We start from the raw sequence: 54,443 nt of genomic DNA on the forward strand, positions 1-54,443 counted from the left end.
CGGTCACCTTGCCGCCACCGGCGGGCCAGGACACGATCTGGCCGCCCTTGCCGTCGGTGGTGGGGTCCACGTAGGCGTAGACCTTGCCGCCCTCGGCCTTGATCGGCGTCATGAAACGGCCCTTGGGCGCGGGGACCCGCTGCGTGATCCGGCCGCTGCTCAGGTCGAAGGCCACGGCCTCGTTGTCGCGCATGGGGGCCTTGCCGTTGGTCATGAACCAGAAGGTGTTCCCGCTGACGAAGGCGCCCTTGCAGCCCTGGAGGTCACGGCCCCACACGGACCAGCTGCACACGGCGGTGAAGTTGCCCTCGCCGGAGAGGCGGGTGCGCTTGCTGCCGTCGGTGTTGAGCACCAGGATGCCGCGCTTGGCCTCCTGCTCGCTGGCGGCGTCCACCACGATCGGGTTCATCCCGTAGACCTTGTTGATCTTCCAGGTCTTGGGGAGCTTGTACGCCCAGAGGGCCTTGCCGGTCTTCGGGTCGATGCCCTCGACCTGCTCGGTCTCGGCCTTGAAGCAGGTGGTGGCGGAGATCAGGACGGGGCCGCCCGCGTACTCGTAGGCGCTGCAGCCGTCGGGGCGCTTCTCGGCCCAGATCTTGGCCCCGTCGCTGAGGCGGTGGCCGGTGCTGGGGCCGGTGCGGGCCACCACCAGGGTGTCCCCGGAGACGGTGAGCCGCAGGTTGGTCATGATGTCGAAGAGGCCCTCCTTGGCCAGTTCCTTCGACCAGACCTCGGCGCCGGTGACCGCGTCGATCTTGATGACGCGGTTGCAGTTCGCGTTGCTGCCGGTACCGCTCTTCACCGCGTACACGATCTTGCCGTCGGCGGTGACCGCGTCCGCCTTGCCGCAGATCTCGCTCGGCAGCTTGCGGTTCCACTTCTCCTTGCCGTCGGCCGCGGCGTAGCCGGTCAGGCTCTGGTAGCCGGTCTTGACCACGGTGCCGCCGACCACCCAGAGCCCGGGCACCTGAGCACCCTTGCCGGGCACGTCCGCGGTGTTGAGCTTGAGCCAGAGGACCTTGTCCTCGCCCGGCTTGCGGCCGGCGTTGAAGTCCTCCTCCACCTGGCGGCCGTCGCCCTTGCCGTCGCCCTCGTCCACGGTGGCCGGCGCCGAGGGGGCGGCCGGGGCGGAGGGACCGCCCTTCGCCTCCGGCTTCGCGGGACCGTCGCCGTCGTCGGCGAGCAGCAGGTACCCGCCGCCGCCGAGGACCAGGGCGCCGGCCACCGCGGCGGCCACGATCCCGAGGGGCTTCCCGCGGCCCTTGCGGGGGCCGCCGGGGGACGCGCCCAGCGGCGGGCCCTGCGGGTGCCCGGGCGGCGCGGCCGGGTAGCCGAAGCCCTGCGGGGGCTGCTGCGCGTACGGGTTGGGGCCGGGCTGCGGCTGTCCGTACGCGGCCTGCGGGGGCTGCTGCGCATAGGGGTTGGGGCCCTGCGGGGGCTGTCCGTAGCCGGGCTGCGGGGGGCCGGGCAGGTGGCCGTAACCATCGGGTACGGGGGGCTGGTTCGGCGGCTCGTGGGGCGGCTGAGTCATCAGCTCGTACCTTCTGGGTCGGCGGCAGGGGGCGTGGGGACGTTCTTTCTATCACTCGCCCCGGACAGCGAACGGGCCGGTGCGAGCCCTGTTCCCAAGGTCGCACCGGCCCGTGACGTGGCCGTTATCGCTCCGCGCCGACCGCGTGGATCAGGCCTCTTCGGCCAGTTCCAGCCAGCGCATCTCCAACTCGTCGCGCTCGGAGATCAGTTCCCGGAGCTCCGCGTCGAGCTCGGCCACCTTCTCGAAGTCGGTGGCGTTGTCCGCGATCCGGGTGTGCAGCAGGGACTCGCGGTCGGAGATCTTGTTGAGCTGGCGCTCGATCTTCTGGAGTTCCTTCTTCTGGGCGCGCGCGTCCCCGGCGGACTTTTCCTTGGCGGCGCCCGCGGCGGGGGCCGGGGCGGCGGGCTGCGCGGCCGGGGCGGCGGCCGCGGCCATCCGCTGTCGCCGCTCCAGGTACTCGTCCAGGCCTCGGGGCAGCATCCGCAGGGTGCGGTCGCCGAGGAGGGCCATGACGGTGTCGGTGGTGCGCTCGATGAAGAAGCGGTCGTGGCTGATGACGATCATCGAGCCGGGCCAGCCGTCGAGGAGGTCCTCCAGCTGGGTGAGGGTCTCGATGTCGAGGTCGTTGGTGGGCTCGTCGAGGAAGAGGACGTTCGGCTCGTCCATCAGCAGGCGCAGGATCTGCAGCCGGCGGCGCTCGCCACCGGAGAGGTCCCCGACCGGGGTCCACTGCTTCTCCTTGGTGAAGCCGAACTGCTCGCAGAGCTGTCCGGCCGTCATCTCGCGGCCCTTGCCGAGATCGACCCGGTCACGGACCCGCTGCACGGCCTCCAGCACCCGCAGGGAGGGGTCGAGTTCGCCGACCTCCTGGGAGAGGTAGGCCAGCTTGACGGTCTTGCCCACGGTCACGGTGCCCGCGGCGGGCTGCGCCTCGCCCTGGGTGCGGGCGGCCTCGGCGAGGGCCCGCAGCAGGGAGGTCTTGCCGGCGCCGTTGACACCGACGAGGCCGATCCGGTCGCCGGGTCCGAGCTGCCAGGTGAGGTGCTGGAGGAGGGTCTTGGGGCCGGCCTGGACGGTGACGTCCTCCAGCTCGAAGACGGTCTTGCCCAGCCGGGAGTTGGCGAACTTCATCAGCTCGGAGGTGTCGCGCGGCGGCGGCACGTCGGCGATGAGGGCGTTGGCGGCCTCGATGCGGAAGCGGGGCTTGGAGGTCCGGGCGGGGGCGCCGCGGCGCAGCCAGGCCAGCTCCTTGCGGACGAGGTTCTGCCGCTTGGTCTCCTCGGTGGCGGCGATCCGCTCGCGTTCGGCGCGGGCGAAGACGTAGTCGCTGTAGCCGCCCTCGTACTCGTGCACCGCGCCGCGCTGGACGTCCCACATGCGGGTGCAGACCTGGTCGAGGAACCAGCGGTCGTGGGTGACGCAGACGAGCGCCGAGCGGCGGTTCTGCAGGTGCCCGGCCAGCCAGGAGATGCCCTCGACGTCGAGGTGGTTGGTGGGCTCGTCGAGGACGAGCAGGCCCTGCTCGGCGATGAGGAGCTTGGCGAGCGCGATGCGGCGGCGCTCGCCACCGGAGAGCGGGCCGATGACGGTGTCGAGGCCGTGCTCGAAACCGGGCAGGTCCAGCCCGCCGAAGAGGCCGGTGAGGACGTCGCGGACGCGGGCGTTGCCGGCCCACTCGTGGTCGGCGAGGTCCCCGATGATCTCGTGGCGGACGGTCGCGGTCGGATCCAGCGAGTCGTGCTGGGTGAGGATGCCGAGGCGGGCGCCGCCGGTGTGGGTGACGCGGCCGCTGTCCGGCTCCTCCAGGCGCGCGAGCATCCGGATGAGGGTGGTCTTGCCGTCGCCGTTGCGTCCGACGACGCCGATCCGGTCCCCCTCGGACACGCCGAGGGAGATGCCGTCGAGCAGGGTACGGGTGCCGTACACCTTGCTGACTGCCTCGACATTGACCAGATTGACGGCCATCAGACGCGCTCCAGGAAAGGGGAAGGATCAGCCCCTCACCCTAACCTTCCGCGCGGACCCGGAACGCTCCACCAGCGCCCAGCCGCCCAGGACCAGGGCGATGGCCGCGGGCGCCGTCACGGGCACGGCCACCAGGACGGCGCTGTGACCCTCCAGGAGCCCGCCGAGCCCGGTCACGGAGAGGCCGAGGACCCCCAGCAGGCACAGCACGGTGCCCAGGGCCGCGGGCTGCCACGGACCGGGCCGCGGACCCGCCCCGCCCGGCTGCTCGAAGCGGCGGAAGGCGGCCACGCAGAGGGCGGTGAGCGCGGCCGCCCCGAGCAGCCGGACCGGGACCTGCGCCCACCAGGCGGCGCCGGCGGGCTCGGGGAGGGCCCCGCCGAGGCCGAGCTGGATCCCGTACACGCCGAGCATCGCGGTGAGGTGCCAGAGGAAGGCCGTCATGGCGATGCCGTTGGCGGCGACCACGGCCCGCCAGGCCCGGGGCCGGGCGAGCAGGGCCGCGGCGGGCCGGCGCAACAGCTCCACGGCGCCGGTGAGCCAGAGCCCGTGGCAGAGCAGGGCGAGGGTGGGCGGGGCCATGTTGGAGACCTCCTCGCCCGGCATCCCCACCATGGACAGCGGGTACGGGCCGAGGGCGACGAGCAGGACCGCGCCGCCGGCTCCCGCGGCGGCCAGGAGCCCGGGGCGGGTGAGACGGCCGTCGGCGCGCAGGAAGCCGAGCTGGTGCACGGCGAGCCAGACGAAGGCGAAGTTCAGGAACCCGGCGAAGGGCACCCCGCCCGCGAAGCGGAGCAGGTCCACGGCCGCGGCGGCGGCCACGAGCCCGAGGAAGGCCCCCCAGCCGTACCGTTCGTGGAGCCGGAGCAGGGGCGGGGTGAGGGCGACCACGGCGAGGTAGATCCCGATGAACCACAGCGGCTGGGTGACCAGCCGCAGGGCGGCCCCGGTGAGCCCGCCGCCCCCGCCCGCGAGCTGCACGGCCAGGGCCGCGAGGGCCCACACCAGGACGAAGACGAGGGTGGGCCGCAGCAGCCGGCGGAGCCGGACCCGCAGGAAGGCCGCGTAGCCGGGCACCCCGGGCGGCAGCCTGCGGGCGAGGGAGCGGTGGGACAGGGCGTGGGAGAAGCCGCCCACGTAGAAGAAGACCGGCATGACCTGGAAGAGCCAGGTCAGCGGCTGGAGCCGGGGCACCTCGGCGAGGAGGTTGCCCACCCCGTCGGCGGTGACCACGGCCATCAGCCAGTGGCCGAGCACCACGGTCCCGAGCGAGACCACCCGGAGCAGGTCGACGTACCGGTCACGCGACTGCGGCGTGGCGGCGGCGAGTTCGGAAGCACGCTGTCCCATGCCCCCACGCTCCCGCCCTCCCCCACCCCACCGGGAGGGCGCGCCTACTCATCCGCGCCTGAGTACGTGGTGCCGCCGCCGGTCCGGGTCGGGGGTCAGGTGGGGACGGGGGTGGCGCCGGGGACGGGGCCGTGGGCGGTGCGGGTGGCGCGGCAGGTGCCGGAGGCTTCGAGGGCGTCGGCGACCTTGGCGGCGGTCTCCGGGTCGGGGACCAGGAAGGCCGTGGTGGGGCCGGAGCCGGAGACGAGGGCGGCGAGGGCGCCCGCGCCGAGTCCGGCGTCGAGGGTGGCGGCGAGGCCGGGGGCCAGGGAGAGCGCGGCCGGCTGGAGGTCGTTGACCAGGGTGCCGGCCAGGGCCTCGGGGTCGCCGGCGGCGAGGGCGGCGAGCAGGGCCGGGGAGGCTTCGGGGGCGGGGACCGGGGTGCCCTCGGTGAGGCGGTCGAACTCGCGGAAGACGGCCGGGGTGGACAGGCCGCCGTGGGCGAGGGCGAAGACCCAGTGGAAGGTGCCCGCGGGCAGCGCGGTGAGGTGTTCGCCGCGGCCGGTGCCGAGGGCGGCGCCGCCGACGAGGCTGAAGGGGACGTCGCTGCCGAGTTCGGCGCAGATCTCCAGCAGTTCCTCGCGGCTCGCGCCGGTGCCCCACAGGGCGTCGCAGGCCAGCAGGGCGGCGGCGCCGTCGGCGCTGCCGCCGGCCATGCCGCCGGCGACGGGGATGTCCTTGTCGATGTGAAGGTGGACGTCGGGGCTGAGCCCGTGGCGGGCCGCGAGGAGTTCCGCGGCGCGGGCGGCGAGGTTGCCGCGGTCCAGGGGCACCTGGTCGGCGTAGGGGCCGGAGCAGGTGACGGTCAGCTCGCCGGGGGCGGCCGGCGTGGCGGTGACCCGGTCGTACAGGGAGACCGCGAGGAAGACGTTGGCGAGGTCGTGGAAGCCGTCGGGGCGGGCCGCGCCCACCGCGAGCTGCACGTTGACCTTGGCGGGGACCCGTACGGTCACCTGTCGGGCGGCGCCCGGGGCCTCGGGGGTGCCGGGGGCCGTGCTCACGCGGCGGCCTCCTGGTGGGCGTCCTTGTGCTCGGCGATGCGGGCGAACTCCTCGACGGTGAGGGCCTCGCCGCGGGCCTGCGGGGAGATCCCGGCGGCGAGCAGGGCGGCCTCGGCGGCGACGGCGGAGCCGGCCCAGCCCGCGAGGGCGGCGCGCAGGGTCTTGCGGCGCTGCGCGAAGGCGGCGTCGACGACGGCGAAGACCTCGGCCTTGGTGGCGGTGGTCGCGACGGGCTCGGTGCGGCGCACCAGGGAGACCAGTCCGGAGTCGACGTTGGGGGCGGGCCAGAAGACGTTCCGGCCGATGGCGCCGGCGCGCTTGACCTCGGCGTACCAGTTGGCCTTGACGGAGGGGACCCCGTAGACCTTGTTGCCGGGGCGGGCGGCGAGCCGGTCGGCGACCTCGGCCTGGACCATGACGAGGGTCCGCTCGATGGTGGGGAACCGGTCGAGCATGTGCAGGAGCACGGGGACGGCCACGTTGTAGGGCAGGTTGGCGACCAGGGCGGTGGGGGCGGGGCCGGGGAGCTCCCGGACCAGCATGGCGTCGGAGTGGACCAGGGCGAACCGGTCCTTCTTCGCGGGCAGCCGGGCGGCGATGGTCGCGGGCAGCGCGGCGGCCAGGACGTCGTCGATCTCCACGGCGGTGACGTGGTCGGCGGCCTCCAGGAGGGCCAGGGTCAGCGAGCCCAGTCCGGGGCCCACCTCGACGACCACGTCCTCGGGGCGCACCTCCGCCGTGCGCACGATGCGGCGCACGGTGTTGGCGTCGATGACGAAGTTCTGGCCCTTCTGCTTCGTGGGCCGGACGCCGAGGACGGCGGCCAGCTCACGGATGTCGGCGGGGCCCAGGAGGGCGTCGGGGGCCGAAACGGCGTCGGGGGCGTCGGGCTGCTCTGCGGTGCTCACCGGTAAAGCCTACGGCCGCAGTGGGGCCACGGACTCGCCCCCCGCTGCACGTAGAGCTTCTTGGCCCGGTAGGTCTGCTCGCTCGCGGTGGCTTCCTGGGCCCGGCCGCTGCCGCCGAGGCTGCGCCAGGTGCCCACGTCGAACTGGTACAGGCCGCCGTAGGTGCCCGAGGGGTCCACGGCGCCGGGGCGGCCGCCGGACTCGCAGTGGGCGAGGGCGGACCAGTCCAGGCCGTCGGCGCCCGCCACGGAGGTGGGCAGGGGCCGGGTGCCGACCTTGACGATCTGGGCGACGGGCTCGCGGACGATCTCCTCGGCGACGCGGCGGGGCTTCTGCCGGACGCCGTTGACGGTGCGCAGCGCGTACGTGACGCGGCGGGCGCCCTGCCGGCCGCTCTGTTCGACGACCTCGGTGCCGGCGAACAGCTCGGGGTCCTTGACGCGGCGGGTCTCGAAGGGGATCTGCTCCTCGCGGACCTCGCGGCTGCCGGTGACGCGCAGCACGGTGACGGTCATCCCGTCGCGGGGGAAGAGTTCGGGGTCCACGGAGGTGGTGTCCTCGCCGTGCAGGGTGATCCCGGCCTGTTCGAGGGCTTCGCGGACGGTCGCGGCGTTGGTGCGGAGGGTGCGTTCGCGGCCGTCGGCCATGAAGGTGACGGTGCGCTCGGTGCGGACGCTGAGGGTGAGCCCCTGCCGGGAGATGGGGGCGGAGCGGGAGGCGGAGAGGTAGGCGCCCTCGGCGCGGACGCCGAGCTGGCGCAGGGCGCCGTCCACGGTGCGGGCGGTGGTCCACACCTGGCGGCGGGTGCCGTCGAGGGTGAGGGTCAGGGGGCGTCCGTAGCGCAGGACGATCTCGTCGCCGTCGTCGAGGTCGCCGGTGACGGCGGGGGCGACGAGGTCGTGGGCGCCGACGTCGAGCCCTTCGGCGGCGAGGAGTTCGCCGACGTCGTCGGCGAAGGTGTGCAGGGTGCGGGGGGTGCCGTCCACGGTGAGGCGGACGGCCTTGTCGCTGGCGACGAAGGCCGAGGTGCCGCCCGCGAGGAAGGCGACCACGAGGGCCTGGGGGACCAGGCGCCGCCAACCCTCGGGTCCGGTGGCGGTCTTGCGGCGGCGGGCGGCCCGGCGGGGGCGGGGGGCCTCGGCGCGCCGGTCCTCCCGGCGGGGTGCCTCGGCGCGGCGCGGGTTCTCGCGGCGCGGGGTCCCTTCCCGCCGCGGGGCGGGCTCCCGGCGCGGCTCGCCCTCGCGGCGGGAGCGGCGGCGCCTGCCGGGGGTGCGGTCGGGGTCGGTCCCGGGGACGGTCGCGGGGTCCACGGGCCCGCCCTGCCCGGGGACGACGGGGGTCTCGGCGGGGGCCACGGCCGTGGGGGCGGCGGTGGCCGCGCCGCCCCGGCGGCGGCCGGATGCCCGGTGACTGCCCTGCGTATCGCTCAAAGCGGTTGCTCCACTGGTCCGGCCCGGCGGGGTTCGGGCAGGGGACACTAGCGGAGCGGGGGTCACTCTCCAAAGTCGAGCCGTCACCCAGCGTGTCACCGGGGTGGCGCGGGAGCCCTCCGGGCGGGTGGTGCGGGGGCCGGGATCAGTAGCCGAAGGCGCGGGCGGTGTTGGCCGCCAGGGCCGTGGCCAGCGTGTCCTCGTGCTCGCCGCGGGCGGCGGCCATGGCACGGACGGTGAGCGGAATCAGGTAGGGGGCGTTGGGCCGTCCGCGATACGGGGCGGGGGTGAGGTAGGGCGCGTCGGTCTCGACGAGGAGCAGTTCGGCGGGGGCGACGGCGACGGCCTCGCGCAGGTCGCGGGCGTTCTTGAAGGTGACGGTTCCGGCGAAGGACAGGTAGTAGCCGGCGGCGGCGCACTCGCGGGCCATGTCGGCGTCGCCGGAGTAGCAGTGGAAGACGGTGCGTTCGGGGGCGCCCTCCTCGCGGAGGATGCGCAGCACGTCGGCGTGGGCCTCGCGGTCGTGGATGACGAGGGCCTTGCCCTGCCGCTTGGCGATCTCGATGTGGGCGCGGAAGGAGCGCTCCTGGGCGGCCGTGCCCTCGGGGCCGGTGCGGAAGTAGTCCAGGCCGGTCTCGCCGACGGCGTTGACGTGCGGGAGGGCGGCCAGCCGCTCGATCTCGGCGAGGGCCTCGTCGAGGGCCGCCTCGCCGCCCGGGGTGCGGGCGCCCTGACGGGACCAGCCGTCGGGGTCCCCGTGGACGATCCGGGGGGCTTCGTTGGGGTGCAGGGCCACGGCCGCGTGCACCTGGGGGTGGGCGGCGGCGGTCTCGGCGGCCCAGAGGGAGCCCTTGAGGTCACAGCCCACCTGGACCACGGCGGTCACGCCGACGGAGGCGGCCTTGGCGAGGGCCTCCTCGACGGTGCCGGTCTGCATGTCCAGGTGGGTGTGGGAGTCGCCCACCGGCACCCGGAGCGGTTCGGGCAGCGGCGGCGGGGTGTCCTTGGAGGTGCTGGGGCTCATGCGGCCGATCCTACGAGGAGGGGCGGCGGTTCGGACGGGGCGGGCGGCCGGCGGGACCCGGCGCCCGGCCCGCCGGCGGGGTCAGGCGCTCCCGCGGGAGAAGCGGGCCCGCAGCCGGGCGAACATCCCGGCGCGGTCGGCCTCGGTGACGGCCACCGGGCCGGGTCCGTCGTGGGTCGCGCCCCGGCGGTGCCGGCCGCGCTCGTGGTCGTCGCCGGTGGAGGGGACGGGCCCCGCGATGCCGGGGGCGATGTTGTGGTGGAAGAGCCGGTCCACCACGCCGAGCACGGAGTCGACCTGCCCGGCCCGCATGATGCGGACCACGTGGCCGCCGCAGTTCAGGCAGGTGGGACTCGACAGCGGAGAGGGCACGCGTTCGCCCTGGACCGTGTACATGATGAAGGGCCGGCCGGTGCCGTCCACGTGGTGTTCGATCTCGTACGCCTGCTCCCAGCCGTACCCGCAGCGCATGCAGGCGAAGGAGTACGCCTCGTGCACGGTCGGGACAGCACGATCCGGGACGGCGGATGCGGGGACTGGGACCGGTGTGTCTGCGATCTCACTCATGCCAGCTCCTCTGGTCCGCTGTGACTCATGCCAGTGGACGCCTGTTCCGGCGGGAGCGCATCAGGCCCTGTCGAGTATTGGACCGCCTTTGGACAGGTCATGTCCAAAGCGCCCGGTGCGCGGTCGATCCTTTGCTTTTCAGGTTAGCCCTTTACCGGTCTATGGCACCTTTTGTTCCGCGTTCTTTGCCGCCACCACCGCGTCGAACACCTCGCGCTTGGGTAGTCCCGCCTCGGCGGCGACGGCCGCGATCGCCTCCTTGCGTCGCTCTCCCGCCTCCTCGCGCACCCGCACCCGGCGCACCAGCTCGGTCGCGTCCAGTTCCTCGGGTCCGGTCTCGGGTGCTCCCTCGACCACCACGGTGATCTCGCCGCGGACGCCCTCGGCGGCCCAGGCGGCCAGCTCGCCGAGACCGCCCCGCTTGACCTCCTCGTAGGTCTTGGTGAGCTCCCGACAGACGGCGGCCCGCCGGTCCGCCCCGAAGACCTCGGCCATCGCGGCCAGGGTGTCGTCGAGCCGGTGCGGGGCCTCGAAGTACACGAGGGTGCGGCGCTCGGCCGCGACCTCACGGAGCCGCCCGAGCCGCTCCCCGGCCTTGCGCGGCAGGAAGCCCTCGAAGCAGAACCGGTCCACGGGCAGCCCGGACAGGGCCAGCGCGGTCAGCACGGCCGAGGGGCCGGGCACGGCCGTGACCTTGATGTCCTTCTCCACCGCGGCGGCCACCAGCCGGTAGCCGGGGTCGGAGACGGAGGGCATGCCCGCGTCGGTGACCAGCAGCACCCGGGCGCCCCCGAGCAGCGCCTCCACCAGCTCCGGGGTGCGGGCCGACTCGTTGCCCTCGAAGTAGGAGACCACCCGGCCGCCGGTGTGCACGCCCAGGGCCCGGGTCAGCCCGCGCAGCCGCCGGGTGTCCTCGGCGGCGACGATGTCGGCGGTCTCCAACTCGGCGGCCAGCCGGGGCGGCGCGTCGGCGATCTCGCCGATGGGCGTGCCCGCGAGGACGAGCACTCCGGGGGCGCCGGAGCCGGCCGCGGCGGTGGGACGGAGGGGCTGCTGTTCTGTCACCCGTCCATCCTCGCAGCCCCGATCACCTGTCCCGCACAGATGCGTTCCCTACGATGTGCCGGTGACCAGTACCGCGACTCCCCAGACCGACCCCGCGGGAGCCCCGCCCGGCCCGCCGGGCGGAGCCGAGCCCTCCGCGTGGTCGGCCCGGCTGCGCCGCTTCGGCTACCACCCGACCGACGCCGCCCGCGCGGACGTGCGCACCCGGCTGGTGCCGCCGTACGCCCAGCCCTCCCCGCACCTGTGGACGGCCCTGGGCGTGCCCCCCGCCCTCGCCGCCGCCCTGCCGCGGGTGCTGGCCTGGGCGGGTCCGCTGCTGGTCGCACTGGTCGCGGGCGTGCTCCGGTTCGTGAACCTGGGCACCCCGAAGGCGGTGATATTCGACGAGACGTACTACGCCAAGGACGCCTGGGCCACCATCAAGCAGGGCTACGAGGCGAGCTGGCCCAAGGACGTGGACAAGTCCGTCATCGCGAACCCGGACGGGGTGGCCCTGCCCCTCGACCCCGGGTACGTGGTGCACCCGCCGGTCGGCAAGTGGGTCATCGGGCTCGGCGAGTGGCTGTTCGGCTTCACGCCCTTCGGCTGGCGGTTCATGACCGCCCTGCTCGGCACCCTGTCCGTGCTGATGCTGTGCCGGATCGGGCGGCGGCTGTTCCGCTCCACCTTCCTGGGCTGCCTCGCCGGCGCCCTGCTCGCGGTGGACGGCCTGCACCTGGTCATGAGCCGGACCGCGCTCCTCGACCTGGTCCTGATGTTCTTCGTGCTGGCCGCCTTCGGGGCCCTGCTGGTGGACCGGGACAAGGCCCGCGCCCGACTCGCCGACGCCCTGCCCGTGGACGCGGACGGCCGCACCCGCCCGGACGCCGAGACCGCCGAGACCCTCCGCCTGGGGTGGCGCCCCTGGCGGCTGCTGGCGGGCGTCTGCCTGGGCCTGGCCTTCGGCACCAAGTGGAACGGCGCCGTGGTGCTGGCCTTCTTCGGGCTCCTGACCGTGGCCTGGGACGCGCACGCCCGTCGGGTGGCCGGAGCGGGCGCGCCCTACCTGACGATGCTCCGCCGCGACGCCGTCCCCGCCTTCCTGTCCACGGTGCCCGTGGCCCTGGGCACGTACCTGCTGTCCTGGACGGGCTGGATCCTCAGCCCCGACAACGGCAAGGGCGGCTACTTCCGCGACTGGTCCGCCGAACAGGGCGGGGTGTCCTGGCTGCCGGACTGGCTGACCAGCCTGTGGCACTACGAGACCGAGGTGTACAAGTTCCACGTCGGCCTCACCTCGGGCCACACCTACGAGTCGAACCCGTGGAGCTGGCTGGTCCTGGGCCGCCCGGTCTCCTACTTCTACGAGTCCCCCGACCCCGGCGCCGACGGCTGCCCCGCCGCCGAGACGGCCAAGTGCGCCCGCGAGGTCCTGGCCCTGGGCACCCCGCTGCTGTGGTGGACGGCCTGCTTCGCCCTGCTCTACGTGCTGTGGCGCTGGGTGTTCCGCCGGGACTGGCGGGCCGGCGCCATCGTCTGCGCGGTGGCAGCGGGCTACCTGCCCTGGTTCAACTACCAGGAGCGGACCATCTTCTACTTCTACGCCGTGGTCTTCGTCCCGTTCCTGTGCCTGGCGGTGGCGATGCTGGTCGGCGCCCTCCTGGGCCCGGCCGGCTCCTCCGAACGCCGCCGCGCGGTCGGCGCCATCGGCGCGGGCGTCCTGGTCCTGCTGATCGTCTGGAACTTCATCTACTTCTATCCGATCTACACCGGCCAGACCCTCCCCATGGACTCCTGGCGCAACCGCATGTGGTTCGACACCTGGGTCTAACCACCCACCGCACGCACGCGCACCACCCACGAGGCCCCCGGCACCGCACGGCGCCGGGGGCCTCGTGGTCGGTACGGGTCGTCGTCGGGTGGCGCGAGGTGATCCGGGGCGGGGCGGGGGTGGAAGCCGGGGGGCGTTGCCGGCGTTGCACCATGGTGGGCGGCACCACCGGGGTGCCCGGTACTCCAGGGAGCGCGGACGTGGACGTCCAGGGCACGGTGGCGGCGGGTTTCGAGCCCGTCAGGGACGCGTTCGTACGGAACTTCACCGAGCGCGGGGACCGCGGCGCGGCCGTGGCGGTGTACCGGGACGGCCGGCCGGTGGTGGACCTGTGGGCCGGCACCCGGGACGCCGATCCGGAGCCGGGGGTGCCCGCGGCACCGTGGACCGCCGACACCGCCCAGATAGTCCGCTCCGCCACCAAGGGCGTGGCCGCCGCGGTGCCGCTGCTGCTGCACCAGCGGGGGCTGCTGGACCTGGACGCCCCGGTGGGCTCGTACTGGCCGGAGTTCAAGGCGGCGGGCAAGGAGCGGGTGACGGTCCGGGAGGTGCTGGCGCACCGGGCCGGGGTGCCCGCGCTGGACCGGCCGCTGACCCCGGAGCAGGCCGCGGACGGGGTGTCCGGTCCGGCCGCCGTGGCGGCCCAGGAGCCCTTCTGGGAGCCGGGCACCGCGCACGGCTACCACGCGCAGACCTTCAGCTGGCTGCTCGGCGAGCTGGTGCTGCGGGTGACGGGGCGGACGCTGGGCCGCTGGCTGGCCGAGGAGGTGTCGGCTCCGCTGGGCCTGGACCTGTGGGTGGGCCTGCCGCCGGAGGAGGCGCACCGGGTGGGTCGGGTGGCCGCCGTGGAGCCGCCGCCGCAGGCCGCGGGGGCGCTGCGGACCCGGCCGCGCCGGGAGGTCTCGGAGGCGTACCGGGACCCGGCCTCGCTGACCCGGCGGGCCTTCGGGGCCATCGACCCGCTGCCCGACGAGAACGACCCGGCCTACCGGGCGGCCGAGCTGCCCGCCTCGGCCGGCATCGCCACGGCCGGGGCGCTCGCGCGGTTCTACGCGGCGACGATCGGCGAGGTCGAGGGCGGGGTCCGGCTGTTCGCGCCGGAGACCACGGCGCTGGCCGGGGCGGAGCGGTCCGCGGGGACCGACCGGGTGCTGCTGGTGGGCACCCGGTACGGGCTGGGCCACATGCTGCACGGTCCGGCCTCGCCGCTGCTGTCCCCGGCGTCCTTCGGGCATCCGGGGCGGGGCGGCTCGCTGGGCTTCGCCGACCCGGAGGCCGGGGTGTCCTTCGGGTACGTCACGAACGCCCTGGCCAAGAGCGTGACCGCGGACCCGCGCGCCCAGGCGCTGGTACGGGCCCTGCGCTCGGCCCTCTGAGCCCGCCGACCGACACGGCTCGTCCCGACACGGCTCGTCCCGACGCTCCGACGACCGGCGCCCCGGCGACCGGCGCTCCGACCCGGGTCACCCCAGGGTGACGGACCGCGGGTCGAAGCCGAAGGGCAGTTCCAGGCGGTGGGCCCGCATCAGCTCCTCGTCGCAGAGCAGCTCCTGGGTGCGGCCGTCGGCGGCGATCACCCCGTCGCTGAGGACCACCGCGCGCGGACACAGCTCCAGCGCGTACGGCAGGTCGTGCGTGACCATCAGGACGGTGACGTCCAGGGAGCGCAGGATGTCGGCGAGCTCGCGACGGGAGGCCGGGTCGAGGTTGGAGGAGGGCTCGTCGAGGACGAGCACCTCCGGTTCCATCGCGAGGACCGTGGCCACGGCCACCCGGCGGCGCTGGCCGAAGGACAGGTGGTGCGGGGGCCGGCCGGCGAACTCCGCCATGCCCACCCGGTCCAGCGCGGTGCGGACCCGTTCCTCCAGCTCGGCCCCGCGCAGTCCGGCGGCGGCCGGGCCGAAGGCCACGTCCTCGCGGACGGTGGGCATGAAGAGCTGGTCGTCGGGGTCCTGGAAGACGATGCCGACCCGGCGCCGGATCTCGGCGAGGTTCCGCTTGGCCACGGGCAGCCCGGCCACGGTGACCGTGCCGGCCCCGGCGGTCAGGATGCCGTTGAGGTGCAGCACGAGGGTGGTCTTCCCGGCGCCGTTGGGGCCGAGGAGGGCGACCCGTTCGCCGCGGGCCACGGTCAGGTCCACGCCGAAGAGGGCCTGGTGGCCGTCGGGGTAGGCGTAGGCGAGGCCGCTGACCTCCAGCGAGGGCGGCACCGCGGCGGCCGGCGCCGCCGAGCCGGACGGAGCCGGGGCCGGAGACGGGGACTGGGGGGTGTTCACAGGGTCCATCCCATCAGGCAGACGGCGAGTGCCGCGGCGGGCAGGGCGGCGGCGTACGCCCACTGGGAGCGGGTGGCCGTCACCTCGTCGATCACGGGCATGGTGCCGGCGTAACCGCGGCTGACCATGGCCAGGTGCACGCGTTCGCCGCGTTCGTAGGAGCGGATGAAGAGGGCCCCGGCGGTCTTCGCGAGGACGCCCCAGTGCCGGATCCCGCGGGCCTCGAAGCCCCGGGAGCGGCGGGCCACGGACATCCGGCGCAGCTCGTCGGTGACGAGGTCCCCGTAGCGGACCATGAACGAGGCGATCTGCACGAGGAGCGGCGGCAGCCCGAGCCGCTGGAGGCCCAGCAACAGGGACCGCAGCTCGGTGGTGGAGGCCAGGAGCACGGAGGCGGCGACCCCGAGGGTGCCCTTGGCGAGGACGTTCCAGGCTCCCCACAGTCCGGAGACGCTGACGGACAGCCCGAGGACCTCCGTGCGCTCGCCCTGCGCCACGAACGGCAGCAGCAGGGCGAAGGCGACGAAGGGCACCTCGATGACCAGGCGCCGCAGCACGAACCCGGCCGGCACCCGTGCCGCGGCCGCCACCGCGGCGAGGAGCAGCGCGTACAGGCCGAAGGCCCACACGGCCTCGCGGGGGGTGGAGACCACGACGAGGACGAAGCAGAAGACCGCGGCGAGCTTGCAGTGCGGCGGCAGCAGGTGGACCGGCGAGTCGCCGGCCCGGTAGAGGCGGTGTGCGTGACCCGCTCCCATGCCGGGCTCAGCCCTCCCGGGCGGCCGTGGCGGGGGCGCCGGCGTCCTCGGCGCGGCGGCGGCGCACCGCCCAGAACACGCCGGTGCCCACGGCCACGGTGGCGCCGACGCCGATGACCCCGGCGAGGCCGCCGGAGAGGCGGGCGTCGTCCACGTCCTTCACTCCGTAGTCGGCGAGCGGGGAGTCGGCGGTGGCGTGCTCGTACTGGTCGGCCTTGGCGTCGATCCCCTGGTCGGCGGCGACCTTCTCCAGGCCGTCCGGGTTCGCGGAGGCGTAGAAGGAGACGAAGCCGGCCAGCACCAGGGCGGCGACCAGGCCGGTGGCCCACACGGCGCGGGTGGAGCGCGCGGCGGCCGGCGCCGGCTCCTCGGCGGGAGCGGGCGCGGCGGGCGCGGCCGGCGCGTCGACGAGTTCGCCGTCGACACGGAGCTTCAGCGGGGCCGTCAGCCCCCGCGCCCCGTGCACGAGGTCGGGGCGGACGGCGATCACGGCGCCGACGGTGGCCGCGGTGATCAGGGCCTCGCCGATGCCGATGAGCACGTGCACGCCGACCATCGCGGTCAGCACCTTGCCCACGGGCACGTCGGTGGTCCCGCCGACGGCGTAGATCAGGGTGAAGGCGGCGGCGGAGGCCGGTACGGAGACCAGGGCGCCGACGAAGGCGGCCACGGTCACCGAGCGGCGGCTGCCGGGCAGCACCTTCAGGAGGCCGCGGAAGAGGGCGTAGGAGACCAGCACGGTCACCACGCCCATGACGGTGATGTTCACGCCGAGGGCGGTGAGCCCGCCGTCCGCGAAGAGCACGCCCTGCATGAGCAGGACCACCGAGACGCAGAGGACCCCCGTGTAGGGGCCGACGAGTATCGCCGCCAGGGCCCCGCCGAGGAGGTGCCCGCTGGTGCCGGCCGCCACGGGGAAGTTGAGCATCTGCACCGCGAAGATGAAGGCGGCGACGAGACCGGCGAGCGGGGCGGTCCGCTCGTCCAGCTCGCGGCGCGCGCCCTTGAGCGAGACCGCGACGGCGGCCACCGCGGCGGCGCCCGCGGCTACGGACACCGGGGCGTTGATGAAGCCGTCGGGCACATGCATGGGCTGCTCCGCTTCCTCACAAAACGTTTAACCGTTCAAGAATAGTGCTCACTTGCAAACGGTTGGCAAGAGCGTCCACATCACGAAAAGCCCCCGGAACCTATCCCTCCGGATATGCGACATTGGAGGGGAATAGGTCGGATGGTGGCGATAGTGAGGTGCGGTCGTGGCTTCTGCGCAGTCTGATGCGATCGAGGACCGGGTCCGGGCCCGCGTGATCAATGACGACCCCCTCTACCGCGCCGTCCCGGTCTCGCTGCGCTTCGTCCCGGCCGAGCCGCTCGCGGTGCGGATCGTCTTCCCACCGGGCCTGTCCCCCGAGAACACCGAGAACGAGTGGGTCTTCCCGCTGGTCCTGCTGGAGACCGGCCTCCAGTCGCCGACCGGCAGCGGGGACGTCCGGGTCTGGCCGGCGGGCCGGGTGCAGACGGTGGTCGAGCTGCACTCCCCGGAGGGCGTGGCGGTGATCCAGTTCGACAGCGCGGCGCTCCGTCGCTTCCTGCGCCGCACCTACGCCGTGACGGGTACGGCCCCGCCCCGGCGCACCCCCGTCACCCGCTAGGCCGAAGCCGGCCCGGGAAAACCGGAGGGCCCGGTCGCCCCCTCGATGGGGTGCGACCGGGCCCTCCGCGATCCCGCGTCGACCGATCCGGCCCCGGTCGGAGCGATGGAGCTCCGACCGGGCCGGCCTCGGCTCCGATCAGGCGTTGACGAGCTCGCGCTCGCCGTCCGGGTCGTTGCCCGACCCGGCGTCCTCGTCACCGCCGAGGTGCTTGCGCAGGCCCTCGCCCTCGACGTCCACGTTGGGCATCGCCTTGTCGAGCCAGCGCGGCAGCCACCAGGCGCGGTGGCCGAGCAGGGCCAGGACCGCGGGCACGATCGCCATGCGGACCACGAAGGCGTCGAAGAACACCGCGACGGCCAGGCCGAAGCCGATCATCTTGACCATCTGCTCGCTGGAGCCGATGAAGCCCGCGAACACCGCGATCATGATCACGGCGGCGGCGGTGACCACCCGGGCGCCGTGCTGGAAGCCCGTCACGATGGCCTGGCCGGGCCGCTCCCCGTGGACGTACGCCTCCCGCATCCGGGTCACGAGGAAGACCTCGTAGTCCATGGCGAGACCGAAGACGACACCCACCATGAAGATCGGCATCATGCTCATGATCGGGCCGGTCTGCTCCACCCCGAAGAGCGAGCCCAGCCAGCCCCACTGGAAGACCGCGACCACCGCGCCGAGCGCGGCGACCACCGAGAGCAGGAAGCCCAGGGCCGCCTTGAGCGGCACCAGCACTGAGCGGAACACCAGCATCAGCAGCAGGAAGGCGAGTCCGACGACCAGGGCCAGGTAGGGCAGCAGGGCGTCGTTCATCTTCTGCGAGAAGTCGATGTTCATCGCGGTCTGGCCGCTGACGAGCACCTCGGCGCCGGTGTCCTTCTTGATCTCGGCGCGCACCTCGCGGATGTCGTGGACCAGCGTCTCGGTCTTCTCCGAGGAGGGCCGGTCCTTCGCGATCACGGTGACGGTGGAGGTGTCGCCCTCCTTGTTCGGCTGTCCGGGGATGACCGCGACCACGCCGTCGAGCTTCTTGACCGTGCCGACGACCTCGTCGACGGCCTGGTCGATGTCCTGGCCGTTCCGCAGGTCCTTGCCGTCGACGATCATCAGCAGCGGGCCGTTGAAGCCCGGGCCGAAGCCCTCGGACAGCAGGTCGTAGGCGCGGCGCTGGGTGGTGGACACCGGCTGGGAGCCCTCGTCGGGCAGGCCCATCTCCAGCTTGGAGGCCGGTACGGCGATCACGCCGAGGCCGATCACACCGGCCAGCAGCACCATCACCGGGCGGCGCAGCACGAACCGCGCCCACCGGGTGCCGCCGTTCGGCTTGGCCTCGGTGCCCTCGGGGCGGCCCTTGCCGAACAGCTTGGACTTGCTGCCCGCGGGCAGCACCCGCTTGCCGGCGAAGCCGAGCATGGCGGGGACCAGGGTGAGGGCCACGAGGACGGCGATGACCACGGTCCCGGCCGCCGCGAAGCCCATCTTGGTGAGCATCGGGATGTTGACCACGGCCAGGCCCACCAGGGCGATGACCACGGTGAGGCCGGCGAAGACCACCGCGGATCCGGCGGTGCCCGCGGCCCGACCGGCCGCCTCCTCGCGGTCCCGGCCCTCGGCCAGCTCGGCGCGGTAGCGGGAGACGATGAAGAGGGCGTAGTCGATGCCGACCGCGAGGCCGATCATCATCGCCAGCGTGGAGGTGGTGCTGCCCAGGTCCAGGACGTTGGCGAGGGCGGTGATGGAGGAGACGCCGATGCCGACGCCGATCAGCGCGGTCAGCAGCGGCAGTCCGGCCGCGACCAGTGAACCGAAGGTGATCACGAGGACCACGGCGGCCACGCCGACGCCGATGATCTCCCCAGAGCCGGTCTCCGGCATCACGGTCAGCGCGTCACCGCCGATCTCGACGGTGAGCCCGCTCTTCTGCGCGGCGGTCGCCGCGTCCTCCAGGGCCTCGCGGGTGTCGTCGGTCAGCTCCATGGCGCTGACCTTGTACGAGACGGAGGCGTAGGCGGTGGAGCCGTCCTGGCTGGTGGCCTTGGCCTGGTACGGGTCGGCGACCGAGGCCACCTGGTCCGAACCGTCCCGCAGCTCCTTGACGGTCTTCTCGATCTCGGCCTTGGGCCCGGCGTCGGTGATCTTCTGCCCGGCGGGGGCCTTGAAGACCACGCGGGCGGTGGCCCCGTCGGCGCGCTGGCCCGGGAAGCGCTGCTCCATCAGGTCGAAGGCGCGCTGCGCCTCCGTGCCCGGTATGGAGAAGGAGCTGGAGGTCGGGGTCGCCGCGGAGGCCGCGCCGAAACCGGCGAGCAGCAGCAGCGCCACCCAGGCCAGGGCGACGAACCGGCGGCGCCGGAACGCACCGCGGCCGAGGCGGTAGAGGAAGGTTGCCACGGAAGTGGTCTCCCGTTCAGGTCGTGGGATGGGACGGGGCGTGCGGAAGCCGCCCGACGACGAGAGCGGTACGTGTCAGGAGGTCCTGCTGGGGAGGGGCGGGACGGGTTCTGGATCAGGCGCCGAGGGCGGGGAACACCACGGCGTCGATGAAGTCGGCGAGGAAGGCCCGGTCCACCGGTCTGTCCTCGATCAGCGGGAGCGCGATGAACGCGCCGATGAGCATGTGCGGTACGTACTCCAGGGCCGGGCGGTCCGGGGCGATCTCCCCCCGGTCCACGGCCCGCCGGAGCATCAGCTGGAGTCCGTTGATCTCCGGTTCCACGAGCAGGTCGCGCAGGGCCCGGTGGAGCTCGGGGCTCTCGTGCACCGCGTGGGCCAGCCCGCGGATGAGCGCGGTGTCCTTGGCCATCTGGGCGTCGTCGGAGTGCTCGACCATCATCCCGAAATCGCCGCGCAGGCTGCCCGTGTCGATGTCCCGGAGGGACATCGGCTTCGTGCACCGCATGGCGTGGGCGACCAGCTCCGGCTTGCTGCCCCACTGGCGGTAGAGCGTGGCCTTGCTGGACTTGGTGCGGGCGGCGACGGCATCCATGGTCAGCGTCTCGTACCCCACCTCACGGAGGAGGTCGAGGACCGCCTCGAGCAGCTCGGCCTCCCGCTCGGGGGTGAGCCTGCTGCGCCGCGACGAGACCGCGTCGGCCATCTTCCCGGACTCCCTTCAGAACGAAACGGTTTCGTACCGCTACGACCATACCCCGCACACCAGCGAAACGAAACTGTTTCGTTTCCACTCGACCAAGTCCAGCATCCCCCGCCCACCCCACCGAACGCCCACTGGCGAAGCCCACAGCCGACAAACCCAAGCCCCGCGGCGAGGCCGAAGCCCACGGCCACCAAAACCAAGCCCCGCCATGAGGCCGAAAAATCCCAGGGGCACCGAAATCCAGCCCCGCCGGCGATCGAGGCGCGGGGTCCGGGGCGGAGCCCCGTGCCCACCGGCCCGAGCCGACCCGACCGCCCCGCCACACCCCCCCCACCCGCCGGGGCCCACCCGCACCCCGCACCCCGCACCCGAAATCACCGGTACGGGAACCCCCGTACGAGTTGCCGCACCCCCACCCCGCGGAAAGCATGAGGAGGTGAGCCACGACCCCGCCTACCTCCGGTTCCCGCACCTCCACGCCGACCTCCTCTGCTTCGCCGCCGAGGACGACCTCTGGGTGGCCCCCCTGGTCCCCGACGGCGTCACCCCCGGCCGCGCCTGGCGGCTCACCGTGGACCGGACCCGGGTCGGACACCCCCGGTTCTCCCCCGACGGCCGCCACATCGCCTTCACCACCTGGCGCAGCCTCGACCCGGAGATCCACCTCGCCCCCGTCGGCGGCGGCCCGGCCCGCCGCCTCACCTACTGGGGGTCCACCGACACCCGGGTCTGCGGGTGGACCCCGCCGGGCGAGGACGGCCGCAGCGACATCCTGGCCGTCTCCTCCCACGGCCAGCCGTTCTCCTACTTCTCCTGGGCCTACCGGCTCCCCACGGACGGCAGCCCCGGCGGCCGGCTGCCGTGGGGCCCGGTGAGCGCCATCGCCCTCCGCGACGACCCCGCCGCCGGCCCGGAGGACCCGCCGGACCGCCGCACCCTGCTCCTCAGCGGCAAGCCCCCGCACGAGCCGGCGGCCTGGAAGCGCTACCGCGGCGGTGCCACCGGCCGGCTGTGGCTGCACGGCGAACGCCTCCTGCCCGAGCTGGGCGGCCACCTGGACAGCCCCATGTTCGTCGGCGACCGGATCGCCTTCCTCTCCGACCACGAGGGCACCGGCAACCTCTACTCGTGCCTGCCCGACGGCACCGGACTGCTCCGGCACACCGACCACGACACCTTCTACGCCCGGCACGCCTCCTCCGACGGCACCCGCGTGGTCTACCAGTGCGCCGGCGAGCTGTGGCTGGTGGACTCCCTGGCCCCGGACTCCCGCCCGCGCCGGCTCGCGGTGGAGCTGGGCGGGCCGCGCGCCGGCCGCCGCACGTACTCGGTGCCCGCCGCGCACCACGTGGAAGGGCTCAGCGTGGACGCCACCGGCCGGGCCAGCGCCGTGACCGTCCGCGGCAGCCTGTACTGGCTGACCCACCGCGACGGCCCCGCCCGCACCATCGCCGACACCCCGGGGGTACGGGTCCGGCTGCCCGAGATGCTGGGCAGTGGCGGCCAGGTGGCGTACGTGACGGACGCCGAGGGCGAGGACGCCGTCGAGATCGCCTACCTGCCGAGGGCCAGCGGGGACCGCGAACCGCGCCGGCTGGCCGCCGGGGAGCTGGGCCGGGTCCTGGAGCTGGTCGCCGACCCGGAGGGGGAGCGCCTGGCCATCGCCTCCCACGACGGGCGGCTGCTGCTCGTGGACGCCACCGAGGAGTCCAACGGCGAGGTCAGCGAGCTGATCCGGTCGGTCAACGGGCCCGTGACCGACCTCGCCTTCTCCCCCGACGGGACCTGGCTGACCTGGTCGCACCCGGGCATCGGCCGTTCCCTGCGGCAGATCAAGATGGCCCGGATCTCCGGCCCCGGGGCCCGTACCGTCGTGGACGTCACCAACGGACGATTCGAGGACGAGAACCCGGTCTTCACCCGCGACGGCCGCTACCTGGCCTTCCTCTCCTGGCGCGGCTTCGACCCGGTGTACGACGTGCACACCGGGGACCTCTCCTTCCCGCTGGGCTGCCGCCCGTACCTGGTCCCGCTCTCCTCGGCCACCCCCTCCCCCTTCGCCCTGTCCCCCGACGGCCGCCCCGCCGCCGGCGGACTGGACCCGTTGGAGGGTGAACCGGGCGGGGACGGCGGCGCGGTCACCGTGGAGGCGGAGGGCCTGGAGAGCAGGGTGACGCCGTTCCCGGTGTCCGCGTCCAAGTACTCCGCCCTGCACCCGGTCAGCGGCGGCGGCCTGGTCTGGCTGCGCTGGCCGATCTCGGGTGCCCTCGGCGAGACCTTCGCCAACCCGGCCGACACCTCCGGCAAGCCCACCCTGGAGCACTTCGACATCACCAAGGCCCGCAAGACGGAACTGGCCTCCGGGCTCGACTGGTTCGCCGCGAGCGGGGACGGCAGCCGGCTCGTCCTCAACGACGACGGGGAGCTGCGGGCGGTGCCCGCCACCGAGTCGGGCGACGGGGACGCCACCGTCTACCTGGACATGCGTCGCATCCTCCACGAGGCGGACCCGGCCGCGGAGTGGCGGGGGGCCTTCGAGGAGGCCGGGCGGCTGATCCGGGCCTACTTCTGGGAGCCGCAGATGTGCGGGATCGACTGGGACGGGGTGCTGGCGCAGTACCGTCCCCTGGTCGAACGGGTCGCCTCCCCCGACGACTTCGCCGACCTGCTCCGCGAGGTCCTCGGCGAGCTGGGCACCTCCCACGCCTACGTGGCCCCGGCCCGCCGCAACGAGGGCCCCCCGCACTACCAACGCGCCATGGGCCTGCTCGGCGCCAACCTGGTCTGCCGGGACGGCCAGTGGATGGTGAAGCGGATCCTGCCCGGTGATTCCTCCGACTCCAAGGCCCGTTCCCCGCTGGCCGGTTCCGGGATCCGGGAGGGCGCCGTCCTCACCCACGTGGACGGCCGGCCGGTGGATCCGGTGGCGGGCCCGTACCCGCTGCTGGCCGCCGCGGGCGGCACCACCGTGGAGTTGACCTTCACCCCCGCCGAGGGCGAGGGCCGGGCCCGCCGGGTCGCGGTGGTCCCGCTCGTGGACGAACGTCCGCTGCGCTACCAGGACTGGGTGGCCAAGCGCCGGGCGGTGGTCCGCGAGATCAGCGGGGGCCGCTGCGGATACCTGCACATCCCCGACATGGGCGGCTCCGGCTGGGCGCAGTTCAACCGCGACCTGCGGTTGGAGGTCTCCCGGCCGGCCCTGATCGTGGACGTCCGCGGCAACGCGGGCGGGCACATCAGCGAGCTGGTGGTGGAGAAGCTGACCCGGCGGATCCTCGGCTGGGACCTCACCCGCAACGCCCAGGCCGTCAGCTACGCCTCGAACGCCCCGCGCGGCCCGGTGGTGGCCCTCGCCGACGAGGCCACCTCCTCCGACGGTGACATGATCACCGCGGCCTTCAAACTGCTGGGCCTGGGCCCGGTGGTGGGCCAGCGCACCTGGGGCGGGGTGGTGGGCATGACCGGCCGGCACACCCTCGGGGACGGCACGGTGATCACGGTGCCGATGAACGCGGCCTGGTTCCCCGAGTACGGCTGGTCGGTGGAGAACCACGGGGTGGAGCCCGATCTCGCGGTGCTGCGGACCCCGCTGGACTGGGCCGAGGGCCGGCACGCCCAGCTCGACGACGCCGTGACCGTGGCGCTGGAGCTGCTGGAGCGGCACGAGGCGGCCACACCGCCCGGCTACACCGACGTGCCCGACCGCCGCCGCCCGCCGCTGCCGCCCCGCGCCTGAGGGGGCGGGGCGGGGGCCCGGATGCGCGACAGGGCCCCGGAGGCCGCACACGTCGGTGTGCGGTGTTCCGGGGCCCAGTCGTCGGGGGCGCCGTGTGCGATCCCGGTAGCAGTCGGGCGGCGCCCCGCGGGGAAGCCGGGGCCTGCCGGCCCTCCCCGCCTCGGGACGGTGTGCGAAGCCCGTCCCCCCGTCGCCGCTCGCATACGGAGGGACGGGCTCCGTCCAGCGTGGCACGGGGTCCGCGGGCCCGCACGTCGATCAGCGGCGAGCCGGCCGACCGCTGGCGCGAGCGCGGTCCGGCCGCCCGCTCCCGCCCCTTCCGGTCGGTCCGACCGTCGCCGTCAGCCGGTCGGCCGCGGGGCCCGCTCCCGCTCGTCGGCCGCTCCCCCGGCCCCGACCAGCCCCTGCGGGGCCTCGCCGAGCCGCGGGCCGAAGCGCTTCATCTCCCGCTGTCCGCCGAGGGCGATGAACCCGGGCAGGTAGCCGCGGAGCCCCTGCATGCCCCGCAGCCACGCCTGCGCGTACACGTGCGCGGAGCGGCGTTCGATCCCGGCGACGATCCGGTCCACGGCCGGGCTCAGCGGGTAGGTGCGGTTGGCGGGCCAGGGGAGCCGTCCGCGCAGTTCCCTCATCACGTCGTTCTGGTCGGCCCCGCGCACCATGTCGGTGTCGGTCCAGGACAGGTAGCCGACCCCGACCCGTACCCCCTTGTGCGCGACCTCGGCGCGCAGGCAGTGCGCGAAGGCTTCCACCCCCGACTTGGAGGCGCAGTAGGCGCTCATCATCGGGGCGGGGGTCATCGCCGCCAGCGAGGCGATCTGGAGGAAGTAGCCGCGGCTCTCGGAGAGCACGGGCAGGAAGGCGCGGGCGGTGACGGCGCTGCCGATCAGGTTGACCTCGATGACGCGGCGCCAGGCCGCCGGGTCGTCCTGTCCGAAGGGTCCGCCCGCGGCGACCCCGGCGTTGGCGACGACCACGTCCACCTTGCCGAAGCGCTGCTTGACCTCCTCGGCGACGCGGGCCATGGCCTCGTGGTCGGTGACGTCGGCGAACCAGTACGCGCTGTCGGTGTGCAGCCGCTCCGAGACCTCCTTCAGGGCCTCGGGCTCCAGGCCGACCAGGGCCACCCTGGCACCCCGGGCGGAGAGCTTGCGGGCCAGCAGTTCGCCGACGCCGCGGGCCGCCCCGGTGACGACGGCGACCTGGCCTTCCAGACTGTTCCGCGTGCTCACGGCGTCTCCTTCTCGGCGGTCTCGGCCGGTACGGCCCGCCCCGCCTTCTCGGTGTCCTCGGCGGCCTCGGGGGCCCTGCCGTCCTCTGTGCGCCCTGTTCCGTGCGTCCGCTCCGTATGGTCCGCCCGTTGCGCCCCTTCCGCCCGTCCCGCCGGCTCCGGTCGGGCCGCGGGTCCGGGTGCCAGGTGGTCGCGGACCAGCCCGACGATGGCCGCGGTGACGGCCTCCGGGGCCTCGACCGGGGTCATGTGTCCGGCGCCGGTGAGTTCCGTCAGTCCCACGCACCGCGGCAGGGCGGCCGCCAGGGCCCGGGCGTGGGCGACCGGGGTCAGCCGGTCGGCGGTGCCGGCCAGTACGGCCACGGGCATCCGCAGGTCCCGCACCCCCGCGTCGAGGTCGAGCTCCGCGAGGACCTCGGACCAGGCGTGCCGGACCTTGGCGGGGCAGGCGTGCACGATCCGGGCGCAGGCCGCTACCCGCTCGGGGGCGGTGCCGGGCGCCATGGTGGCGTACTTGAGCACGGCCCGGGCCACCGGGGTGACCGGGCCCAGCGGGGCCCGGGAGCCGAGCACGGCCCGGGTGAGGCGGGTGCGCAGCGGGCCGGGGCGCAGCGGCAGCACGGTGGCCTCGGCGGTGAGCCGGGCGCTGCCGGTGGAGCACAGCAGCAGGGCGGCGGCGTGTTCGGTGAGCTCGGGGCGGTCGGCGGCGGCCATGAGGGTCATGCCGCCCATGGAGTGGCCCGCGATGACGGCCCGCTGCCCGGGGGCGAGGGTGGTGCGGAGCACGGCGGCCAGGTCGTCGGCGAGGGCGGTGGTGCTGTGGGTGGAGGCGGCCGGGCTGCGGCCGTGGCCGCGCTGGTCGTAGGCGATGACCCGGTGGTCGGGGGCGAGGGCGCGGATCTGCGCGGCCCAGAAGGCGGTGGAGCAGGTCCAGCCGTGGGCCAGGACCACGGCGGGGGCGTCCTCGTCCCCGTGTTCCTCCACGTGCAGCCGGGCGCCGTCGGCGGAGACCGCGACGCTTTCGCGGCGGGCGGGGGGCGGGCTGTAGGGGCCTTCGGTGACGTGCGTCAGGCGGCTCACGCGGCGCCCTCCGCCGGTGCGTCCGTACCGGCGGCGGGGGTGGTGGTGCGGGCGGTGGCGGGTGACTTGCGGGTCCGGCCGGCGGGGCCGTCCGTGCGGTCGGTCCGCCCGGTCCCGTCGGTCTTCGCGGCCTGGGCGGGCAGGGCCCGGCCGGTGGGCCGTTCGCGGTCCCGGTGCCGCACGATCTCGTACTCGCCGAGGTCCACGGTGCGGACGGCGCGCCGGAACTCGCCGGTGGTGCCGGGCCAGACGGTGGTGTTGCGGCCGCTGGAGTCCAGGTACCAGCTGGTGCAGCCGCCGGTGTTCCAAACGGTGCGGGTCATGCGGTCCTGGACCCGGCGGTTCCAGGTGTGCACGGCGGAGGGGCGGGCGGCCAGGGCGGCCCGGCCGCCGAGGAGGCCGAGCTGGCGCAGGTAGTCGGCCATGTAGTTCAGCTGGGACTCGATCATGAGGATCATCGAGCTGTTGCCCAGCCCCGTGTTGGGGCCGATGATCGTCATCCAGTTGGGGAACCCGGCGGCGGTGGCGCCGCGGAGCGCCTGCATGCCGTCCTTCCAGGTCTCGGCGAGGGTCTCGCCCGCGGCGCCCACGACGCGGTCGGCGATGGGCATGTCGGTGACGTGGAAGCCGGTGCCGAAGATGATCGCGTCGACCTCGGTCTCGGTGCCGTCGGCGGCGACCAGGGTGTTCCCGCGGATCTCCTTGAGTCCGGAGGCGACCAGGTCCACATTCGGGCGGGCCAGGGCCGGGTAGTACTCGCTGGAGAGCAGGATGCGCTTGCAGCCGATCCGGTAGTCCGGGGTCAGCTTGGCGCGCAGCGCCGGGTCCTTGATGGAGCGGGCCATGTTGGCCTTGGCCAGGGACTCGATCCAGCCGAGCTGGTTCGGGTGCTTGGTGAAGGCGCCGACCTGGAGCTCGCGGATGCCCCACAGCAGGCCGCGGCGGGCGGCCCGGGTGAAGGGCAGCTGGCGGTGCAGCCAGCGTTCGGCGCCGGAGATGGCCCGGTCGGTGCGGGGCAGCACCCAGGGGGGCGTGCGCTGGAAGAGGGTGAGCCGTTCGGTCTCGCCGGCGATGGCCGGGACGATCTGGATGGCGGAGGCCCCGGTGCCGACCATCGCCACGCGCTTGCCGCGCAGGTCGTAGTCGTGGTCCCAGCGGGCCGAGTGGAAGACCTTGCCGGGGAATTCGGCGAGGCCGGGGATCTCCGGCATCTTCGGGTCGGAGAGCGGCCCGGTGGCGGAGACGACCACGTCGGCGATCAGGTCCCCGGTGGAGGTCTCGATCTCCCAGTACAGCTCCTCGGCGTTCCACCGCATCATCCGGACCTCGGTGTCGAGCCGGATGTGCCGGCGCAGCCCGAAGGTGTCCGCGACCTGCTCCAGGTAGGCCCTGATGTGCCGCTGGCCGGAGAAGGTCCGGGGCCAGTCGGGGTTCGGGGCGAAGGAGAAGGAGTACAGGTGTGAGGGCACGTCGCAGGCGCACCCCGGATAGCTGTTGTCGCGCCAGGTGCCGCCCACGGAGTCGGCGCGCTCCAGGACGACGAAGTCGGTGATGCCCTCGCGGCGCAACCGGACCGCGGCTCCCAGTCCGCCGAATCCCGATCCGATCACCGCCACGCGTACGTGCTCGCGCCGGCCTCCCTGCTCTGCCATGCCCACGCCCTCCCGCAGTCCCTGTCCCGAGTACCACGACACTGCCAGCAATCACTGGCACGGTTGGGAGCGTAGAGCAGCCGCGTACTCATGGGTAGGGGTCACGCGCGGAAAGTTACCCGCGGTATGCGCCCCCCGCGGCCGCCTCGCCTAGGCTGCGGGCGTGGCGGAAGACGAAGAACGCAGCGGACCGGACGGCACCGTACCGGGCGGAGCCCGCGCGTACCGGACGGAGGAACTGGCCGAGGCGGCCGGGATCCCCGTCCGCACCCTGCGCTTCTACCGCGAGCGCAAACTGCTCCCGCCGCCCCGCCGCGAGGGCCGCATCGCCTGGTACGACGAGCACCACCTGGCCCGTCTGCGCACCATCACCGCCCTCCTTGAGCGGGGCCACACCCTCGGCGGGATCGCGGAGCTGACGGCGGCCTTCGAGAACGGCCGCGACCTCGGACAGCTGGGCGCCCTGCTGGGCCTGTCCACGACCACCGGCGGGCTCGACTGGACCGAGGAGACCCCGGTCCGCCTCACCCCGGAGGCCCTCGCCGACTACTTCGAGGGCGAGGTCACCCCGGAGAACCTGGCCGCCTCCCTGGAGCTGGGCTACCTGGCCACCGACGGGGACGAGATCGTGCACGTCAGCCGCCGGCTGCTGGACGTCTCCTCGGCCCTGGTCCGCGAGGGCGTGCCGCTGGCCGCCGTGCTGGAGGCGGGCCGCCGGGTCCGCGAGCACGCGGACGCCATGGCCCGGCTCTTCGGCGAGCTGGTCGCCACCCACCTGTCGGCCGACGGCGCGGACCCGGCGGCCGCCGTGGACCGGCTGCGCCCGCTGGCCAAGAGCGTGGTCGAGGCCGAGCTGTCCATGGCCATGGACCGTCTGCTGCGCGGGGACCAGGCGGAGCCGGCGGCCTGAGCCGCCCGCCCCGCGACGGACCGCGACGGGGCTCAGGGGCCGTAGACCACCGTGACCGGCGCGTGGTCGGACCAGCGCTCCGGATGCGTCTCCGCCCGCTCCACCAGCGCCTTCACGGCCCGCGCGGCCAGCCCCGGGGTGGCCACGTGCAGGTCGATCCGCCAGCCCGCGTCGTTGTCGAAGGCCCGACCGCGGTAGGACCACCAGGAGTACGGGCCCGTGGTGTCCGGGTTCAGGGCGCGGACCACGTCCACGTACCCGGCGTGGGCCGGGTCGTAGACCTTGCCCAGCCACTCCCGCTCCTCGGGCAGGAAGCCCGCGCTCTTGCGGTTGGTCTTCCAGTTCTTGAGGTCCGCCTCTTCGTGGCAGATGTTCCAGTCCCCGCAGACCAGCACCTCCCGGCCGTCGGCCGCGGCCCGCGCCTTGAGGGCGGTCAGGTACTCCAGGAACTCGCCCATGAAGCGGTACTTCTCGTCCTGCTTCTCGGTGCCCGCCTCACCGGAGGGCAGGTACAGGCTGGCGACGGTCACGCCCGGCAGGTCGACCTCCAGGTAGCGGCCGGCGGAGTCGAACTCCTCGCTGCCGAACCCGACCCGCACCCGCTCCGGGGCCCGGCGCGTGTACACGGCCACCCCGGCCCGCCCCTTGGCCGCGGCCGGCGCGAAGACGGTGTGCCAGCCCTCGGGGGCCCGCACCTCCTCCGGCACCTGCCCCTCCTCGGCCCGGACCTCCTGGAGGAGGACCACGTCGGCGTCCGTCCCGGTCAGCCAGGGCACGAAGCCCTTCTTGGCGGCGGCACGGATCCCATTCACATTCACGGAGGTCACGGTGAGCATCCCGGCACCATACCTCCGTCCTTTCCCGCTTCCGTACGATGTTCGAATGCCGAACGGGACCGAACTGCAGACCACCACCTACGACCACCCGGACGCGGTCGCGCTCGACGACCGGGTCCAGCTGGAGTACCAGGAGCGCTACCAGGGCGAGGGCGACGCCACCCCCCTGGACCCCGCCATGTTCCTGGCCCCGCACGGCCTCTACCTGCTCGCCTACGACCCCGACGGCACCCCCGTGGCCAGCGGCGCCTGGCGCTCCCAGGAGAAGAACGAGGAGGGCTACTCCGACGGCGACGCCGAGATCAAGCGGATGTACGTGGTCCCGGAAGCCCGCGGCCGCGGCCTCGCCCGCCGCATCCTCACCGCCCTGGAGACCGACGCCCGCGCCGCCGGCCGCACCCGCATGGTTCTGGAGACCGGCGACCAACAGCCGGAGGCCATCGCCCTGTACCTCTCCGCCGGCTACACCTTCTGCTCCAAGTTCGGCCTCTACCGCGACTACGACTCCAGCCGCTGCATGGCCAAGCCCCTGCACCCGTAGCCCCGCCCGAGGCGCGCCGCCCACCCCCGATCCCCGCTTGATGAACCACCCCACCCCACCCCAAACCCACCCCGACCGGATCCGGTGAACCGATTCGCTCGTACGAGCGACACCGCGTGACTACGCACCGTGTCCACCGACAGACTCTCCGTGTACACATCGTGACGCCCCGCCCGCGCCCTCCGCGTGGAATCCGGCGCGTCCACACCCACCCACCCGCACCCGCACACCCGTGCCCGCGGACACGCACCCAGGAGAGTCACATGCGCGCAGCAGCCCGCTCCCTCGCCGCCGTCACCGGCGCCGCCGCCCTCCTCTTCGGCCTCGGCACGGTCACGGCCACCCCGGCCGTCGCCGACCCCTGCGGCTTCTTCGAGACCAGCAGCGACGCCTGGTACAACCACTGCACCAGTGACGGTTCCCGGGTGATCATCGAGGTCGAGGTCTGGGGCCCGAACTACGAGAAGTGCGTGGGCCCGGGCAACACCTGGCTGGGCTCCGCGAGCAAGATCGACGGGGCTTGGTACGTGGGCCGCACCTGCTGACCGGTGCTCACCCGCCGCTCCGTCAGCGGCCGCCTCGCCGGGGCCCGACCCCTCCCCGGAAAGGCGGAAGCCCCACCCGGTCAGAGACCGGGTGGGGCTTCCATCGTCTGTGGACCTGTGGGGATTTGAACCCCAGACCCCCTCGATGCGAACGAGGTGCGCTACCAGACTGCGCCACAGGCCCTTGCGACGTGTGAAACATTAGCATCCCCGTCGGCGGATCCAAAAATCGGTATCCGCGCAGGTCATGCGTTACTCGTTCGCGGCCCGCGGACGGTCCTCGGACTCGAACTGGTCGAACAGCGGGGTGCGCCCGCGGTCACGGGGACGGCGGCGGTCCACCGGGCGACGGGCTCCGTCCGCGGCGACCTCCGCCGGAGCCCCGTCCGGCGACGACTGCGACGGGGACGAGACCTGCGGCGGCGGGGCGCCGTGCGGCTGGGCGCGCAGTCGGGGCTCGGTGGGCTCCGCGGTGCTGGAGCGGGCGGAGCTCCAGGACTCGGCGGGGCCGGAGGCGCGCGGGGCGACGGGGGCGGTCACGTACGTGGGCAGCGGGACCGGTACGGGCTCCCAGCTGTCCCCGCGGGCCGGTCCGCGCTCCCGCTCGCGCTGCTGGTCCACCCACTCGGCGTGGTCGGTCTGCTCGACCAGGGCGCGGCGGCCCGCCTCCTGCGGGGAGACCAGGGGCGCCGGCTCGGGTTCGGCCACGGCCTGCGCGGCCGGTTCGGGCTCGCGCTGCCGGGAGCGGTTCTCGCGCAGGCTCCGGGCCGCGGCCTCGGCGCGGCGCCGGTCCATGGTGAAGGCGAACCGGCGGCGCTCCTGCACCCGCAGGTGTGCGATGTACCCGCTGAGCAGGACGGCCGGGATGCCGGGGACCCAGAGCAGGTGGAGTCCGCCGACGGCGGCGACCACGGCGCCCAGGGTGAAGGCGAGGAAGAGGACGGCGGTGGTGCGGCGGCGGCGGGCCAGGACCTGCGACCGCTGGCGCCGGGCCCGTTCGGCCGCCTCCGCCCCCGCGGCGGCCGCGCTCGCGCGCGCGGGATCCGTCCGGGTCGGGGGCATGGCTGGGGCCCGGTCGTCGACGTCCACGGAATCGATCGCTTCCGTGACGACGGCGTCCGGGTGTCCGCCGGGTTCCGCCCCCGCATCGCGCTCACGCAGGTCCTTGGCGTAACGGCGCTCCATGCCCGCCCGTCCCGACAGGAGTCGGATGGCGGTGGAGAAGCGTTCCGTCGGCCGAGCTTCGTTCAGCTCGTCCTGCCTCCGGAGCCACATGGGCACCAGGTAGGCGGCCCAGGCCCCGACAATGACTGCGTAGATGAGGCCGCTGCTGCTCACATCTCACACCGTAGAGGGATCCGAGCGACGGCATCCGCCAATTGGGCCGGTGTGTCGCACGATCTGGCTGATATCACGGACTTTTTTTGTGATTCTTCGGATCAGTTTATGGATGAATGGGTACTGAATTCGAACAGATTTTTCATTATCGGCTGTCCTCCGACCGCCCGTCCTCCTGCCTGCGGTGCCACCGGCGCAGCAGCCCCTCGGGGACCTCTTCGGCGGTGAGGGCGAAGACCAGGTGGTCCCGCCAGGCGCCGTCGATGTGGAGATAGCGCGGCCGCAGGCCCTCGGGGCGGAATCCGAGCTTTTCCACCACGCGCTTGCTGGGCCCGTTCTCGGGCCGAATGCAGACTTCGACGCGGTGCAGACCGACGGTGCGGAAGCAGTGGTCCACGGCCAGGGCCACCGCCGTGGGCATCACCCCGCGCCCGGCGACCTCCCGGTCCACCCAGTAGCCGACGTGCCCCGCGCACATCGATCCCCAGGTGATGCCGGCCACCGTCAACTGCCCGACGAGCCGGCCCTCGTACTCGATGACGAAGGGCAGCATGCGCCCCGCGTTCGCCTCGGCCCTCAGGTGCCGGACCATCTGGCGGTAGGTGGGCCGCTGGACCACCGGGCCCCAGGGGGCGGGCGGCGGGACGGTCGCCTCCCAGGGGCGCAGCCACTCACGGTTGCGCCGGTTCACCTCGCGCCAGGCGGACTGGTCGCGCAGCTTTATCGGGCGCAGCAGGACGGGTCCGTCCGCCAGCACCGCGGGCCAGGAGGGGCCGTTCAGCTCGGGCTCCCTGCGGGTCGGGGATGGTCGCCGCCGCGGAGCTGGTCCACGGCGTGCGGCAGGATGCGTTCGAGGACGGCCAGGCCGTCGCGGACCCCGCCGGTGGAGCCGGGCAGGTTGACGATGAGGGTGCGGCCCGCGACGCCGGCCAGCCCCCGGGAGAGCGCGGCGGTGGGGACCTTCGCCAGCCCCTCGGCGCGGATGGCCTGCGGGATGCCGGGGACCTCGTAGTCGATGACCCGGGCGGTGGCGTCGGGGGTGCGGTCCGTGGGCGAGATGCCGGTGCCGCCGGTGGTGAGGATGACCTGGTAGCCCGCGGCGACCCCGTCGCGCAGGGCCCGCTCCACGGGATCCCCGTCCGGGACCACGACTGGCCCGTCCACCCGGAATCCGAGGCGGGTCAGGGCCTCGGCGAGCAGCGGCCCGCCGCGGTCGGCGTACACGCCGGCGGAGGCCCGGTTCGAGGCGGTGACGACCAGGCCGCGGGGGGCCGGTTCGGCGGGCTCCGCCCCGGGGACCGGGTCGGGGTGCGGGCTCACGCCCGGCTCCAGTCACCGGACTTGCCGCCGGTCTTCTCCTCCACGCGGACGTCGGTGATGACGGCGCCCTTGTCCACGGCCTTGACCATGTCGACGACGGTGAGGCCGGCGACGGCGACGGCGGTCAGGGCCTCCATCTCCACGCCCGTGCGGTCGGTGGTCTTCACGGTGGCCAGGATCTCCACGGCGTCGTCGGCCACCGACAGCTCCACCTTCACGCCGGAGACGGCGAGGGGGTGGCAGAGCGGGATGAGGTCGGGGGTCTTCTTGGCCCCCATGATCCCGGCGATCCGCGCGGTGGCGAGGGCGTCGCCCTTCGGTACGCCCTCGCCCCGCAGCAGTTCGATCACCCGGGGCGACACCAGGACCCGTCCGCTGGCGCGGGCGGTGCGGGTGGTGACGTCCTTGCCGGACACGTCCACCATCCGGGCCGCGCCCGCCTCGTCGATGTGGGTCAGCCTGCTCTGGGTACTCATGTGCTGTGCCGCTCCCGCTCAGGGCCCCGCAAGGGCCTGTGTGGTGCAACACGCTACCCGCACCGGGGCGGGGTCAGCCGAGCAGGACCACGTCCAGTGCGGTGCCCGGCTCCACCGACGTGGTGTCCTCCGGGACCACGAACAGGCAGTCCGCGTGCGCGAGTGCCGCGATCAGGTGCGAACCGGACCCGCCGACCGGGGAGACCGTGCCCGCCTCGGCGTCGTAGGTGCCGCGCAGGAACTGGCGCCGGCCGGCCGGGGAGGTGAAGCCCTTCTCGGCGCGCAGCTCGGCCCGGACCACCGGGCGGTGCAGGTCGGTCAGACCCATCAGGGCGCGGATCGCGGGCCGTACGAACAACTCGAAGGAGACGTACGAGGAGACCGGGTTGCCGGGCAGGGCCAGCAGGGGGGTGTGGTCGGGGCCGACGGAGCCGAAGCCCTGCGGCTTGCCGGGCTGCATGGCGAGCCGGCGGAAGTCGACGCCGCCGCCCGCGCCGTCCTCGTCCTCGGAGCCGACCTCGGAGAGGGCCTCCTTGACCACGTCGTAGGCGCCGACGCTGACCCCGCCGGTGGTGACCAGGAGGTCGGCGCGGATCAGCTGGTCCTCGATGGTGGAGCGCAGGGTCTCGGCGTCGTCGGCGACGGCGCCGACCCGGTAGGAGATGGCTCCGGCGTCCCGGGCGGCGGCGGCCAGGGCGAAGCTGTTGGAGTCGTAGATGCGGCCCTCGGTGAGGGGTTCGCCGGGCTGGACCAGCTCGCTTCCGGTGGAGAGCACCACCACGCGGGGGCGGGGCCGGACCCGGACGGTGCCGCGGCCGATGGCCGCGAGCAGGGCGATCTGCGGGGGCCCGAGGACGGTGCCCGCGGCCAGGGCGAGGTCCCCGGCCTGCACGTCGCTGCCGCGGGCGCGGACGTGGGCGCGGGCCTCGGCGGCCCGGTGCACCCGGACCTCTCCCTCGGCGCCCTCGGGGGCCGCGCTGGCCGGGGTCATGCCGTCGGCGGCACCGGAGCCGGTGCCGCCGTCGGTCCACTCCACGGGGACCACGGCCTCCGCGCCGGGCGGCAGCGGGGCCCCCGTCATGATGCGGGCGGCCTGGCCGGGGCCGACGGTGGGCAGCTCGCCGCTGCCCGCCGCCACGTCCCCGATCACCGTGAGCACCGCGGGGAACTCCTCGCTCGCCCCCTGGACGTCGGCCACCCGGACGGCGTACCCGTCCATGGAGCTGTTGTCGAAGGGCGGCAGGGCGACGGGCACGGTGACGTCCTCGACCAGGACACAGCCCTGGGCGTCCGGCAGCTGGAGCTCGATCGGCTCCAGCGGGCGGACCGCGGCGAGGATGTCGGCCAGGTGCTCGTCCACCGACCAGAGGCGCGGGCGGCCGGTGTCCTGCGGTGCGGTACTGCTCACGGTGCTACATCTCCTCGCTGACGTAACTGCGAAGCCAGCTCCGGAACTCCGGGCCCAGGTCCTCGCGCTCGCAGGCGAGTCGCACGATGGCCCGCAGGTAGTCCCCGCGGTCGCCGGTGTCGTAGCGGCGGCCGGTGAAGACCACCCCGTGCACCGGGCCGCCGAAGGTCTCGTCCTCGGCAAGCTTCTGCAGGGCGTCGGTGAGCTGGATCTCCCCACCGCGGCCCGGCTCGGTCTCCCGCAGTATGTCGAACACGGCGGGGTTGAGGACATAGCGGCCGATGACGGCGTAATTGCTCGGAGCTTCCGACGGGTCCGGCTTCTCGACGAGTCCGGTGACTCGTACGAGGTCCTCCTCGTCGGTCCGTTCCACGGCCGCACAACCGTAGAGGTGGACCTGCGACGGATCGACCTCCATGAGGGCGACCACGCTGCCGCCGGTGCGGGCCTGGACCTCGACCATCCGGGAGAGGAGCGGGTCCCGCGGGTCGATCAGGTCGTCGCCGAGGAGCACCGCGAAGGGCTCGCGGCCCACGTGCGGGGCCGCGCACAGCACGGCGTGGCCGAGACCGCGCGGGTCGCCCTGGCGGACGTAGTGCATGGTGGCCAGGTCGCTGGACTCCTGGACCTTCTTCAGGCGGTCGTCGTCGCCCTTGGCGGCCAACGCGGATTCCAGCTCGTAGTTGCGGTCGAAGTGGTCCTCCAACGGCCGCTTGTTACGTCCTGTGATCATCAGGACATCGGTCAGACCGGCCGAAACGGCTTCCTCGACCACGTACTGGATCGCCGGTTTGTCGACGACAGGCAGCATTTCCTTGGGGGTGGCCTTGGTCGCCGGCAGGAACCGGGTGCCGAGTCCGGCTGCCGGGATGACAGCCTTGGTGATCACTGGGTGCGACATCGTCATGGGCGCACGATAGCCGCTGCGTATGCGAGCAAGGTTAGATTCCGGTAAATAGCTGCTGATTTAGAGGGGTTTGTGAGCCAGCTGTGGTACAGAACCGAACCGTCAAATCGGACCTCCGGCGCGAACTGCTCACGGCCCGCCGCGCCTTGACCCCCGAGGAGACCGCGACCGCCGCCTCGGCCCTGGCCCGGCAGGCCCTGGCCCTCCCCGAGCTGGCCGCCGCCCCCACCGTGGCCGCCTACGTCTCCGTGGGCTCCGAGCCGGGCACCCGCGCCCTCCTCGACCTGCTGCACGAACGCGGCACCCGGGTCCTGCTCCCGGTACTGCTCCCCGACAACGACCTGGACTGGGCCCCGTACGAGGGCCCCGACAGTCTGGCCCCGGTGGGCCGGGCCGGGAAGATGACGCTGCTGGAGCCGGTGACCGGGCGGCTGGGGCCGGCGGCCGTCACCGCCGCCGACACCGTGCTGCTGCCCGGCCTGGCCGTGGACGGGCGCGGGATGCGGCTGGGCCGCGGCGGCGGTTCGTACGACCGGGTGCTGGCCCGGCTGGAGCGGGCCGGGGCGACCCCGGCCCTGGTCGTCCTCCTCTACGCGGACGAGGTGGTCGCGCGGGTCCCGGAGGAACCGCACGACCACCCCGTCCAGGCCGTGGTCACCCCCGCGGGGGTGGTCCGCTTCCCCGCCGCGTGAGCGGGGCCCGCCCTCAGGGTTCGAGGGTCAGGGTGTCCACCGTGGCCTTGTCCACGGCGGCCTTGCCGTAGGGCCAGTCCAGCAGCTCGCCCTTGGCCCACAGCTCCGTCTGGTCGGTGTAGTGCGAGCTGTAGGCGTGGCCGGAGGCGCCGGTCAGGTTGATCCAGCGGGACTTGTCGAGGTCGTCGAGGTTGACCACCATCCGCATGGACGGCACCCAGGTGACCCCGTAGCCGCCGGCCGCGTTCCAGCCGGTGGCGTTGACGGTGGCCTCACCGCCGCCCAGGTTCCAGGGGCCCCGGTTGAGCAGCCACTGCACGAAGCCGGGGCCCTCGGTGCCGAGGGTCTGGTTGCGCAGGGTCAGCTGGTGCAGCCGGCCCCAGTTCCAGGTGCCGACGTCCTTGCCGAGCTTCGCGGTCAGCTCCCAGCGGGCGTCCTTCATGGCCCGGGCGAACAGCTCGTCCCGGGTGGTCGTGGCCTTGTCCAGGCGGGTGCCCGAGGTCTGCCACCAGCTGGAGTCCTCGTCCTTCATCAGCCGGCGGACCACCTCGAACCAGCGGTCGCCGCCGTCCGGCTGCGCCGAATCGGCGTCCCGCTCGCCGCACTCGACGACCATCTCGGAGAGGTCGTCGGCGGGGGCGGTGCTGCCCGGGGCGCGGACGGTGAGGCAGCTGCCCTCGACCCGCAGCTCCTTGGGCAGCTTGTTCCCGAAGGCCAGCTTGAGGATGTTGCGCCAGACGGCGTTGAAGTAGGCGGCGGCCGCGGAGTCCGGCTCCTGGGTGTAGTTCCAGCCGTCCAGCAGCTTCTGGGCCTCGCGGACGTCCGGGTCCGAGATCCGGATCTTCGACAGGACCGGGGTCAGCAGCGCGGCGATCTCGCTGCTGTTGTCGGTCTGCATCAGCCGCATGTCGTCGGTGGAGATCTTCCCGCTGTCCTTGATCTTCGCCTCGATGAGGTCGTTGATCCGCTGGCTGCGGGCGCCGTAGCCCCAGTCGGTGGTCAGCGTGTACGGGTACTTGCCCTCGCCGGACTCGATGACGGCCTGGTTGGCGGTGACGATGAACCCGCGCTTGGGGTTGAACTCCCAGGGCAGCTCGTCCTGCGGGATCCAGGTCCCGCCCTTCGCCGCGGTGCCGCTGTCGCCGCTCGCGGAGTCGGAGGAGGACGAGGAGGACTTGGCGCCCCAGGTGTACTCCGGGTCCCAGCCCGGGGCCGGCATCCGGCCGTCACCGGTGCCGCGGATCGGGACGCGACCCGGCATCTGGTAGCCGATGTTGCCCTTGGGGCCCTTGTCGTCGGCGTAGATCAGGTTCTGCGAGGGCACCTCGAACAGGCGCGCGGCGGCCCGGAAGCCGTCGAAGTCCTTGGCCCGGTTGAGGCGGAAGACGGCGTCCATGGAGCGGCCCGGGTCCAGCGCGGTCCAGCGCAGGGAGACCCCGTAGCCGGCGCCCCGCTCCGGGGCGGAGCCGCCGACCGGGGCGCGGGCCCCCACCTCGGTCAGCTCGTCGCTGCGGTCGGAGATCAGCGGACCGTTGTTGGTGGTCCGCACGGTGATCTTCTTGTCCTCGCCGCCGGCGACCTTGATGACCTCTTCACGGGTGGTGAAGGGGAGCACCTTGCCGCCGTAGCGGTAGCCCTCGGGGGTGACCTGCTGGAGGTAGAGGTCGGTGACGTCGGCGCCGTTGTTCGTCATGCCCCAGGCGATGTCCTGGTTGTGGCCGATGACCACGCCCGGCATGCCGGAGAAGGTGAAGCCGGAAACGTCGTACTGGCACTGGCTGGAGACCGTGCGACAGTGCAGGCCCATCTGGTACCAGACCGAGGGCAGCTGCGGGGACAGGTGCGGGTCGTTGGCGAGCAGCGGCTTGCCGGTGGTGGTGTAGGCACCGGAGACCACCCACGAGTTCGAACCGATGCCGCTGCCGTTGGGGCCGAGCAGCGCCGGGACCTGGTCCAGGGTCTCGGCCAGCGCCGACATCTGACGGTCGAGGGCGTTGCCCCGGCCGCCGAGGGCGTTCAGGCCGCCCAGCCCGGAGAAGCCACCGTTGCCGGAGGAACCGGAGGACCCCGAGGAGTCGCCCGAGCGGGAGGAGTTCGTGGAGCCCTCGCTCTGCGGGTCGTACTTGCCCGTGGCGGAGTCCACCGAGCCGCCCTCGACGATCGGCCGGTTCCGGTCGAAGGGGTAGGGCGGGTACAGCTCGGCGATCTGCTCCTTGGACAGGCGGCTGGTCATCAGCGCCCGGTCGATCTCGTCCTGCATGTTGCCGCGCAGGTCCCAGGCCATCGCCTTGAGCCAGGCCACCGAGTCCACCGGGGTCCAGGGCTCCACCTTGTAGTCGCCGGTCAGCTTCAGGGCCGCGTGCTCGGCGGACAGGTCCTTGCCGGCCTTGCCCTTCAGGTAGGCGTTGACCCCGTCGGAGTAAGCCTGGAGGTACTTCTTGGTGTCCGGGGAGAGCTTGGACCTGTACTCCTCCTCCGCGACCCGGCGCCAGCCGAGGGTGCGGAGGAAGGCATCGGTCTCCACCTGGCCGCTGCCGAACATCTCCGAGAGCCGGCCGGAGGTCATGTGGCGGCGTACGTCCATCTCCCAGAAGCGGTCCTGCGCCTGGACGAAGCCCTGGGCGCGGAACAGGTCCTGATCGGTGTCCGCGTACAGCTGCGGGATGCCGTGGGCGTCCCTCTTCACCTCGACGGTGCCGGTCAGCCCTTCGAGCTTGAGCTTGCCCGTGGTCTGCGGGAAGGATGCGCGGACGGTGTCGACGCTCCAGTAGGCCCCGTAGCCGACGCCTGCGACGAGCGCCAGCACCAGGGCGAGGACGATCAGACGGCTGCGTCGTCCCTTCTTCTTGGGGGAAGGGGCCGATTCGTTGGCGGGCATCGCTGTCCTTCGCGGGGGCAGGGTGGTCCTGGAGTGCTGGGAGCAACCATAGGCGCAGCCTCCACCCCGTTCGGACGCGGTGTCAGCGACGGGATCGAACTGGCGTTTCACAATGTGGCAAAGGAGTCAAGAAATCGTCAAAGATTAGGTAAGGTAATGAAGTACCTGCCGCGGGCCCTCCGACCGCGGGCCGGGACCGGCCCACCGCGAGGAGCGGATCCGGCACTCCACTGACCGCATCCAGTGAAAGGGCCGCCCCCTGACTGTCCACCAGCTCAACGAGCTCCTGCTGATCTGCTCGGTCGTCCTGCTCGTCGCGGTCGCGGCGGTGCGGATCTCCTCGCGCAGCGGACTGCCCAGCCTGCTCATCTACCTGGGCATCGGCATCGCCATCGGGCAGGACGGCATCGGCAACGTCGTCTTCGACAACGCCGAACTCACGCAGGTCATCGGCTATGCGGCACTGGTGGTCATCCTGGCCGAGGGCGGTCTCGGCACGAAGTGGAAAGAGATCAAACCGGCCCTCCCGGCCGCGATCGTGCTCTCGCTCGTGGGCGTGGCCATCAGCGTCGGCGTCACCGCCGCGGGGGCCCACTACCTGGTCGGCCTGGAGTGGCGGCAGGCCCTCCTGATCGGCGCGGTGGTCTCCTCCACCGACGCCGCCGCGGTCTTCTCCGTCCTCCGCAAGGTGCCGCTCCCCTCCCGGGTCACCGGCGTGCTGGAGGCCGAGTCCGGCTTCAACGACGCCCCCGTGGTGATCCTCGTCGTGGCGTTCGCCACGGTCGGGCCGGTGGACTCGTGGTACGTGCTCGTCGGCAAGATCGCCCTGGAGCTGACCATCGGTGCCGCCATCGGCCTCGCGGTGGGCTGGCTCGGCGCCTACGGGCTGCGGCACGTGGCCCTGCCCGCCTCCGGCCTCTACCCGATCGCCGTCATGTCGATCGCGGTGTCCGCCTACGCCGCCGGCGCCATCGCGCACGGCTCGGGCTTCCTCGCCGTCTACCTGGCGGCCATGGTCCTCGGCAACGCCAAGCTGCCGCACTGGCCCGCCACCCGCGGCTTCGCCGACGGCCTGGGCTGGATCGCCCAGATCGGCATGTTCGTGCTGCTCGGCCTTCTCGTGACCCCGCACGAGCTGGTGGACGACTTCTGGCCGGCCGTGCTGGTCGGCCTGGTGCTCACCATGGTGGCCCGGCCGCTGGAGGTCTTCATCAGCCTGCTGCCCTTCCGGGTGCCGTGGCGGGAGAAGGCCCTCATGTCCTGGGCGGGACTGCGCGGCGCCGTCCCCATCATCCTGGCCACCATCCCGCTGGTCTCCGGGATCGAGGGCAGCGACCGCGTCTTCAACATCGTCTTCGTGCTGGTGGTCGTCTACACCCTGGTGCAGGGCCCCACCCTGCCCTGGCTGGCCCGCAAGCTGGAGGTGGGCGGGGACCCCGACCGCAACGCCACCGACCTGGGCATCGAGTCCGCGCCGCTGGAGAAGCTCCGCGGCCACCTCCTCTCCTTCTCCATACCCGAGGCGTCCCGCATGCACGGCGTGGAGGTCAGCGAGCTGCGCCTGCCGCCCGGGGCCTCGGTCACGCTCGTCGTCCGGGACGACAAGAGCTTCGTACCGCTGCCCGCCACGGTGCTGCGCCGCGGGGACGAGCTGCTGGTGGTCGCCACCGATCCGGTGCGCGACGCCGCCGAGGCGCGGCTGCGGGCCGTGGCGCGCGGCGGCAAGCTCGCGGGCTGGCTCGGCACGGGACACGGGCCGGACGGGGACGAGGACGAAGGCTCGGCGGACCGCTCCGCGGGGCGCCGCGGTCGGGGGTCCGGCCGCGGTCGGTGACCGACCGGTGGGCGGGGCGGTGAGAGGGTCCGTACGAGCCGACACTCCCTGGCAAAACGTGCCCATCTGGGAACCGGAGGCCAGGGAAGAGGTACGGAGCGTTAAACGCAGGTGAAGTCCTCCCCTGTCGCTGCAATCACAGGTGCGTCTTGGGAAAGTCCCTGTATCATGAAGGGACACCAATCGACCAACTCTGCCTGACGCAGAGCTGGCGCGACCGCTCGGCGGCCGTGGCCCCCTTCCCGCAGTGCGGGGCCCAGGTATCACTCGGTTCTGCGCATGAGGACAGCTCTCGGGGCCCCGTAGTACGGGTGCGGCCCACAAGGCCCGCACCGCCCGCAGACGGGGGTTCTACCAGGCAGCAGAAAGGCTGGACCGTGGTATCCGCGGTCACGACCGAGAAGTCCCGTGCGGGCTACGGGCAGCTGCTGCGCACTCCGGGTGCCCTCGGCTTCCTGCTTCCGGGGTTCGCCGCCCGGCAGCCCTTCGCGATGCTGACGATCGGCATCGTGCTGCTGGTGCAGCACACCACCGGCTCCTTCGGCAGCGCGGGCATCGCCGCCGCCGTCACCGGCGTCTCGATGGCGATCTTCGCCCCCCAGATGGGCAAGCTGGCCGACCGCTTCGGCCAGAGCCGCGTCCTGGTGCCGGTCGTGCTCGCGCACGCCGCCTCCGTCGCCGGCCTGACCACCCTGGCGCTGCTCGGCGCCCCGCTGTGGGCCCTGGCCCTGGCCGCGGTGCCCACCGGCGCCTCCGTGCCGCAGGTCGGCCCGATGGTCCGGTCCCGCTGGGCCGCGAAGCTGGAGGGCGAGCGCGCCCACCTGCTGCCCACCGCCGCCGCCTTCGAGTCCGTCACGGACGAGTTCACCTTCGTGGTGGGCCCCGTGCTCGCGACCTTCCTCTGCACCCAGGTGCACCCCGCCGCCGGTCTGATCACCGAGGCCGCGCTGACCCTGATCGGCGGCCTGCTGTTCGCCGCCCAGCGGTCCACCCAGCCCAAGCCCGTCGGTCGCGCCGCCGCGAACGGCGAGAAGCACACCTCCGCGCTGTCCGTCCCCGGCGTGCGCGTCCTGATCGTCGCCTTCCTCGGCATCGGCGCCGTCTTCGGCGGCATGCAGGTCTCCCTGGCCGCCTTCTCCGAGGAGATCGGCAACCCGGGCGCCAACGGCCTCCTGTACGGCACCTTCGCGGCGGGCAACATGATCGCGGGCATCGCCTGCGGCGCCATCGCCTGGAAGATCGGCCCGCGCCGCCGCCTGATCCTGGGCTACGTCGGCCTGACCGCCGCGGCCTCCGTGCTGTGGGCCGCGCAGTCCGCGGTGCTCCTCGGCGCCCTGGGCCTGGTCGTCGGCCTGTGCATCGCCCCGGCCCTGATCACCGGCTACACCATGGTGGAGCGGCTGGTCCCGGCCGGCTCCCGCACCGAGGCCTTCACCTGGCTGACCGGCGCGGTCGCCTTCGGACAGGCCGCCGCCGTCACCGTGGCCGGCCGACTGACCGACGCCCACGGCGCGCACGCCGGCTTCCTGGTGCCGCTGGTCGCCACCGCTCTGGCCCTGGTCACCGTCGTGGCCCTGCGCTCGCGCCTGGCCCCCAAGGCCCCGAGCCGGATCGTCTCCCAGCAGGGCGCCGACACGGCCCCGCGCGCGGAGGCCGACCCGGCCGCCGGGCTGCCGGAGGGCGCCGCCGGTACCGTGCGCGGCGGCACCCGGAAGGGTGTTCCGGGCGACGCGCGCGGTGGCGCGCACGCGGGCGCGGGCGCGGGTGCGCAGGACGCCGAAGAGCGTGTCCTCGGTCACCGAGTTCCGGTGACGGTGGACTGAACCGCCGGAATACGTCACCATGGACCGTCGTTAGCACTCATCGAGTGAGAGTGCCAGGAGGAAATTCGTGCCGACCTACCAGTACCAGTGCACCGAGTGCGGCGAGGGCCTCGAGGCGGTCCAGAAGTTCACCGATGACGCGCTGACCGAATGCCCGAGCTGCAAGGGACGCCTGAAGAAGGTGTTCTCCGCGGTCGGCATCGTGTTCAAGGGCTCCGGCTTCTACCGCAACGACAGCCGCGGCGCCTCGTCCAGCAGCACCCCGGCCTCGAAGCCCGCCTCGACGACCTCGTCGTCCACGGCCGCGCCTTCGTCCCCGGCTCCGGCGTCCGCGCCGGCGGCGAGCAGCAGCACCCCGGCCGCCTGAGCCGGAGGGCCCCGCTCTCCTCACGGGCACCCGGCGCCGACCACGGCACCGAGGCACCCGAGCAGACCCTCGAAGACCCCCCTGCCCGACCGGCAGGGGGGTCTTCGGCATGCCCCACTAGGCTGTGACCATGGTCAACGCAGAGATCGGTGTCATCGGCGGTTCGGGCTTCTACTCCTTCCTGGAGGACGTCTCCGAGGTGCGGGTGGAGACCCCGTACGGCGACCCCAGCGACTCCCTGTTCATCGGGGAACTCGCGGGCCGGCAGATCGCCTTCCTGCCGCGGCACGGGCGCGGCCACAAGGTCCCGCCGCACAAGATCAATTACCGGGCGAACCTGTGGGCGCTGCGCTCCGTGGGCGTGCGCCAGGTGCTCGGGCCCTGCGCGGTGGGCGGGCTGCGGTCCGAGTACGGGCCGGGCACCCTGCTCGTCCCGGACCAGCTCGTGGACCGCACCAAGGCGCGCCGCCAGACCTTCTTCGACGGGGAGCCGCTCCCCGACGGCACGGTGCCGAACGTCGTCCACACCACCTTCGCGGATCCGTACTGCCCGGTGGGCCGCGAGGCCGCCATGGCCGCCGCCCGCGGGCGCGACTGGGAGCCGGTGGACGGCGGCACGATGGTCGTCATCGAGGGGCCGCGCTTCTCCACCCGCGCCGAGTCGCGGTTCCACGCGGCGATGGGCTGGTCGGTGGTCGGCATGACCGGGCACCCGGAGGCCGTCCTGGCCCGGGAGCTGGGGCTCTGCTACGCCTCCATGGCCCTGGTGACGGACCTGGACGCCGGTGCCGAGACCGGTGAGGGGGTCTCGCACACGGAGGTGCTGAAGGTGTTCGGCGAGAACGTCGGACGGCTGCGGGAGGTCCTCTTCGACGCGGTGGCGGCCCTGCCGGCGACCGCCGACCGGGACTGCCTGTGCACGCACGCGCACGACGGCTGGGACCTCGGCATCGAACTGCCCTGAGCCTCGCGCCCTGCCCTGCGCGGTTCGGGGCGGGCGGTTCGGGGTGGGCGGGTGTCCGTCGCCCACCGCCCGTCAGCCGCCGCTGGTCACCCGTCACCCCCGGAGGTCGTTCACCTCCGGGGGTGACGGCGTTTTCCACAGGCTGGGGATCGTCCACAGGCCGGAGCGGGGCGGGGGTGACCGGGGCGAGGGTGGAGGGGTCCCGGGCGGAGCGTCCGGGTTCCCGGCCTCCTCGTGGGGCCCGTCGAAGGGTGGTGCCCCGTGTCCGATGCCCATGTGTCCGGTGGTCACGCGTCCGGTGCTTCCGCGTACGCTCCCGTGCCGCGCGGGGCCGGGCGGCAGGGGTGTCCGCCGCCGCGCGGGGTGCCCGCGTTCGCGCCCTTGCTCGTGGGGCGGGGCGGGGACCGGCTGCGCCGGGCCCTGCGCCGTCGTCGGGGGGCCTTGGCGGCCGGGCTGGCGGCGACCGCCGTGGCGGTGGCCGTGACGGCCCCGGAGGCCGGGGCCGGGCGGTCCGGTCCGCCTCCCCCCGCTCCCCCGCCACCGGCCGAGCGCCTGGTCGCGGCCCCGGTCCGGATCGCCGACGCCGCCACGGTACGGCTGCTGCGGGCCGGGGACCGGGTGGACGTGGTGGCCGCGGGCGGGCCGGGCGGGCACGGCGCGGCTCCGCGCGTGGTCGCAGCGGGTGCCCGGGTGGACCGCGTGCCGGCCGCGGAGTCGGGATCGACGGACGACGGGGCCCTGGTGGTGCTCTCCGTCCCCCGGGAGACGGCGCGCGGCCTGGTCGCGGCCGGTACGGTGTCCCGACTGGCGGTGAGCCTGTGCTGAATCGCACTGACGGCCGGTCAAGTACCCATGACGCGTGCACCGATTGGACAGCGCAGCCCCGTACTGACGTAGTTTTCGGAGCCATTGGTTCCGCGTCCTGCGGTCACGCGCCCCGCCGTCCGGTGGCGCGCCGCACCGACGACACACGTCAAGAGAGGCTCAGCGGTGAGCGAGAAGAAGGAGAGCGTACTGGCGGGCTTCAGGGCCTTCCTGATGCGTGGCAACGTGGTGGACCTGGCGGTGGCCGTGGTCATCGGCGCCGCGTTCACCAACATCGTGAACTCCGTGGTGAAGGGCATCATCGGCCCGCTGGTGGGAGCGTTCGGCACCAAGAACCTGGACAACTACACCTCGTGCCTGAAGGGTCCCTGCGGGGTCGACCCGAAGACCGGGGACCCGATCGGCGTGAACATCCTGTGGGGTTCGGTCCTGAACGCCACCCTCAGCTTCATCATCACGGCGGCGGTCGTGTACTTCCTGATGGTGCTGCCCATGGCCAAGTACCTGGCCAAGCAGGAGGCCCACCGGAAGGCCAAGGAGGGCGTGAAGGAGACCATCGAGATCACCGAGCTGGAGGTGCTCAAGGAGATCCGGGACACGCTGGTCGCGCAGCGCAACGGCGCGAACGGCGACGGCGGGGCCCAGGGCTCGCCCTTCTCGAAGGGCTGACGGGCACCGGCCCGTCCCGCGCCGCGGGGTCGGGCAGGGCGCACGGCCCGGCCCGACCCCGCGGGGCGGCTCAGATGTGGTGCGGCGGCTTCTCGTCGAGGAAGCGCGCCAGGTCGGCGGCGGAGTCGCCGCCGGGGCGGGGCCGCTCGCCCCAGCCCCGGTCCGTGTCGTCGGCGGACTGCTGGTCCAGCGGGTCGTCGAAGACGAGCTTCGGCTTCGGCCGGGCGTCCTGCCGCGGCGACGGGCGGGACCCGGGGTCGGGTGCGGTACTCATGACTCCAGGGTACGGCGGCCCCGCGGGCCGGTCAGCTGGGCGCCTCGGCGCCCTTGCGGGCGTAGAACCACCAGCAGACCACCAGGCAGGTGGCGTAGAAGCCGATGAACATCCACAGCGCGGTGGTCACCTCCAGGTTGGCGAACATGGCGGGGATGAAGAAGAAGCCGTAGGCCGCGATGGCGGAGGAGAAGCCGACCACGGCCCCCGACTCCATCTCGGACTGCTTCAGCGCCGCGGCCTGCGCCTCCGGGCCCTTGCCCGCCGCCTCGCGGGCGTGCTGGTCCCGGAAGATCACGGGGATCTGGCGGAAGGTCGAGCCGTTGCCCAGGCCGGAGAAGAAGAAGGCCGCCAGGAAGCCGATGAAGAAGGTCCAGAAGTTCCCCTGGTCCCCGCCGCTCGGCAGCGCCGAGATGACCACGACCAGCGAGGCGGCCATGCCGACGAAGGAGAGCATGGTGACCCTGGCGCCGCCCAGCCGGTCCGACAGCCAGCCGCCCGCCCAGCGGGTCAGCGCTCCGGTCAGCGGTCCGAGCCAGGCGTAGGTGGTGGCCTGGTAGCCCTGGGACTCGAAGTTGTCCTTGATCAGCAGCGGCAGACCGGCCGCGAAGCCGATGAAGGAACCGAAGGTGCCCACGTACAGCCAGGTCATCAGCCAGTTGTGCTTGCGCTTGAAGATGATCTTCTGCTGGCTGAAGGGGGCCGCGGCCACCTTCAGGTCGTTCATCAGGAACCAGGCCAGCAGGGCCATGATCACCAGCAGCGGCACCCACAGGAAGGCGCCGTTCTGGAGCCAGATGTCGGTGTCGTTCTTGGTGTCGCGCTGGGGGTCGCCGGCGGGGGCGCCGAGCACCGCGGCGGTCACGACCAGCGGGGCCACCAGCTGGACCACGCTCACGCCCAGGTTGCCGAGTCCGCCGTTGAGGCCGTTGGCGCTGCCCTTCTCCCGTTTGGGGAAGAAGAAGCCGATGTTGGCCATCGAGGAGGCGAAGTTGGCGCCGCCGATACCGCAGACGGCGGCGATCAGCACCATCTCCCAGTAGGGGGTTCCGGTGTCCTGGAGCGCGAAGCCCAGCCACAGCATCGGGGCCACGAGGATCAGGGTGCTGAAGGCGGTGAACTTCCGCTCCCCGTAGATCGGTCCGATGAAGGTGTACAGGATCCGGAAGGTGCCGCCGGTGATGCCGGGGACGGCGGTCAGCCAGAACAGCTGGGACTTGGAGAAGCCGTAGCCGACGTCACCGAGCCTGACCACGGTCACCGACCAGACCTGCCAGACCACGAAGCCGAGCATCAGGGCCGGGACGGACACCCACAGGTTGCGCTGGGCGACCTTGCGTCCGGTGGACTGCCAGAAGCCCTCGTCCTCGGGGCGCCAGTCGGTGATCGTGGTCCCGGGGCGGTAGCTGTCACCGCCCTGGGACGGGGCCTCGGCGTTGGTGCGTATGGACATGCTCATCTGTCCTTCGGGTCGAGGAGCCACAGGCCCAGCACCACCAGGAAGGACAGGACCAGGAATCCCGCCCCCCACCAGGCCGTGCCGGTGTCGCCCTGCATCCATTCGTTGACCGTCACCGTCAGGGCCCACAGCTGGCCCACGACGACGGTCAGGGCCAGGACCAGGCGGGCGGTGAGCTTCGAGGAGCGCTCGGGCTCCTGCTCGGTGCCCGCCCCGGGGCCGGGGCCGGTGCGGCGCACCCGCGGGTCGGCGTACCCGCTGGTGGGCCGGATCTGGGGGTACCGCTCGTGGACCGGCCGGTTCAGGCGCGCTTGGGCGCTGCCGGGGTGGTACTCGGGCCGCGGCGGCTGCTGCTCGGTCATGTGCGCCTGCTCTCGGGGGCTCGGTCGGCGCCGGGGCAGCCCAGGCGGGCGGCCAGTTCGGGGCGGTCCTGGCCGAACTGCCGGCACAGGGCCTCCTGGGCCGGTTCTCCCGACCGGGCGGTGGCGACGGCCCAGACGCTGCCGTCGACCTCCTCCGTCAGGAAGACCCTGGGGAGGGGGCGGGGCGGCGGTCCCGCGGTGACCTCGCCGGTGCGGGCGTCGAAGACGCCCTCGTGGCAGGGGCAGTAGAGCTCGCCCTCGGGGCCGCGGTCCTCGCGCCAGAGCACGGCGCAGGCCAGGTGGGTGCAGACGGCCGAGTAGCCGACGAGGGTGCCGTCCTGGAGGCGTACGGCCAGGGCCCGGTCCTCCTCGCCGGGGAAGCGGAAGGCGACGGACTGGCCGCGCGGCAGCCGGTCGGCCACCTTCTTGGACGCGGGTGCCTTCTCGCTGTCGCCGTGGCGGTGCAGGATCCCGGAGGCCACGCCGACCCCGCCGATGGCGAGGCCGCCGGAGACGGTGGCCACGATCCGCAGGTAGTCGCGGCGGGTGGTGAGGGAGTCGGCGCTGATGCGGTCCCGCAGTCGGGCGGCGGCCTCCTCCTCGGGGGTGGCGGCGTCGTCTCCGGGCGCGGGGGCGGGCTGTTCGGTCACGCTCATCGGACATCGACTCCGTTGATCTCCACGACGGGCAGCCCGCCGGGTACCGGCCACTGGACCTTGTCCGCGGGGACCACCATGGCCACCCCGGTGCTGACGACCACGTCGCCGAAGACGAAGGAGTCGGCGACCTGCACCCCGGGGCGCTCGGCCTGGAGTTCTTCGACGGTTCCGTAGAAGAGGGCTCCGGTCGGGCAGACCGTGGCGCACATGGGGGCGAGGCCGTAGGCGGTGCGGTCGTAGCAGAGGTTGCACTTCATCTGGAGCTTCGCCTGGAGGTCGATCTTGGGGACCCCGAAGGGGCAGGCGTTGACGCAGTTGGCGCAGCCGATGCAGCGGGTGGTGTCGGCCTGCTGCACCACTCCGTCGGCGGTCACGAGGATCGCGTCGGCGGGGCAGACCTCCGCGCAGGGGGCGACGGGGTCCTCACAGTGCATGCAGACGGTGGGGAGGGAGGCGACGGACTGGCCGGCGTCGGTGTAGTCCAGGTGGATCATCGACTTGCCGCGGTGCGAGTCGCATTCGCGGCAGGCGGAGACGCACGCCTGGCAGCCGATGCAGCGGCCCGGATCGATGAAGATCGTTCTGCCCATCATGGCGGTCAGCCTCTCTCCGCCGTGCCACGGCCCTGGGAGGACGTGGGCGGCAGGGGGTCGGTGCGGGAGACCTGGGCCTCCGGGTACGCCTCGCGGCCGGGCCCGGTGGGCGGGGCCGGTACCTCGTCGATCCGGTCGGCGGCCTCGATGCGGGCGGCGCAGACCTTGTACTCGGGGATCTTCGAGCGCGGGTCGAGTGCGTCGATGGTGAGGGCGTTCGCGGCGGTCGGCACCGGCCAGTGGTAGGGGATGAAGACGGTGTCGGGGCGGATGGCCTCGGTGACCAGCGCGGGGAAGACCTCGCTGCCGCGCCGGGTGACCACGCGCACGGGGTCGCCGTCGCGGAAGCCGTGCGAGGGGTGGACCTCCACCCAGGGCCGGGGGGTCTGTTCGACCAGGGCGCCCAGCCTGCGGGTCTGGTTGCCGGAGAGGAAGTGGGCCACGGTGCGGCCGGTGGTGAGGGAGAGGGGGAATTCCTCGGAGTAGGGGTCCATCGGCGGGTGCCACTCGACGACCTGCAGGTGGATCCTGCCGTCGGGGTGGTAGGTCCGGCCGTCCTCGAAGAGGCGCGGGGTGCCCGGGTGGTCGGTGGCGGGGCAGGGCCAGGCGATGCCTCCGGTCTCCTCCAGGCGCTCGTAGGTGATGCCGTAGTAGTCGTTGACCGTTCCGGCGGAGGCGATCCGCAGCTCCTCGAAGACCTCGCGGGAGCCGGGGAAGTCGAACTTGTCGCCGGCGCCGAGGCGGCGGGCGAGTTCGCACAGCACCCAGGTGTCGGTGCGGACCCCGGCCGGGGGCTCCTGGGCCTTGTTGTGCTTGACCACGCGGGCCTCGGCGTTGGCCATCACGCCCTCGTCCTCGGCCCAGGTGGTGACGGGGAAGACCACGTGCGCGTTGGCGGCGGTCTCGGAGAGGAAGAAGTCGAACTGGGCGTGGAACTCGACCTTGTCGTAGCCGTCCTTGACGGTGGCGTAGTTCGGGAGGGAGACGAAGGGGTTGTTGCAGACGCCGATGAGGCCGCGGATCTCGCCGCGCTGCATCTGCCAGACCATTTCCATCATGGAGGTGCCGGCGAGCGGGAGTTCGGACTCCTCGATGCCCCAGATCTCGCAGATCTGGCGGCGGTGCTCGGGGTTGGTGATCGAGCGGCCGCCGGGCAGGAGGTCGGACTTCTGGCCGTGTTCGCGGCCGCCCTGGCCGTTGCCCTGGCCGGTGATGGTGCCGTAGCCGGCGCCGGGCTTGCCGATGTTGCCGGTGGCGGCGCAGAGGTTGATCACGGTCAGGCAGTTCTCGACGCCCTGGGAGTGGTGTTCGATGCCGCGGGCGTGCCAGGCCATGGCGCGGGCGGCGCCTCCGAAGACGCGGGCCACCTGGACGATCTGTTCGGCGGGGACCCCGCAGATGGCGGCGGCCCGGTCCGGCGGGTATTCGGCGGCCTTGGCGCGGACCTCCTCCCATCCGGTGGTGTGCTCGGCGAGGAACCGCTCGTCGACCAGTCCTTCCTCGGCGACCACGTGGAGGACGGAGTTGAAGAAGGCGGAGTCGGTGCCGGGTTTGAGGGCGACGTGGATGTCGGCGGTGCGGGCGATGGCGGTCTCGCGGGGGTCGACCACGATCAGGGTGGCGCCGCGGTCCCGGGCTCCCCACAGGTACTGGGTCATCACGGGGAAGCACTCCCCCACGTTGGACCCGGCGATCAGGAGGCAGTCGGTGAGGAGGATGTCGGAGAAGGGGTTGCCGGCCCGGTCGATGCCGAAGGCGAGCTTGTTGGCGCCGGCCGCGCTGACCATGCAGAGCCGGCCGTTGTAGTCGACGTGCCGGCTCTTGAGGGCGACCCGGGCGAACTTGCCGACGAGGTAGGTCTTCTCGGAGAAGAGGCTGGCACCGCCGAGGAGGCCGAAGGCGTCGTTGCCGTGGGTCTGCTGGATGCGGCGGATCTCGGAGACGGTGAAGTCGAGCGCCTCGTCCCAGGAGACCTCGCGGAACTCCTCCTCGCGGGTGCGGCGCATCAGCGGGGCGGTGAGCCGGTCGGGGTGGTTGACCTGCTGGTAGGCGTTGATGCCCTTGGGGCAGAGCCGCATCCGGTTGATGTCGTGGTTGCGGGGTTCGACGCCGAAGACCTTGCCGCCGCGGTCCACGCGCAGGTACATGCCGCACTGGACCCCGCAGAAGCAGCAGTGGGTGGGGACCAGCGTCTCGCCGTTCTGGTCGGCGTGCCACCGGTCGGCCGGGATGCCGCCCGCGTCGCGGAAGTTCCGGGTGCCGGGCGGTGCGATCGAGGGGTCGATCGACAGGGGGCGCGGCTGCTCGGGGGCGCTCACTTGAAGCCCTTCTTGACGTGGGTGAGGTAGGCGTTGCCCCGCAGGACGCGCTTGCAGCGGGGGCAGTACTCGGCCCAGGCGTCGAAGTCGAGCTTCAGGTCCCGCATGGTGCCGCGGAGGTTCTCCACGTAGGGGGCGGTGTCCACCGGTTCGCCGCAGCGCTTGCAGGCGAAGACCTGCTCGTCCTGGCGGGCGGTGTACTTGAAGAGCTGCATGCCAACGGCGGCGGGCCGCTGCACGATGTGGAAGAACTTCCCGAAGGGGATGTAGATGAGGGTGAAGACCACCGAGACCATGTGCAGGATCGCCAGGAACTCGTAGCCGCCGCCGTGCAGGAAGATCGAGGAGAAGGTGAGGAGCAGGCCCGTCACGGAGATGACGATCAGCATGATCAGCGGCAGCAGGTCGTAGGCGAAGCGCTGCCCGGTGATGGCCCCGCGGTCCTTCATGCGGCGCCACAGGAAGTAGGAGGCGCCGGGGATGACGAGGACGGCGGCCACGTCCAGGCCGTGGAACATCAGCCAGCCGATGATGTTCAGGGAGTCGAAGCCGAGCACCTTGATGCCCCAGATCCGCATCTCGTACCCGGGTCCGGAGCCGGTGCCGGAGGTGAAGGTGAACCAGCCCCAGGTCAGCGGGAAGGTGATCAGGGCGGCGAGGACGCAGCCCCAGAAGATCAGCTGGTGGGCGGCCCAGCGGGCGTGGGAGCGGGCTCCGAGGAACTTCTGGAAGCCGAGGTAGGTGGCGATCATCCTCGGCAGGGCGGTGGGCGCCTTGCGGAAGTTGGCCGCGGAGAAGAGGCTGCCGAAGCCCTTCTTGAAGAGCCGGCTCGCTCCCGGGGAGGAGACCCACACCGTGTACCGGTAGGCGACGCCGAAGGCGAGGAACACGGTGGCGACGGCGTAGGGCAGCAGGGCCGAGTCGAAATCGCGCAGGAAGCGGCTGCCCAGCACGATCGCGAGGACCAGGAGGAGGGAGACGACCGTGCCGGCCAGCGTGGCCCGGGCGGTGACGGAGCGGCCGGCCGGAGGCGCCGCGGGCGCTCCGGGGGGCGGCTCGGGCGGCGGGGGCGGCGGGGCCGCCGCGGCGGTTTCGGTGGGCTCGGACACAGCACCACGCTAGGTGGTGTGTACCTTTTTGGCCCGTTATGGCGCCCTGATCGCTGGGCCGAACGGGGGATCAGGAGCCGGGGTTCCGGAACGGGGTTCCGGAACCGGGCTCCTGAACGGCCTCCGGAACGGGCGGGCCCCGGGTGGTGTCCCCGGGGCCGGACTGATCGCGGGTGGGGTCAGACGGCGGTGAGTCCCTCGGCCGCGAAGACGGCCTTCGCCCGCGCCACCTGCTCCGGGCTCGGCGAAGGGGTGTCGTGGAGGGTGAACTCCTTGCCGAGCGCCTCCCACTTGGACTCGCCCAGCTTGTGGAAGGGCAGCACGTCCACCCGGGAGACGTTGCCGAGGGAGCCGGCGAAACGGGCCACCCCGGCCACGTTCTCGCGGGCGTCGGTCAGCCCCGGCACCAGGACGAAGCGCAGGTGCACCTCCTTGCCCAGGTCGGCCAGGCGGCGGGCGAAGTCGAGGGTGGGCTCCAGGGGGCGGCCGGTCACCTTCCGGTAGGTCTCGCGGTCCCAGGACTTGATGTCGAGCAGGACGAGGTCCACGTCGCGGAGCAGGGCGTCGGTGGCGCGGGCGCCGAGGAAGCCCGAGGTGTCCAGGGCGGTGTGCAGGCCCAGCTCGTGCTTCATGCGGTGCAGCAGTTCCCCGGCGAAGACGGGCTGGAGCAGGGGCTCGCCGCCGGAGACGGTGGCGCCGCCGCCGGAGGCCGCGATGAAGCGCGTGTACTTGGCGGCTTCGGCGATGACGTCGTCGGCGGAGGTGCGCTTGCCGTTGCGCATCTTCATCGTGTCGGGGTTGTGGCAGTACAGGCAGGTCAGCGGGCAGCCGGAGAGGAAGGTGACGAAGCGGGTGCCGGGGCCGTCCACGCCCGTGGAGAGGTCCCAGGAGTGCACGGAGCCCTCGCTCGGCCGCTGGGTGGCGGCCGCGGCGGGGGTGCTGGCGCAGGCGGTGTGCGGCTCGGGTGCGGACACCGGGCCGACGGGGATGTGCGGGCCGAGGAGGAGGGACATGGCAGGCACCTCTGGGAGGGTTCGGCGGGGAAGGGGGCTGCGGGGGCGGTCCGGCGGCCGGGGCACGGTCCCGGGTGAGGGCCCGGGACCGTGCGGGGCCGGGGTCCCCCCCCCCCCCCGGCGGGGGGCGGGGGGGGGGGGGGGCGGGGCGGCG

47 protein-coding genes and 1 tRNA gene (1 of these 48 only partly in view) are annotated in these 54,443 nt (G+C 73.2%); 14 read left to right on the forward strand and 34 right to left on the reverse strand.

The window, feature by feature from the left end; genetic code table 11:
• The 9 genes from ABTZ17_RS02565 to rsmI form a co-directional block, all read right to left on the reverse strand.
• Window positions 1–1,531 carry the 5' portion of an outer membrane protein assembly factor BamB family protein gene (locus ABTZ17_RS02565; RefSeq protein WP_352193629.1) on the reverse strand. The gene continues 155 nt to the left of window position 1, outside the view, so only the first 1,531 of its 1,686 coding nucleotides appear in the window; it begins with the start codon at window positions 1,529–1,531; the stop codon falls past the left edge of the window.
• Between the two features lie 150 nt (window positions 1,532–1,681).
• Window positions 1,682–3,499, reverse strand: coding sequence for an ABC-F family ATP-binding cassette domain-containing protein (locus tag ABTZ17_RS02570; protein ID WP_352193630.1), 1,818 nt, complete (start codon window positions 3,497–3,499; stop codon window positions 1,682–1,684).
• A 27-nt stretch (window positions 3,500–3,526) separates the two neighbouring features.
• A complete protein-coding gene (locus ABTZ17_RS02575; protein WP_352193631.1) occupies window positions 3,527–4,849 on the reverse strand; it encodes an acyltransferase family protein in 1,323 nt (440 codons plus the stop codon).
• Window positions 4,850–4,944: 95 nt separating this feature from the next.
• On the reverse strand, window positions 4,945–5,889 hold the full coding sequence (locus ABTZ17_RS02580) for a 4-(cytidine 5'-diphospho)-2-C-methyl-D-erythritol kinase (protein ID WP_352193632.1): 945 nt from the start codon (window positions 5,887–5,889) through the stop codon (window positions 4,945–4,947).
• The gene (rsmA, locus tag ABTZ17_RS02585) at window positions 5,886–6,797 is read right to left on the reverse strand and encodes a 16S rRNA (adenine(1518)-N(6)/adenine(1519)-N(6))-dimethyltransferase RsmA (protein ID WP_352193633.1); all 912 of its coding nucleotides are present in this window, start codon (window positions 6,795–6,797) and stop codon (window positions 5,886–5,888) included. The genes ABTZ17_RS02580 and rsmA overlap by 4 nt, the downstream gene beginning before the upstream one ends.
• On the reverse strand, window positions 6,794–8,227 hold the full coding sequence (locus ABTZ17_RS02590) for a resuscitation-promoting factor (protein WP_352193634.1): 1,434 nt from the start codon (window positions 8,225–8,227) through the stop codon (window positions 6,794–6,796). Before ABTZ17_RS02590 ends, rsmA begins: the two co-directional genes overlap by 4 nt.
• 145 nt (window positions 8,228–8,372) lie before the next feature.
• Complete coding sequence (locus ABTZ17_RS02595; protein ID WP_352193635.1) at window positions 8,373–9,251, reverse strand: TatD family hydrolase; 879 nt, start codon at window positions 9,249–9,251, stop codon at window positions 8,373–8,375.
• A gap of 81 nt (window positions 9,252–9,332) precedes the next feature.
• Entirely contained in the window at window positions 9,333–9,818 is a 486-nt protein-coding gene (locus tag ABTZ17_RS02600; RefSeq protein ID WP_352193636.1) for a hypothetical protein, read from the reverse strand.
• Between the two features lie 159 nt (window positions 9,819–9,977).
• Complete coding sequence (gene rsmI, locus ABTZ17_RS02605) at window positions 9,978–10,883, reverse strand: 16S rRNA (cytidine(1402)-2'-O)-methyltransferase (RefSeq protein WP_352193637.1); 906 nt, start codon at window positions 10,881–10,883, stop codon at window positions 9,978–9,980.
• 61 nt (window positions 10,884–10,944) lie between these two features.
• On the opposite strand from rsmI, the gene ABTZ17_RS02610 reads away from it, so the two are divergent.
• Together ABTZ17_RS02610 and ABTZ17_RS02615 are read left to right on the forward strand one after the other, a co-directional pair.
• Window positions 10,945–12,693: a dolichyl-phosphate-mannose--protein mannosyltransferase gene (locus ABTZ17_RS02610; RefSeq protein WP_502994578.1), complete on the forward strand. Its 1,749-nt coding sequence runs from the start codon at window positions 10,945–10,947 to the stop codon at window positions 12,691–12,693.
• Window positions 12,694–12,845: 152 nt separating this feature from the next.
• Entirely contained in the window at window positions 12,846–14,069 is a 1,224-nt protein-coding gene (locus tag ABTZ17_RS02615; protein ID WP_352193638.1) for a serine hydrolase domain-containing protein, read from the forward strand.
• Window positions 14,070–14,156: 87 nt separating this feature from the next.
• Here the strand turns inward: ABTZ17_RS02615 and ABTZ17_RS02620 are convergent, their stop codons facing one another.
• From ABTZ17_RS02620 to ABTZ17_RS02630, 3 genes are read right to left on the reverse strand one after another with little or no spacing between them, the layout of a single operon-like run.
• A complete protein-coding gene (locus tag ABTZ17_RS02620; protein ID WP_502994579.1) occupies window positions 14,157–14,978 on the reverse strand; it encodes an energy-coupling factor ABC transporter ATP-binding protein in 822 nt (273 codons plus the stop codon).
• Window positions 14,966–15,727 carry a cobalt ECF transporter T component CbiQ gene (gene cbiQ, locus ABTZ17_RS02625; RefSeq protein WP_352193639.1) on the reverse strand — a complete coding sequence of 254 codons (762 nt, stop codon included), beginning with the start codon at window positions 15,725–15,727 and terminating at the stop codon, window positions 14,966–14,968. Before cbiQ ends, ABTZ17_RS02620 begins: the two co-directional genes overlap by 13 nt.
• A gap of 7 nt (window positions 15,728–15,734) precedes the next feature.
• Window positions 15,735–16,817 carry an energy-coupling factor ABC transporter permease gene (locus ABTZ17_RS02630; protein WP_352193640.1) on the reverse strand — a complete coding sequence of 361 codons (1,083 nt, stop codon included), beginning with the start codon at window positions 16,815–16,817 and terminating at the stop codon, window positions 15,735–15,737.
• 166 nt (window positions 16,818–16,983) lie between these two features.
• On the opposite strand from ABTZ17_RS02630, the gene ABTZ17_RS02635 reads away from it, so the two are divergent.
• On the forward strand, window positions 16,984–17,379 hold the full coding sequence (locus ABTZ17_RS02635) for an SsgA family sporulation/cell division regulator (RefSeq protein WP_352193641.1): 396 nt from the start codon (window positions 16,984–16,986) through the stop codon (window positions 17,377–17,379).
• 138 nt (window positions 17,380–17,517) lie between these two features.
• On the opposite strand, the gene ABTZ17_RS02640 is transcribed toward ABTZ17_RS02635, so the two are convergent.
• A complete protein-coding gene (locus tag ABTZ17_RS02640; RefSeq protein ID WP_352193642.1) occupies window positions 17,518–19,764 on the reverse strand; it encodes an MMPL family transporter in 2,247 nt (748 codons plus the stop codon).
• A 115-nt stretch (window positions 19,765–19,879) separates the two neighbouring features.
• Window positions 19,880–20,470 carry a TetR/AcrR family transcriptional regulator gene (locus tag ABTZ17_RS02645; RefSeq protein WP_352193643.1) on the reverse strand — a complete coding sequence of 197 codons (591 nt, stop codon included), beginning with the start codon at window positions 20,468–20,470 and terminating at the stop codon, window positions 19,880–19,882.
• Between the two features lie 436 nt (window positions 20,471–20,906).
• On the opposite strand from ABTZ17_RS02645, the gene ABTZ17_RS02650 reads away from it, so the two are divergent.
• A complete protein-coding gene (locus ABTZ17_RS02650) occupies window positions 20,907–24,206 on the forward strand; it encodes a S41 family peptidase (RefSeq protein ID WP_352193644.1) in 3,300 nt (1,099 codons plus the stop codon).
• 341 nt (window positions 24,207–24,547) lie between these two features.
• Here the strand turns inward: ABTZ17_RS02650 and ABTZ17_RS02655 are convergent, their stop codons facing one another.
• Genes ABTZ17_RS02655 through ABTZ17_RS02665 form a run of 3 tightly spaced genes read right to left on the reverse strand, consistent with a single transcriptional unit; the run spans window position 24,548 to window position 28,169 of the window.
• Window positions 24,548–25,438 carry an SDR family oxidoreductase gene (locus tag ABTZ17_RS02655; protein WP_352193645.1) on the reverse strand — a complete coding sequence of 297 codons (891 nt, stop codon included), beginning with the start codon at window positions 25,436–25,438 and terminating at the stop codon, window positions 24,548–24,550.
• Complete coding sequence (locus ABTZ17_RS02660) at window positions 25,435–26,517, reverse strand: alpha/beta fold hydrolase (protein WP_352193646.1); 1,083 nt, start codon at window positions 26,515–26,517, stop codon at window positions 25,435–25,437. Before ABTZ17_RS02660 ends, ABTZ17_RS02655 begins: the two co-directional genes overlap by 4 nt.
• A complete protein-coding gene (locus ABTZ17_RS02665; RefSeq protein WP_352193647.1) occupies window positions 26,514–28,169 on the reverse strand; it encodes a flavin-containing monooxygenase in 1,656 nt (551 codons plus the stop codon). Before ABTZ17_RS02665 ends, ABTZ17_RS02660 begins: the two co-directional genes overlap by 4 nt.
• 163 nt (window positions 28,170–28,332) lie before the next feature.
• On the opposite strand from ABTZ17_RS02665, the gene ABTZ17_RS02670 reads away from it, so the two are divergent.
• A complete protein-coding gene (locus ABTZ17_RS02670) occupies window positions 28,333–29,079 on the forward strand; it encodes a MerR family transcriptional regulator (RefSeq protein WP_352193648.1) in 747 nt (248 codons plus the stop codon).
• 32 nt (window positions 29,080–29,111) lie between these two features.
• Here ABTZ17_RS02670 and ABTZ17_RS02675 read toward each other — a convergent pair whose 3' ends face one another.
• Entirely contained in the window at window positions 29,112–29,915 is an 804-nt protein-coding gene (locus tag ABTZ17_RS02675) for an exodeoxyribonuclease III (protein ID WP_352193649.1), read from the reverse strand.
• 46 nt (window positions 29,916–29,961) lie between these two features.
• On the opposite strand from ABTZ17_RS02675, the gene ABTZ17_RS02680 reads away from it, so the two are divergent.
• Both ABTZ17_RS02680 and ABTZ17_RS02685 read left to right on the forward strand, forming a co-directional pair.
• Window positions 29,962–30,456: a GNAT family N-acetyltransferase gene (locus tag ABTZ17_RS02680; RefSeq protein ID WP_352193650.1), complete on the forward strand. Its 495-nt coding sequence runs from the start codon at window positions 29,962–29,964 to the stop codon at window positions 30,454–30,456.
• A 263-nt stretch (window positions 30,457–30,719) separates the two neighbouring features.
• Window positions 30,720–31,001, forward strand: a complete 282-nt coding sequence (locus ABTZ17_RS02685) for a DUF6355 family natural product biosynthesis protein (protein WP_352193651.1) — start codon at window positions 30,720–30,722, stop codon at window positions 30,999–31,001.
• A gap of 110 nt (window positions 31,002–31,111) precedes the next feature.
• Here ABTZ17_RS02685 and ABTZ17_RS02690 read toward each other — a convergent pair.
• The 7 genes from ABTZ17_RS02690 to galU form a co-directional block, all read right to left on the reverse strand.
• Window positions 31,112–31,185 (reverse strand) — tRNA-Ala (locus ABTZ17_RS02690).
• Window positions 31,186–31,253: 68 nt separating this feature from the next.
• On the reverse strand, window positions 31,254–32,339 hold the full coding sequence (sepX, locus tag ABTZ17_RS02695) for a divisome protein SepX/GlpR (RefSeq protein ID WP_352193652.1): 1,086 nt from the start codon (window positions 32,337–32,339) through the stop codon (window positions 31,254–31,256).
• Between the two features lie 145 nt (window positions 32,340–32,484).
• Entirely contained in the window at window positions 32,485–33,120 is a 636-nt protein-coding gene (locus tag ABTZ17_RS02700) for a GNAT family N-acetyltransferase (RefSeq protein ID WP_352193676.1), read from the reverse strand.
• Window positions 33,117–33,659, reverse strand: coding sequence for a MogA/MoaB family molybdenum cofactor biosynthesis protein (locus ABTZ17_RS02705; protein ID WP_352193653.1), 543 nt, complete (start codon window positions 33,657–33,659; stop codon window positions 33,117–33,119). Before ABTZ17_RS02705 ends, ABTZ17_RS02700 begins: the two co-directional genes overlap by 4 nt.
• Window positions 33,656–34,135, reverse strand: coding sequence for a cyclic pyranopterin monophosphate synthase MoaC (gene moaC / locus ABTZ17_RS02710; RefSeq protein WP_352193654.1), 480 nt, complete (start codon window positions 34,133–34,135; stop codon window positions 33,656–33,658). The genes ABTZ17_RS02705 and moaC overlap by 4 nt, the downstream gene beginning before the upstream one ends.
• Before the next feature lie 73 nt (window positions 34,136–34,208).
• Window positions 34,209–35,543, reverse strand: coding sequence for a molybdotransferase-like divisome protein Glp (glp, locus tag ABTZ17_RS02715; protein ID WP_352193655.1), 1,335 nt, complete (start codon window positions 35,541–35,543; stop codon window positions 34,209–34,211).
• A 4-nt stretch (window positions 35,544–35,547) separates the two neighbouring features.
• Entirely contained in the window at window positions 35,548–36,450 is a 903-nt protein-coding gene (galU, locus tag ABTZ17_RS02720) for a UTP--glucose-1-phosphate uridylyltransferase GalU (protein ID WP_352193656.1), read from the reverse strand.
• An 83-nt stretch (window positions 36,451–36,533) separates the two neighbouring features.
• Here galU and ABTZ17_RS02725 point away from each other — a divergent pair, with 83 nt between their 5' ends.
• On the forward strand, window positions 36,534–37,142 hold the full coding sequence (locus ABTZ17_RS02725) for a 5-formyltetrahydrofolate cyclo-ligase (protein WP_352193657.1): 609 nt from the start codon (window positions 36,534–36,536) through the stop codon (window positions 37,140–37,142).
• A gap of 13 nt (window positions 37,143–37,155) precedes the next feature.
• Here ABTZ17_RS02725 and ABTZ17_RS02730 read toward each other — a convergent pair whose 3' ends face one another.
• The gene (locus ABTZ17_RS02730) at window positions 37,156–40,020 is read right to left on the reverse strand and encodes a penicillin acylase family protein (RefSeq protein ID WP_352193658.1); all 2,865 of its coding nucleotides are present in this window, start codon (window positions 40,018–40,020) and stop codon (window positions 37,156–37,158) included.
• Window positions 40,021–40,306: 286 nt separating this feature from the next.
• On the opposite strand from ABTZ17_RS02730, the gene ABTZ17_RS02735 reads away from it, so the two are divergent.
• The 6 genes from ABTZ17_RS02735 to mscL all read left to right on the forward strand — a co-directional run bounded on the left by ABTZ17_RS02735 (window position 40,307) and on the right by mscL (window position 46,502).
• Window positions 40,307–41,854, forward strand: a complete 1,548-nt coding sequence (locus ABTZ17_RS02735; RefSeq protein ID WP_352193677.1) for a potassium/proton antiporter — start codon at window positions 40,307–40,309, stop codon at window positions 41,852–41,854.
• Window positions 41,855–42,231: 377 nt separating this feature from the next.
• Window positions 42,232–43,677 carry an MFS transporter gene (locus ABTZ17_RS02740; RefSeq protein ID WP_352193659.1) on the forward strand — a complete coding sequence of 482 codons (1,446 nt, stop codon included), beginning with the start codon at window positions 42,232–42,234 and terminating at the stop codon, window positions 43,675–43,677.
• A gap of 67 nt (window positions 43,678–43,744) precedes the next feature.
• Window positions 43,745–44,044 (forward strand): FmdB family zinc ribbon protein, encoded by a 300-nt coding sequence (locus ABTZ17_RS02745; RefSeq protein ID WP_352193660.1) that lies wholly within the window; start codon window positions 43,745–43,747, stop codon window positions 44,042–44,044.
• Window positions 44,045–44,174: 130 nt separating this feature from the next.
• The gene (locus ABTZ17_RS02750; protein WP_352193661.1) at window positions 44,175–45,008 is read left to right on the forward strand and encodes an S-methyl-5'-thioadenosine phosphorylase; all 834 of its coding nucleotides are present in this window, start codon (window positions 44,175–44,177) and stop codon (window positions 45,006–45,008) included.
• A gap of 387 nt (window positions 45,009–45,395) precedes the next feature.
• On the forward strand, window positions 45,396–45,833 hold the full coding sequence (locus tag ABTZ17_RS02755; RefSeq protein WP_352193678.1) for a hypothetical protein: 438 nt from the start codon (window positions 45,396–45,398) through the stop codon (window positions 45,831–45,833).
• Window positions 45,834–45,998: 165 nt separating this feature from the next.
• Entirely contained in the window at window positions 45,999–46,502 is a 504-nt protein-coding gene (mscL, locus tag ABTZ17_RS02760; RefSeq protein ID WP_352193662.1) for a large conductance mechanosensitive channel protein MscL, read from the forward strand.
• 70 nt (window positions 46,503–46,572) lie between these two features.
• Here the strand turns inward: mscL and ABTZ17_RS02765 are convergent, their stop codons facing one another.
• The 8 genes from ABTZ17_RS02765 to pflA all read right to left on the reverse strand — a co-directional run bounded on the left by ABTZ17_RS02765 (window position 46,573) and on the right by pflA (window position 54,289).
• Window positions 46,573–46,776: a hypothetical protein gene (locus ABTZ17_RS02765; protein ID WP_352193663.1), complete on the reverse strand. Its 204-nt coding sequence runs from the start codon at window positions 46,774–46,776 to the stop codon at window positions 46,573–46,575.
• Window positions 46,777–46,807: 31 nt separating this feature from the next.
• Entirely contained in the window at window positions 46,808–48,229 is a 1,422-nt protein-coding gene (locus tag ABTZ17_RS02770) for a NarK family nitrate/nitrite MFS transporter (RefSeq protein ID WP_352193664.1), read from the reverse strand.
• A 2-nt stretch (window positions 48,230–48,231) separates the two neighbouring features.
• Entirely contained in the window at window positions 48,232–48,597 is a 366-nt protein-coding gene (locus tag ABTZ17_RS02775; RefSeq protein WP_352193665.1) for a hypothetical protein, read from the reverse strand.
• Window positions 48,594–49,253, reverse strand: coding sequence for a QcrA and Rieske domain-containing protein (locus ABTZ17_RS02780; RefSeq protein ID WP_352193666.1), 660 nt, complete (start codon window positions 49,251–49,253; stop codon window positions 48,594–48,596). Before ABTZ17_RS02780 ends, ABTZ17_RS02775 begins: the two co-directional genes overlap by 4 nt.
• The gene (locus ABTZ17_RS02785; RefSeq protein WP_352193667.1) at window positions 49,250–49,849 is read right to left on the reverse strand and encodes a 4Fe-4S dicluster domain-containing protein; all 600 of its coding nucleotides are present in this window, start codon (window positions 49,847–49,849) and stop codon (window positions 49,250–49,252) included. The genes ABTZ17_RS02780 and ABTZ17_RS02785 overlap by 4 nt, the downstream gene beginning before the upstream one ends.
• A gap of 5 nt (window positions 49,850–49,854) precedes the next feature.
• The gene (locus ABTZ17_RS02790; protein ID WP_352193668.1) at window positions 49,855–52,167 is read right to left on the reverse strand and encodes a molybdopterin oxidoreductase family protein; all 2,313 of its coding nucleotides are present in this window, start codon (window positions 52,165–52,167) and stop codon (window positions 49,855–49,857) included.
• Window positions 52,164–53,276 (reverse strand): MFS transporter, encoded by a 1,113-nt coding sequence (locus ABTZ17_RS02795; protein ID WP_352193669.1) that lies wholly within the window; start codon window positions 53,274–53,276, stop codon window positions 52,164–52,166. Before ABTZ17_RS02795 ends, ABTZ17_RS02790 begins: the two co-directional genes overlap by 4 nt.
• A 179-nt stretch (window positions 53,277–53,455) precedes the next feature.
• The gene (pflA, locus tag ABTZ17_RS02800) at window positions 53,456–54,289 is read right to left on the reverse strand and encodes a pyruvate formate-lyase-activating protein (RefSeq protein WP_352193670.1); all 834 of its coding nucleotides are present in this window, start codon (window positions 54,287–54,289) and stop codon (window positions 53,456–53,458) included.
• Window positions 54,290–54,443: the final 154 nt, after the last annotated feature.

Source organism: Streptomyces sp. NPDC097619, from assembly GCF_040302735.1.
In the GTDB taxonomy this organism is placed as follows: domain Bacteria; phylum Actinomycetota; class Actinomycetes; order Streptomycetales; family Streptomycetaceae; genus Streptomyces.

Excerpts from the sequence above, each read along its gene's own strand:
- ABTZ17_RS02645 (WP_352193643.1), bottom strand. The coding sequence starts at position 20,470 with ATGGCCGACGCGGTCTCGTCGCGGCGCAGCAGGCTCACCCCCGAGCGG.
- ABTZ17_RS02575 (WP_352193631.1), bottom strand. The coding sequence starts at position 4,849 with ATGGGACAGCGTGCTTCCGAACTCGCCGCCGCCACGCCGCAGTCGCGT.
- ABTZ17_RS02750 (WP_352193661.1), top strand. The coding sequence starts at position 44,175 with ATGGTCAACGCAGAGATCGGTGTCATCGGCGGTTCGGGCTTCTACTCC.
- galU (WP_352193656.1), bottom strand. The coding sequence starts at position 36,450 with ATGACGATGTCGCACCCAGTGATCACCAAGGCTGTCATCCCGGCAGCC.
- ABTZ17_RS02770 (WP_352193664.1), bottom strand. The coding sequence starts at position 48,229 with ATGTCCATACGCACCAACGCCGAGGCCCCGTCCCAGGGCGGTGACAGC.
- ABTZ17_RS02675 (WP_352193649.1), bottom strand. The coding sequence starts at position 29,915 with ATGCTCACCGTGACCTCCGTGAATGTGAATGGGATCCGTGCCGCCGCC.
- ABTZ17_RS02620 (WP_502994579.1), bottom strand. The coding sequence starts at position 14,978 with ATGGACCCTGTGAACACCCCCCAGTCCCCGTCTCCGGCCCCGGCTCCG.
- ABTZ17_RS02685 (WP_352193651.1), top strand. The coding sequence starts at position 30,720 with ATGCGCGCAGCAGCCCGCTCCCTCGCCGCCGTCACCGGCGCCGCCGCC.
- pflA (WP_352193670.1), bottom strand. The coding sequence starts at position 54,289 with ATGTCCCTCCTCCTCGGCCCGCACATCCCCGTCGGCCCGGTGTCCGCA.
- ABTZ17_RS02780 (WP_352193666.1), bottom strand. The coding sequence starts at position 49,253 with ATGAGCGTGACCGAACAGCCCGCCCCCGCGCCCGGAGACGACGCCGCC.
- ABTZ17_RS02765 (WP_352193663.1), bottom strand. The coding sequence starts at position 46,776 with ATGAGTACCGCACCCGACCCCGGGTCCCGCCCGTCGCCGCGGCAGGAC.
- ABTZ17_RS02595 (WP_352193635.1), bottom strand. The coding sequence starts at position 9,251 with ATGAGCCCCAGCACCTCCAAGGACACCCCGCCGCCGCTGCCCGAACCG.
- ABTZ17_RS02630 (WP_352193640.1), bottom strand. The coding sequence starts at position 16,817 with ATGCATGTGCCCGACGGCTTCATCAACGCCCCGGTGTCCGTAGCCGCG.
- moaC (WP_352193654.1), bottom strand. The coding sequence starts at position 34,135 with ATGAGTACCCAGAGCAGGCTGACCCACATCGACGAGGCGGGCGCGGCC.
- ABTZ17_RS02785 (WP_352193667.1), bottom strand. The coding sequence starts at position 49,849 with ATGATGGGCAGAACGATCTTCATCGATCCGGGCCGCTGCATCGGCTGC.
- ABTZ17_RS02730 (WP_352193658.1), bottom strand. The coding sequence starts at position 40,020 with ATGCCCGCCAACGAATCGGCCCCTTCCCCCAAGAAGAAGGGACGACGC.
- ABTZ17_RS02570 (WP_352193630.1), bottom strand. The coding sequence starts at position 3,499 with ATGGCCGTCAATCTGGTCAATGTCGAGGCAGTCAGCAAGGTGTACGGC.
- ABTZ17_RS02615 (WP_352193638.1), top strand. The coding sequence starts at position 12,846 with ATGGTGGGCGGCACCACCGGGGTGCCCGGTACTCCAGGGAGCGCGGAC.
- ABTZ17_RS02680 (WP_352193650.1), top strand. The coding sequence starts at position 29,962 with ATGCCGAACGGGACCGAACTGCAGACCACCACCTACGACCACCCGGAC.
- ABTZ17_RS02600 (WP_352193636.1), bottom strand. The coding sequence starts at position 9,818 with ATGAGTGAGATCGCAGACACACCGGTCCCAGTCCCCGCATCCGCCGTC.
- cbiQ (WP_352193639.1), bottom strand. The coding sequence starts at position 15,727 with ATGGGAGCGGGTCACGCACACCGCCTCTACCGGGCCGGCGACTCGCCG.
- ABTZ17_RS02775 (WP_352193665.1), bottom strand. The coding sequence starts at position 48,597 with ATGACCGAGCAGCAGCCGCCGCGGCCCGAGTACCACCCCGGCAGCGCC.
- ABTZ17_RS02665 (WP_352193647.1), bottom strand. The coding sequence starts at position 28,169 with ATGGCAGAGCAGGGAGGCCGGCGCGAGCACGTACGCGTGGCGGTGATC.